Source organism: Paenibacillus sp. GM2, from assembly GCF_900069005.2.
Lineage (GTDB): Bacteria > Bacillota > Bacilli > Paenibacillales > Paenibacillaceae > Fontibacillus.
Genome location: NZ_LN831279.1, coordinates 2615940 through 2673028 on the forward strand (window position 1 = coordinate 2615940; position 57089 = coordinate 2673028).

The 57089-nt window shown below is 48.0% G+C and carries 57 protein-coding genes, 1 tRNA gene and 1 pseudogene (2 of these 59 cut by a window edge); 27 read left to right on the forward strand and 32 right to left on the reverse strand.

Features of this window, described 5'->3' with window-relative positions; translation table 11 throughout:
* The 3 genes and pseudogenes from BN1360_RS21645 to BN1360_RS21655 form a co-directional block, all read left to right on the forward strand.
* On the forward strand, window positions 1-119 hold the 3' end of the coding sequence (locus BN1360_RS21645; protein ID WP_068781946.1) for an ArsR/SmtB family transcription factor. Its footprint begins 202 nt before the window's first position; 119 of the gene's 321 nt are visible here — the last part of the coding sequence; its start codon lies beyond the left edge, outside the window; its stop codon occupies window positions 117-119.
* Between the two features lie 25 nt (window positions 120-144).
* Window positions 145-1803: pseudogene (locus BN1360_RS21650) on the forward strand (SulP family inorganic anion transporter); the annotation flags it as partial.
* 290 nt (window positions 1804-2093) lie between these two features.
* On the forward strand, window positions 2094-2744 hold the full coding sequence (locus tag BN1360_RS21655; protein ID WP_069188400.1) for a lysoplasmalogenase: 651 nt from the start codon (window positions 2094-2096) through the stop codon (window positions 2742-2744).
* A 34-nt stretch (window positions 2745-2778) separates the two neighbouring features.
* Here the strand turns inward: BN1360_RS21655 and BN1360_RS21660 are convergent, their stop codons facing one another.
* Window positions 2779-3948, reverse strand: a complete 1170-nt coding sequence (locus BN1360_RS21660; protein WP_068781947.1) for an amidohydrolase — start codon at window positions 3946-3948, stop codon at window positions 2779-2781.
* 212 nt (window positions 3949-4160) lie between these two features.
* Here BN1360_RS21660 and BN1360_RS21665 point away from each other — a divergent pair, with 212 nt between their 5' ends.
* Both BN1360_RS21665 and ftsW read left to right on the forward strand, forming a co-directional pair.
* Complete coding sequence (locus tag BN1360_RS21665) at window positions 4161-4502, forward strand: YugN family protein (RefSeq protein ID WP_068781948.1); 342 nt, start codon at window positions 4161-4163, stop codon at window positions 4500-4502.
* An 11-nt stretch (window positions 4503-4513) separates the two neighbouring features.
* Window positions 4514-5764 carry a putative lipid II flippase FtsW gene (ftsW, locus tag BN1360_RS21670; RefSeq protein ID WP_068781949.1) on the forward strand — a complete coding sequence of 417 codons (1251 nt, stop codon included), beginning with the start codon at window positions 4514-4516 and terminating at the stop codon, window positions 5762-5764.
* A gap of 111 nt (window positions 5765-5875) precedes the next feature.
* On the opposite strand, the gene BN1360_RS21675 is transcribed toward ftsW, so the two are convergent.
* Window positions 5876-6238 carry an Asp23/Gls24 family envelope stress response protein gene (locus BN1360_RS21675; protein ID WP_068781950.1) on the reverse strand — a complete coding sequence of 121 codons (363 nt, stop codon included), beginning with the start codon at window positions 6236-6238 and terminating at the stop codon, window positions 5876-5878.
* Between the two features lie 169 nt (window positions 6239-6407).
* Here BN1360_RS21675 and cax point away from each other — a divergent pair, with 169 nt between their 5' ends.
* Entirely contained in the window at window positions 6408-7487 is a 1080-nt protein-coding gene (cax, locus tag BN1360_RS21680) for a calcium/proton exchanger (protein ID WP_068781951.1), read from the forward strand.
* Between the two features lie 91 nt (window positions 7488-7578).
* Here the strand turns inward: cax and BN1360_RS21685 are convergent, their stop codons facing one another.
* The 5 genes from BN1360_RS21685 to BN1360_RS21705 all read right to left on the reverse strand — a co-directional run bounded on the left by BN1360_RS21685 (window position 7579) and on the right by BN1360_RS21705 (window position 12652).
* On the reverse strand, window positions 7579-7869 hold the full coding sequence (locus BN1360_RS21685; protein ID WP_068781952.1) for an Fpa/YlaN family protein: 291 nt from the start codon (window positions 7867-7869) through the stop codon (window positions 7579-7581).
* Window positions 7870-8051: 182 nt separating this feature from the next.
* The gene (locus tag BN1360_RS21690) at window positions 8052-8297 is read right to left on the reverse strand and encodes an HPr family phosphocarrier protein (RefSeq protein WP_068781953.1); all 246 of its coding nucleotides are present in this window, start codon (window positions 8295-8297) and stop codon (window positions 8052-8054) included.
* A gap of 119 nt (window positions 8298-8416) precedes the next feature.
* The gene (locus tag BN1360_RS21695; RefSeq protein WP_068781954.1) at window positions 8417-9532 is read right to left on the reverse strand and encodes an aminopeptidase; all 1116 of its coding nucleotides are present in this window, start codon (window positions 9530-9532) and stop codon (window positions 8417-8419) included.
* 142 nt (window positions 9533-9674) lie between these two features.
* Window positions 9675-10511, reverse strand: coding sequence for a hypothetical protein (locus BN1360_RS21700; protein WP_068781955.1), 837 nt, complete (start codon window positions 10509-10511; stop codon window positions 9675-9677).
* A 149-nt stretch (window positions 10512-10660) separates the two neighbouring features.
* Window positions 10661-12652: a sensor domain-containing diguanylate cyclase gene (locus BN1360_RS21705; protein ID WP_068781956.1), complete on the reverse strand. Its 1992-nt coding sequence runs from the start codon at window positions 12650-12652 to the stop codon at window positions 10661-10663.
* Window positions 12653-13145: 493 nt separating this feature from the next.
* Here BN1360_RS21705 and rpsD point away from each other — a divergent pair, with 493 nt between their 5' ends.
* Window positions 13146-13745, forward strand: coding sequence for a 30S ribosomal protein S4 (gene rpsD, locus BN1360_RS21710; protein ID WP_068781957.1), 600 nt, complete (start codon window positions 13146-13148; stop codon window positions 13743-13745).
* Between the two features lie 274 nt (window positions 13746-14019).
* Window positions 14020-17121: a transglycosylase domain-containing protein gene (locus BN1360_RS21715; protein WP_082790164.1), complete on the forward strand. Its 3102-nt coding sequence runs from the start codon at window positions 14020-14022 to the stop codon at window positions 17119-17121.
* A gap of 181 nt (window positions 17122-17302) precedes the next feature.
* Here BN1360_RS21715 and acsA read toward each other — a convergent pair whose 3' ends face one another.
* On the reverse strand, window positions 17303-19027 hold the full coding sequence (acsA, locus tag BN1360_RS21720; protein ID WP_068781958.1) for an acetate--CoA ligase: 1725 nt from the start codon (window positions 19025-19027) through the stop codon (window positions 17303-17305).
* Window positions 19028-19333: 306 nt separating this feature from the next.
* Between acsA and BN1360_RS21725 the strand changes: the two genes are divergently transcribed.
* Entirely contained in the window at window positions 19334-19966 is a 633-nt protein-coding gene (locus BN1360_RS21725; RefSeq protein WP_068781959.1) for a GNAT family N-acetyltransferase, read from the forward strand.
* A 308-nt stretch (window positions 19967-20274) separates the two neighbouring features.
* Window positions 20275-21459 (forward strand): acetoin utilization protein AcuC, encoded by a 1185-nt coding sequence (locus BN1360_RS21730; protein ID WP_068781960.1) that lies wholly within the window; start codon window positions 20275-20277, stop codon window positions 21457-21459.
* Window position 21460: 1 nt separating this feature from the next.
* On the opposite strand, the gene BN1360_RS21735 is transcribed toward BN1360_RS21730, so the two are convergent.
* The 4 genes from BN1360_RS21735 to BN1360_RS21750 form a co-directional block, all read right to left on the reverse strand.
* Entirely contained in the window at window positions 21461-22162 is a 702-nt protein-coding gene (locus BN1360_RS21735) for a 5'-methylthioadenosine/adenosylhomocysteine nucleosidase (RefSeq protein ID WP_068781961.1), read from the reverse strand.
* 166 nt (window positions 22163-22328) lie between these two features.
* Entirely contained in the window at window positions 22329-23333 is a 1005-nt protein-coding gene (gene ccpA, locus BN1360_RS21740; RefSeq protein WP_068781962.1) for a catabolite control protein A, read from the reverse strand.
* Window positions 23334-23445: 112 nt separating this feature from the next.
* Complete coding sequence (gene ytxJ / locus BN1360_RS21745) at window positions 23446-23787, reverse strand: bacillithiol system redox-active protein YtxJ (protein ID WP_068781963.1); 342 nt, start codon at window positions 23785-23787, stop codon at window positions 23446-23448.
* Window positions 23788-23972: 185 nt separating this feature from the next.
* The gene (locus BN1360_RS21750) at window positions 23973-24371 is read right to left on the reverse strand and encodes a hypothetical protein (RefSeq protein ID WP_229521072.1); all 399 of its coding nucleotides are present in this window, start codon (window positions 24369-24371) and stop codon (window positions 23973-23975) included.
* A gap of 160 nt (window positions 24372-24531) precedes the next feature.
* On the opposite strand from BN1360_RS21750, the gene BN1360_RS21755 reads away from it, so the two are divergent.
* A complete protein-coding gene (locus tag BN1360_RS21755) occupies window positions 24532-25059 on the forward strand; it encodes a type 1 glutamine amidotransferase domain-containing protein (protein WP_068782516.1) in 528 nt (175 codons plus the stop codon).
* A gap of 79 nt (window positions 25060-25138) precedes the next feature.
* Here the strand turns inward: BN1360_RS21755 and ptsP are convergent, their stop codons facing one another.
* The 6 genes from ptsP to BN1360_RS21785 all read right to left on the reverse strand — a co-directional run bounded on the left by ptsP (window position 25139) and on the right by BN1360_RS21785 (window position 31922).
* Window positions 25139-26866: a phosphoenolpyruvate--protein phosphotransferase gene (gene ptsP / locus BN1360_RS21760; RefSeq protein WP_068781965.1), complete on the reverse strand. Its 1728-nt coding sequence runs from the start codon at window positions 26864-26866 to the stop codon at window positions 25139-25141.
* A 304-nt stretch (window positions 26867-27170) separates the two neighbouring features.
* Window positions 27171-27602, reverse strand: coding sequence for a CoA-binding protein (locus BN1360_RS21765; RefSeq protein ID WP_068781966.1), 432 nt, complete (start codon window positions 27600-27602; stop codon window positions 27171-27173).
* A 27-nt stretch (window positions 27603-27629) separates the two neighbouring features.
* Window positions 27630-28934 (reverse strand): 3-phosphoshikimate 1-carboxyvinyltransferase, encoded by a 1305-nt coding sequence (gene aroA / locus BN1360_RS21770; RefSeq protein WP_068781967.1) that lies wholly within the window; start codon window positions 28932-28934, stop codon window positions 27630-27632.
* Between the two features lie 28 nt (window positions 28935-28962).
* Window positions 28963-29478: a shikimate kinase gene (locus BN1360_RS21775; protein WP_068781968.1), complete on the reverse strand. Its 516-nt coding sequence runs from the start codon at window positions 29476-29478 to the stop codon at window positions 28963-28965.
* Between the two features lie 223 nt (window positions 29479-29701).
* Entirely contained in the window at window positions 29702-31111 is a 1410-nt protein-coding gene (gene gndA / locus BN1360_RS21780) for an NADP-dependent phosphogluconate dehydrogenase (RefSeq protein WP_068781969.1), read from the reverse strand.
* 214 nt (window positions 31112-31325) lie between these two features.
* Complete coding sequence (locus BN1360_RS21785) at window positions 31326-31922, reverse strand: hypothetical protein (protein WP_068781970.1); 597 nt, start codon at window positions 31920-31922, stop codon at window positions 31326-31328.
* 351 nt (window positions 31923-32273) lie between these two features.
* Here BN1360_RS21785 and BN1360_RS21790 point away from each other — a divergent pair, with 351 nt between their 5' ends.
* A complete protein-coding gene (locus tag BN1360_RS21790) occupies window positions 32274-32903 on the forward strand; it encodes a YktB family protein (protein ID WP_068781971.1) in 630 nt (209 codons plus the stop codon).
* Between the two features lie 74 nt (window positions 32904-32977).
* Here the strand turns inward: BN1360_RS21790 and BN1360_RS21795 are convergent, their stop codons facing one another.
* Window positions 32978-34228, reverse strand: coding sequence for an MFS transporter (locus BN1360_RS21795; RefSeq protein ID WP_068781972.1), 1251 nt, complete (start codon window positions 34226-34228; stop codon window positions 32978-32980).
* Between the two features lie 185 nt (window positions 34229-34413).
* On the opposite strand from BN1360_RS21795, the gene BN1360_RS21800 reads away from it, so the two are divergent.
* The gene (locus tag BN1360_RS21800) at window positions 34414-35889 is read left to right on the forward strand and encodes an aminotransferase class I/II-fold pyridoxal phosphate-dependent enzyme (protein ID WP_068781973.1); all 1476 of its coding nucleotides are present in this window, start codon (window positions 34414-34416) and stop codon (window positions 35887-35889) included.
* 123 nt (window positions 35890-36012) lie between these two features.
* Here BN1360_RS21800 and BN1360_RS21805 read toward each other — a convergent pair whose 3' ends face one another.
* Complete coding sequence (locus BN1360_RS21805) at window positions 36013-36336, reverse strand: DUF1292 domain-containing protein (RefSeq protein ID WP_068781974.1); 324 nt, start codon at window positions 36334-36336, stop codon at window positions 36013-36015.
* A gap of 89 nt (window positions 36337-36425) precedes the next feature.
* On the reverse strand, window positions 36426-36986 hold the full coding sequence (locus tag BN1360_RS21810; RefSeq protein WP_068781975.1) for a copper amine oxidase: 561 nt from the start codon (window positions 36984-36986) through the stop codon (window positions 36426-36428).
* Window positions 36987-37159: 173 nt separating this feature from the next.
* On the opposite strand from BN1360_RS21810, the gene BN1360_RS21815 reads away from it, so the two are divergent.
* Complete coding sequence (locus BN1360_RS21815; protein ID WP_068781976.1) at window positions 37160-37894, forward strand: MBL fold metallo-hydrolase; 735 nt, start codon at window positions 37160-37162, stop codon at window positions 37892-37894.
* Window positions 37895-37951: 57 nt separating this feature from the next.
* On the opposite strand, the gene BN1360_RS21820 is transcribed toward BN1360_RS21815, so the two are convergent.
* From BN1360_RS21820 to BN1360_RS26075, 3 genes are all read right to left on the reverse strand, one after another.
* Entirely contained in the window at window positions 37952-38191 is a 240-nt protein-coding gene (locus tag BN1360_RS21820) for a DUF3892 domain-containing protein (protein ID WP_068781977.1), read from the reverse strand.
* Between the two features lie 94 nt (window positions 38192-38285).
* A complete protein-coding gene (locus BN1360_RS21825) occupies window positions 38286-38735 on the reverse strand; it encodes a GNAT family N-acetyltransferase (RefSeq protein ID WP_068781978.1) in 450 nt (149 codons plus the stop codon).
* A 615-nt stretch (window positions 38736-39350) separates the two neighbouring features.
* Window positions 39351-39908, reverse strand: coding sequence for a hypothetical protein (locus tag BN1360_RS26075; protein WP_082790165.1), 558 nt, complete (start codon window positions 39906-39908; stop codon window positions 39351-39353).
* A 159-nt stretch (window positions 39909-40067) separates the two neighbouring features.
* Between BN1360_RS26075 and BN1360_RS21840 the strand changes: the two genes are divergently transcribed.
* From BN1360_RS21840 to BN1360_RS21850, 4 genes are all read left to right on the forward strand, one after another.
* Window positions 40068-40140 (forward strand) — tRNA-Val (locus BN1360_RS21840).
* 196 nt (window positions 40141-40336) lie between these two features.
* Window positions 40337-40444: an RAxF-45 family protein gene (locus tag BN1360_RS26465; RefSeq protein WP_372776195.1), complete on the forward strand. Its 108-nt coding sequence runs from the start codon at window positions 40337-40339 to the stop codon at window positions 40442-40444.
* 112 nt (window positions 40445-40556) lie between these two features.
* Complete coding sequence (abc-f, locus tag BN1360_RS21845; RefSeq protein ID WP_068781980.1) at window positions 40557-42530, forward strand: ribosomal protection-like ABC-F family protein; 1974 nt, start codon at window positions 40557-40559, stop codon at window positions 42528-42530.
* A gap of 30 nt (window positions 42531-42560) precedes the next feature.
* Window positions 42561-43232: a DNA-3-methyladenine glycosylase family protein gene (locus tag BN1360_RS21850; RefSeq protein WP_068781981.1), complete on the forward strand. Its 672-nt coding sequence runs from the start codon at window positions 42561-42563 to the stop codon at window positions 43230-43232.
* 92 nt (window positions 43233-43324) lie between these two features.
* On the opposite strand, the gene BN1360_RS21855 is transcribed toward BN1360_RS21850, so the two are convergent.
* The gene (locus BN1360_RS21855) at window positions 43325-43975 is read right to left on the reverse strand and encodes a cysteine hydrolase family protein (RefSeq protein ID WP_068781982.1); all 651 of its coding nucleotides are present in this window, start codon (window positions 43973-43975) and stop codon (window positions 43325-43327) included.
* A gap of 138 nt (window positions 43976-44113) precedes the next feature.
* On the opposite strand from BN1360_RS21855, the gene BN1360_RS21860 reads away from it, so the two are divergent.
* From BN1360_RS21860 to BN1360_RS21870, 3 genes are all read left to right on the forward strand, one after another.
* Window positions 44114-44872, forward strand: coding sequence for a polysaccharide deacetylase family protein (locus BN1360_RS21860; protein ID WP_068781983.1), 759 nt, complete (start codon window positions 44114-44116; stop codon window positions 44870-44872).
* Between the two features lie 328 nt (window positions 44873-45200).
* Complete coding sequence (locus tag BN1360_RS21865) at window positions 45201-45362, forward strand: hypothetical protein (protein ID WP_179015918.1); 162 nt, start codon at window positions 45201-45203, stop codon at window positions 45360-45362.
* 205 nt (window positions 45363-45567) lie between these two features.
* On the forward strand, window positions 45568-46110 hold the full coding sequence (locus tag BN1360_RS21870) for a DoxX family protein (RefSeq protein WP_068781984.1): 543 nt from the start codon (window positions 45568-45570) through the stop codon (window positions 46108-46110).
* Window positions 46111-46184: 74 nt separating this feature from the next.
* On the opposite strand, the gene BN1360_RS21875 is transcribed toward BN1360_RS21870, so the two are convergent.
* Window positions 46185-46886, reverse strand: coding sequence for a PIG-L deacetylase family protein (locus tag BN1360_RS21875; protein ID WP_068781985.1), 702 nt, complete (start codon window positions 46884-46886; stop codon window positions 46185-46187).
* A 133-nt stretch (window positions 46887-47019) separates the two neighbouring features.
* On the opposite strand from BN1360_RS21875, the gene trhO reads away from it, so the two are divergent.
* Window positions 47020-47907 (forward strand): oxygen-dependent tRNA uridine(34) hydroxylase TrhO, encoded by an 888-nt coding sequence (gene trhO / locus BN1360_RS21880; protein WP_068781986.1) that lies wholly within the window; start codon window positions 47020-47022, stop codon window positions 47905-47907.
* Between the two features lie 33 nt (window positions 47908-47940).
* A complete protein-coding gene (locus BN1360_RS21885) occupies window positions 47941-48570 on the forward strand; it encodes a helix-turn-helix transcriptional regulator (protein ID WP_068781987.1) in 630 nt (209 codons plus the stop codon).
* Window positions 48571-48669: 99 nt separating this feature from the next.
* On the opposite strand, the gene BN1360_RS21890 is transcribed toward BN1360_RS21885, so the two are convergent.
* Complete coding sequence (locus BN1360_RS21890; RefSeq protein ID WP_068782517.1) at window positions 48670-48918, reverse strand: YuzB family protein; 249 nt, start codon at window positions 48916-48918, stop codon at window positions 48670-48672.
* 247 nt (window positions 48919-49165) lie between these two features.
* Between BN1360_RS21890 and BN1360_RS21895 the strand changes: the two genes are divergently transcribed.
* Both BN1360_RS21895 and BN1360_RS21900 read left to right on the forward strand, forming a co-directional pair.
* Window positions 49166-49780 carry a superoxide dismutase gene (locus tag BN1360_RS21895; protein WP_068781988.1) on the forward strand — a complete coding sequence of 205 codons (615 nt, stop codon included), beginning with the start codon at window positions 49166-49168 and terminating at the stop codon, window positions 49778-49780.
* A 262-nt stretch (window positions 49781-50042) separates the two neighbouring features.
* Window positions 50043-51533, forward strand: coding sequence for a peptide MFS transporter (locus tag BN1360_RS21900; protein WP_068781989.1), 1491 nt, complete (start codon window positions 50043-50045; stop codon window positions 51531-51533).
* 101 nt (window positions 51534-51634) lie between these two features.
* Here BN1360_RS21900 and BN1360_RS21905 read toward each other — a convergent pair whose 3' ends face one another.
* Complete coding sequence (locus BN1360_RS21905) at window positions 51635-52657, reverse strand: LacI family DNA-binding transcriptional regulator (RefSeq protein ID WP_068781990.1); 1023 nt, start codon at window positions 52655-52657, stop codon at window positions 51635-51637.
* Window positions 52658-52765: 108 nt separating this feature from the next.
* Between BN1360_RS21905 and BN1360_RS21910 the strand changes: the two genes are divergently transcribed.
* Both BN1360_RS21910 and manA read left to right on the forward strand, forming a co-directional pair.
* Complete coding sequence (locus BN1360_RS21910; RefSeq protein ID WP_068781991.1) at window positions 52766-53683, forward strand: ROK family protein; 918 nt, start codon at window positions 52766-52768, stop codon at window positions 53681-53683.
* A gap of 51 nt (window positions 53684-53734) precedes the next feature.
* A complete protein-coding gene (manA, locus tag BN1360_RS21915) occupies window positions 53735-54679 on the forward strand; it encodes a mannose-6-phosphate isomerase, class I (protein ID WP_068781992.1) in 945 nt (314 codons plus the stop codon).
* A gap of 99 nt (window positions 54680-54778) precedes the next feature.
* Here manA and BN1360_RS21920 read toward each other — a convergent pair whose 3' ends face one another.
* From BN1360_RS21920 to BN1360_RS21935, 4 genes are all read right to left on the reverse strand, one after another.
* Complete coding sequence (locus BN1360_RS21920; RefSeq protein WP_068781993.1) at window positions 54779-55294, reverse strand: DinB family protein; 516 nt, start codon at window positions 55292-55294, stop codon at window positions 54779-54781.
* Between the two features lie 27 nt (window positions 55295-55321).
* On the reverse strand, window positions 55322-55534 hold the full coding sequence (locus tag BN1360_RS21925) for a DUF3006 domain-containing protein (RefSeq protein ID WP_068781994.1): 213 nt from the start codon (window positions 55532-55534) through the stop codon (window positions 55322-55324).
* A gap of 7 nt (window positions 55535-55541) precedes the next feature.
* Complete coding sequence (locus BN1360_RS21930) at window positions 55542-56483, reverse strand: ComEC/Rec2 family competence protein (RefSeq protein WP_082790166.1); 942 nt, start codon at window positions 56481-56483, stop codon at window positions 55542-55544.
* 159 nt (window positions 56484-56642) lie between these two features.
* On the reverse strand, window positions 56643-57089 hold the 3' end of the coding sequence (locus BN1360_RS21935) for an Ig-like domain-containing protein (RefSeq protein ID WP_068781995.1). It continues 1773 nt past the right edge of the window; only the last 447 of its 2220 coding nucleotides appear in the window; the start codon falls outside the window, past its right edge; it ends in the stop codon at window positions 56643-56645.

Here is a 57089-nt window from a genome sequence, read left to right on the forward strand (position 1 = left end):
GCAAGCAGGTCATGTATTCTCTGGTCGACCCTATGGTCGCCGATTTATTAGTGATTACCAAAGATATTTTCAACAATCATCTGATCCACATTATTTCTATTTACGAAGACCAGGATTGAACAATTTAAGAAAGAAGGCTCAGTTGTGAATACTCTGTTTACGGGTATTTTCAAGAAATACTCACTCAAGCAATTACAAAAAGACTTAATCGCCGGCATCGTTGTCGGCGTTATTGCGATTCCGCTTGCTATGTCCTTCGCGATCGCATCCGGCGTAAAGCCGGAGTACGGGATATACACAGCGTGCATCGCCGGGATACTGATCTCCCTGTTCGGCGGCTCCAAGTTTCAGATCGGAGGGCCGACAGGTGCTTTCGTACCGATCCTGCTCGGTGTCGTGCTCACCTACGGTTATCAGAATCTGCTGATCGCCGGCATCCTTGCTGGAATCATCTTATGTCTTCTGGGTATATTCAAATTAGGGTCATTAATCAAATTCATTCCAAGGCCTGTCACGGTCGGCTTCACCTCCGGGATCGCAGTTATTATCTTCACAGGTCAGATCGCCAACTTTCTGGGGCTTATCGGTATCGAGAAGCATGAGACCTTCATCGCAAACATGAAGGAAATCGCTATCCATATCGGCACGATAAATATATACAGCGTGATTACAGCGGTGATCTGCCTGGCGATTCTGATCATTATGCCGCGCATCATGCCCAGAATACCGGCCCCGCTCGTCGGAATCATCGTCTCCAGCCTCATTGCCGGGTGGTTATTCTCTGGCCGTATACCGACCATTGGGTCGACCTTCGGGGTTATACCAAGCACGTTGCCGAAATTCCAAATACCGTCCGTGAGCTGGGATACCCTGCAGCTCTTAATCGGCCCGGCCTTTGCAATAGCCATGCTGGGTGCTATTGAATCGCTATTATCAGCGGTAGTCGCTGATGGCCTGACCAATACGAAGCATAACAGCAACCGGGAGCTGATCGGCCAAGGGATCGCCAATATCATTACCCCGCTGTTCGGCGGGATTCCTGCTACCGGGGCAATCGCTCGTACGGCAGCTAATGTGAAGAGCGGAGCAACCTCCAAAGTGTCCGGGGTAATCCATGGAATTTTCGTTCTGCTCACCCTCCTGCTTCTGGCCCCGCTGGCTTCGCGGATTCCATTAGCAAGCATGGCGCCAATCCTTATGATCGTTGCCTGGAATATGAGTGAGCGGGCTCACTTCAAGCATATTCTCAAGATGAAATCCGGGGACTCGCTAATTCTTGTCGTCACCTTCCTGCTTACCGTCCTCACAAGCCTGACCATCGCCGTCGAAGTCGGCCTTGGGCTTGCACTGCTTCTATTCACCAAGAAAATGAGCGAAAGCGTGACGGTCAAAAAATCGCTGCCGAACCATCTCCGCGAAAAGCGCGAGAAGATCACCCAGCTATGGAACGAATCCAGCAGCGCCCCAACCATTAGTGTATATACCGTAGAAGGTCCTTTATTCTTTGGAGCAGCACAGGATTTTCATGAGACGGTCGCCAGCTATATTAAGCAGAAGCCGAAGTTTCTTATTTTGCGAATGGGCAATGTCCCTTTCATCGATACGACGGGCGAAGCTTATTTCCGCAGTATTATCCATCAATTCAGAGCTCAAGGGGGCAAGCTGTTGATCGCCGGACTGCCGCCTCATGTGAAAGAGACCCTGGTCCATAACGGGCTGTATTATACGATCGGAGGAGAGCATTTCTTTGAGCATGTGAACGAAGCAATTACTTTCTCCGTTGAGCGATTGAAGCAAGACAAATTCGATCACGTTCAATCTCTGCGGCTTTCTTGAGTACGGGAACCGATAAGCAATCGTACTCTCTTGTATGACTTACAGCATCCGATGTCCTCCAACAGGAGAGTTCGGATGCTTTTTTCATTTACAAACGGCTGAGCTTCGGAAGATATCCCATTGCAAGCGCTTGGTTGGGGCTGCATTTTCATCTGGCGGTTATCCATCTGAATGCTGAATTGTTATACTGTTTGCGCCCTCGCCCAATATATATCTGTATAGAGGATTTTATCTTCCAAGGATCCGGAGGTATCAATATGTTCAAAAAAACGCTGGCCGTGCTCATTCTCATCATGGGGCTGATCTACATCTTCGCAAGCTCTGCGCTTATTTTCAAGCTGATTCCGATGTGGCTGATTCTGCTGTACGCTTATTTGCATAGATCCCGGCTCGACAAGCGTTATGCTCTGCTTGTGATCACTGGACTTTTCTTCTGCATGCTGGGGGATGGTCTGCTCAGCTATTTTGTCATCGGGCTATCGGCTTTCCTGATTGGGCATCTGTTCTACATCGCCGCTTTCATCACGAAATGGAAGTTCTCATGGATTCGATTATGTACGATCATTCCGTTTCTGATCTATGCAGGATTTATAGCGAACCAACTGGTTCGAGCCATGCATAATACCGACAACGAGGGGCTGATTCTTCCCGTTATGATCTACTTGCTGATCATCCTGTTGATGGGTTGGTTGTCCATTATGAGCGGAAATATAGGGTCTATGATGGGCAGTACGCTATTTATTATTTCGGATTCAATCCTGGCCTGGAACAAATTCATCTCTGACGTTAGCTACTCCGGGATATTGATTATGCTAACGTATTACACAGCTCAATTCTTAATAGCCAATAGTGTGGGTCAGCGGGGACAGCAAACCGATGCTTCTAATACGAACAGCCTCGCCCGTTAAGGGCGAGGCTGTAATAACACGGGTTGACGTAAGCTTAATGCTCATCCTGATAAGTCTCCGCCATGGAGACCATTAGGGCCGCAGCATGAAGCATAGCTCCTTCGTCAATATCAAACCTTGGGTGATGATGCGGATGTACAATTCCCTTCTCTTCATTGCCGGCACCAACGAGCACGAAGCAGCCCGGGATCTGCTGTAAATAATAGGAAAAGTCCTCTGCCGGCATAATTTGCGCCGCGATCTCTCCTTGTAATCCGGGCACCTTGCCTACGGCCCGTTGGAAGCGATCAACTTCTGCCTCATCATTGACCAGGCTAGGATAGCCAGTAATGTAGTGGATGTGGGCCTCGGTGCCATACGATTGGGTAATCCCCTCTACCAGAGCATGGATTCGCTCGCGGATCACCTGTCTTGTAGACTCATCGAAGCATCTGGCAGTCCCGGATAGACGGCAGCGATCGGCAATGACGTTTTGTGCCGTTCCGCCTTGAATCGAGCCGATGGTTACTACAGCAGGTTGCAGGGGATCTACGGAGCGGCTAACCACGCTCTGCAATTGCATCACAAGCGACGATCCGGCTACGACGCTATCCACCGCTTTGTGCGGCATCCCCCCATGGCCTCCGCGCCCTTGGATATCAATGAAGAAGTCATCTACCGAAGCCATCATCGGTCCGGCAACGCTGGCCGCCGTACCTAGCGGCAGCGGAGTCCAGAGATGCACGCCATAGATCACATCAACGCCTTTCAATGCCCCCGCTTCAATCATCCCGACCGCTCCGCCGGGACAGGTCTCCTCAGCAGGCTGGAACAGGAGACGGATCTCCCCGCGCAGCTCCTGCAGCCGCTTACTGTAATATTCAGCCACCGCCAGCAGCACGGAGGTATGCCCGTCATGGCCGCAGGCGTGCATCACTCCAGGGACCTCGGAGGCATACTCGCACTCCTTCTCGTCCTGGATAGGCAGAGCGTCCATATCAGCACGAAGTGCGATCGTCTTGCCTGGCAAAGCGCCACGCAGTCGGCCAACCAGCCCGTAGCCCCCTTCTATTTCCGTGACCTCTATTCCAAGTTCCTTCAAAATACCTGCCACATAGGCAGAGGTCTCCTTCTCTTTGAACGACAGCTCCGGATGGCGGTGCAGATGTCTTCTTCGCTCTACCATCGCTCCAAACAGCTTCTCCAAATCTCCCAGCTCCACCATATCACTTCCTTATAGTAAGGTATCAAAAAGTTATCCGTTAAAACCTTTGCAAAATATTTAAGTTATATTGTAGCAGAAAATCCGTTTATTCGGATACTGGGTTGGGCAAGAAAGCGGCAGCAACCCCCTATGAGCTGTGTTGATCAAACCTTGCGTAAGTAGTAGAAACATAATATCATGAGAGGAGAACTTTTAAGGGGGCATATTGGACGATGATTGTTGAAAATACGGGTTTAGACGGATTACAAAGCGATTTAGCTTACTTGGACGAATCCGCTGAGAAAGTCGGCTTCATCCGCTGGCAATGGGAATATTACCGTGCTACATACGATTACAAAATTGAATTCAACAATGATGACTACTACCTCCGAATTAATACGCGTGCCGTTGAAGGCAAACTGGAGCGTCCTGACACGGTTCTGGCTATCGAAGCCGTATATATGGGGCGGGCTACCTTCCCGCACGGTCTCGAATACGAATCGGAGATCCCGGCACAAGTAATTAAGACAGCCAATAGCAAACTAACCGAGCTAAAGGATCTGCTCGAAGCTTGAGCGAACAATAGATGAAAGACAGCCAAGATAGACCTAGACGCGGAACACCCGACTTCCAGTTGCTTATTTTGACTTTATTGCTTGTTGGATTCGGGATTGTCATGGTGTTTAGCTCCAGCTCCAGCGTGACTCAATTTAGTGAGAGATTCAGTTATAATCCCTTATATTTTACGAAGAAGCAAATCATTTTTGCGGGGGTTGGCATCTTCGGAATGTTTATTACGATGAATATTCCTTATGAGAAATTCCGCAAGCTCTTCGCACCGATATTCATCCTGGCTATTATTCTGTTGATGATCGTTCCCTTTATGAGCAAGATCAACGGAGCCAGTTCCTGGCTCCAGATCGGTTCACTGGGCATCCAGCCGACCGAGCTGGCCAAGATTACGACGATTATGTATCTGGCTGCTCTAATATCCAAGAAGGGAGAACGATTCCGAGATCTGAGGACCGGTTATATTCCTGTTATGGTCATTGTCGGCTTCGTGGCCGGACTCATCATGCTGCAGCCGGATTTGGGTTCCTGTATGATTCTTGTAGCCACAGCCGGGTTGATTATTTTGGCCGGCGGCGCCAACATGAAGCATATCCTCGGTTCGATCGGGCTCCTGATTCTCGGTGCCAGCATCGTCCTGGGAATCGGCTCGCTATGGAACAAAATTAATCCCCCTAGCGAATCCGCCGGATCAGGCAGCCAATATCAGTTGGACCGGATCAAAGCGTATATTGATCCGTGGGCAGATCCTCAGCATACGAGCTACAACCTCATTCAATCGCTGACTGCAATGGGTCACGGAGGAGTGACAGGCACCGGATTTGGACAAGGTATTCAGAAGCTGCATTATTTGCCGAATGCCTATAATGACTTCATTTTCTCGGTCATCGGTGAAGAGTTCGGATTTATCGGCACGTTTTTGTTCCTGCTCTTCTATCTATATTTTATATGGAGGGGTCTGCTCGTCTCCTTGCGCTGCTCCAGCGCCTTCGGTACATTGCTGGGCGTTGGCATTATGGGGCTTATCGCCATTCAATCCTTCATCAACATCGGAGGGGTAACTCGTACAATCCCGATTACCGGCGTAACCTTGCCGTTTATTAGCTATGGCGGTTCATCGCTGGTTGTCATGCTGCTCGCCATGGGAATGGTACTTAGCATTTCCAGAGAATCGTCGCTTCCGTCGAAGCAGGAGAAAACCAAATCGGTTGTGGTCAAGGAAGAGAGCGTATTCGAACGAAATCAACGCAGACACCGCAATATGTAATTCTATTCAAAAAAGACTGCTGGATCAAGATCCGCAGTCTTTTTCTAATTCAATTCTGAAAGCTGGATAGCGTCAAAAACTATGTAATCCATAACTCTGATCATCTGTCAGTTATGCCTCATCGTCTTTAAATGCTACACCTTCAACCTTCACATTGACTTCAACAACCTTAAGCCCGGTCATACTCTCAACGGCTTCCCGCACATTTTGTTGCAACATGCGGCATACCTCATGGATTGGAGTCTCATAGAGAACGATAATCCGCAAATCGATCGCCGCTTCCAATTGACCGACCTCTACGGTAACGCCTTTTTGCACGTTCTTGCCACTCAACCGTTTTGCCCAACCTTCAGACAATCCTCCGGACATTGCAGCAATACCCGGTGTTTCCAAGGCGGCCATACCCGCGACTTTGGATACAACATCATCTGAAATTTTAATCATACCCATATCCAATTGCAGTTGCTCGGTCATGGTTATCCCTCCTTCAACCTACTACCTATATTTTATATGGTAAGACCAAGTAAAGCAAATATATAGACCACATCAAATGTTTGAATTATAATCTTCAATTGTTGGTATATTAAATTGAAAAATGAATTGAGTCTGCCATCATTAAATCCTGTATACCGAGGTGCATTTCATGAAAAAATTTATTTCACCTGGCTTGCTAATCCTGACCTTCCTGCTTAGCGCTCTAGGGCACTACGCTCATTGGCCGGATACGCTTCAGTTCATCATTTCAGCTATATCCGTCATCTTCGTAGCCGGGTTTCTCGGCAAAGCAACCGAGAGTGTCGCCCACTATGCCGGACAGCGGCTTGGCGGCTTCCTTAACGCAACCTTTGGCAATGCCGCAGAACTTATCATCGGTATTTTACTCGTTCGTGAAGGAATGTTCGATACAGTCAAGGCGAGCATCACCGGATCGATCATCGGTAATCTGCTGCTTGTACTCGGCCTAAGCCTGTTCGCTGGCGGGTTGAAATACAAGGTACAGCACTTCAATGTTCCGCTGGCCAATATGAACGGCTCTCTAATGATCGTCGCGGTCATCGCTCTATTCATCCCTGCTATCTTCCTGCAGACCCATGTGCTTCACGAAGAAGACCGTACCACCCTGAGCCTTGTCGTAGGCGGGATTCTTATTGTTGCTTATATTCTCTGGCTAATCTTCTCAATGATTACACATAAGAAATATTTGAGCGATGTTGTTGAGAAGCACAAGCCGGAGGAATGGGAAGCAGAGGAAGAACACGGCCCGGCCTGGTCGAAAAAAAGATCCATTCTCTATCTCATCCTTGCTACAGTCATGGTTGCTTTCGTTAGTGAATGGCTTGTACATACGTTAGATACATTCACACAGAAATTCGGCCTAAGCGAAATCTTTGTCGGTGCGTTCGTCGTCGCCATTATCGGAAATGCTGCAGAGCATAGCGCTGCAGTACTGCTCGCGATGAAGAACAAAATTGGCGCCGCCGTGGAGATTGCCGTCGGAAGCAGTCTGCAGATCTCCCTGTTCGTCGCCCCTGTCCTTATCTTCGTCAGCCATCTGTTCGGAAAACCGATGGACATCGTCTTTACGATCATCGAGCTTGCAGCTATCGGCGTATCCGTATTTATCGCCAAATCGATTATTCAGGACGGTCAGACGAACTGGTATGAAGGCTTGCTGCTGCTTTCCGTATATGCCATCCTTGGCGTTTCGTTCTACCTGGTGTAGACGCTGATTTACTATCCGCAAAAAATAAAGCGCAGATTCGGGCCCCCGAATTCTGCGCTTTATAAATTATATCGCTCAATTGACGCAAAGACTAAGCTTCTCGGTTATTCATCGCTTCGTACAGGGATGCCAGATTCCGTTCGAGTCTGCTTATGATTAGCTTGCCCTCCTGTTCCTGTACCAGGCCGGCGCGTATCGCATAATCCACCTGTCTTGAGAAACCGTACATCTGGGTATCCAGAACTTCCTCATAGAGAGGGCAATAACGAGTAGCGAGATTCTCCATCTGTACTTCGATCAGTTTCTCTATTTTATCTGCATCTTCCTTCAGAAGATTAAGCGCTTTGAGATTAATTTGCTCCTGTATATCAGATGAAGTCATTGTTTCTTCCCCCCTATGTCCTTATCACTCATCAACTCTATTCTTAATATTAGACGAAATTCAGGGCCAATACAAGAACCTCTCCAAATAATCACTCTCTTAAAAATTATATGTCAAAATATTATATGTATACAAAAAAACACTTCCGCCCATAGGACGGAAATGTTTTCCTGTTACTTGACTTATTCGGCCACAACCTGAACCTTCAAGCCGTGTTTTGCGAACACTTCCGATACGGCTTTTTTCGCTTCGTCCGCATCCGGTCCATGGACATGCAATTGATAGTCCTGTGTATTAACAAGTGTAGTAAAAAGGCCGAGAATACTCTTAACATCGATATACTTGCTGTCAGCTTGCAACACGATAGAAGAAGTAAATTTGCCTGCTGTCTGAGCAATTTCAACAATCGCTTGATTATTATTTGCCATTGGAATCCCTCCGCGTCGATACTGTAGAATTTATACAATATAATGATACCTTGAATCCGCTTTCCAGGCAAGGAATTTTCTCTTAAAGGTGGTGCATACAGGCGCTTCGCTCAAGCGCTTTACTTGAGATTCTCCGGATTCAAACCTTCCAGTTCTGGAATTACAAAAATACCATCCTTACGAATTAATACGTCGTCGAAGTAGATTTCCCCGCCGCCGTATTCAGGGCGCTGAATAAGTACCAGGTCCCAATGGATTGAGGAACGGTTGCCGTTATCTGTCTCATCATATGCTTGACCCGGTGTAAAGTGCAGGCTGCCGGCGATCTTCTCGTCGAACAGGATATCCTTCATCGGATGAAGAATGTACGGGTTAAAGCCAATCGCAAATTCACCGATATATCTGGCTCCCTCATCCGAATCCAAAATTTCATTCAGACGAGCTGTATCATTGCTGGTTGCCTCCACAATTTTGCCGTTCTCGAAGCGGAACTTAATATTCTCAAAGGTGATGCCATTGTATAGAGTAGCCGCATTATAGCTGATCGTGCCGTTAACGGAATCCCGTACAGGAGCGCTGTACACCTCTCCATCAGGGATATTCTTTTGACCAGAGCATTTCTCTGCGCCGATGTCTTTAATCGAAAAGCTCAGATCGGTGCCTGGGCTTACGATGCGTACCTTGTCAGTACGCTTCATCAGATCGGCAAGCGCATCCTGGGCGCGATCCATCTTGGCATAATCCAGATTACATACATCAAAATAGAAGTTCTCGAAGGCTTCCGTGCTTACATTAGCCAGTTGGGCCATGCTTGCGTTCGGATAGCGGAGCACCACCCATTTCGTATGCTTCACACGCTGCTCGCTATGAACCGGATGCTGGTAATGAGCATTGTACAATTTCATCTTATCTTCCGGAACATCGGATGTATCATTTACATTTGACCCGGCGCGAATCCCGATGTAGCAGTCCATCATTTGCATTCTGTGCAGGTCATATTCGGCCCAGGCTTTAATGCCTTCCTCGGTTGCATACTTCAACTGTGCGCTCTGCAGCGCCTTGTCCGTTAATTCAACGAAGGCATGACCGCCCTTCTTCCCCACTTCTTCAACAATCGCTTTAATCAGATCGCGTTCATCACCGATCATCTCCACAAGTACATTCTCGCCAGGCTGAACATTAACGGAATAGCCTACGAGATTTTCTGCCAACTTTTGAATTCTAGGGTCTCTCATAATACTTGCCTCCTCATCACATAACGGGCAGTAACTTACCGCTGCCCCTAACCACACAATCTCTATTGAACAATGGTTAATTCTTCATTATTGTACCACTACACCCTCTTTAAGTCAGCCCGCCACTGCGCGACTTAATCCCTTATTTAATCTTCGAGAACTGATTATCCGTATAGAGTACTTCATGTTCGGTAATTCCGAGCGGATTCGGGTAGGATAATCTCGTCTCGGATACGAGTCTGGCCGGAAGGCCTGTCTTGCGGTTCACGGTCAAATAATATATCACCTTGGCATTCGCTTGTTGCATCATTTGCTCCAGCTGCTTGTTCCCGTTCACCCAAAGATTGTTCATCTCCGTCTCAACCTCAGATGAATACTTGGAGTTAACCTGCTTCAACTTGCTGCTCCAGTCTGTCCTTATCCCTTCCATCTCTCCGTCCAGCTTGGCCTTCAGCTGCTGCTTGGCCTCCTGAGGGTCAAGTTCAATTCGCAGCACCTCCGTCCCCCTTGCAGCGCCCTTCTCTAACGACAGGCTCTTTCTGCTTGCCCTGCGGATATCTTCCAGTTGATCCAGCGGGTTCAACCGGGCTATCCCACGGGTCAAAGCGTTGGCATCGGAGGACGCGATCATCCAGGCCCCTCCCTGCCAGCGCAGCTTTGCTTCAAGTCCTTGGCCTGTCTGGACCTCGGCGCTCTGCAGTTTTTGCCCCTGTCCACCGGGGAGAACCGTGCGCATATTTAATTCATGGTGATCATTCAACTCACCGACATAAGCGAATGAATCTTCGATCTTCTCCTGCTTCCCGCGAGCAAGAACTGCATTGCCTTGGAAGGTCAGCTGCTCATGGCCCGCAAGCCCGGCATAAGTGAGATCGAACCAATCCTTTGCCGTCTTCGTCTCCCCGATCTGGCAAGCTGCCACAGGCAGAACGAGGCTAAATACAACCGTTAGCTTTATCACGGATAACCGTATTCTCATATTGCGATCAGACTCCTCTACTACAAGCTCCTCACAGCTTTATAGAACATATTGTTCATGCAGTAGTAGGCTTTCCCCGTGTATGTAAACTATTCATCATTCCCTCATAAGAAAGGGACATCCTGTATTGGATGTCCCTTGAAATAACGCTACAGCTCGGGGTTCAAACCGATATGCGTCTGATTTCTACCATTGTTCTTCGCCTTGTACAAAGCCATATCGGCATAATAGAACAAGGATTCCACACTGATCTTCTCGCTGTCCCGCGTCCATTCGGCAATGCCGCAGGAGACGGTTACCTTCGGGTCGGTCTCGCTGGCTACCCGCAATCGGATCGTCTCAGCGATCTGATATCCGCTCTCGACATCGGCACCCGGTAAGTAGATGGCCAGTTCCTCGCCTCCCCAACGGGCTGCGATATCCGTCTTGCGAATCGCGCTTCTGACGATGGAGCTAACCTCGCGCAATATTTTGTCCCCGATCTGATGGCCATAAGTATCATTGATCCCTTTGAACTGATCGATATCGACGATAATCAATGACCCGCCTTCATCCTTGCGCTGATGCTTCTGCACCGACTCGTCCAGATAATGGCGTGCGTACAGCTCGGTCAGCATATCACGATTCGCCATTCTGCGCACTTCAGCATGCAGCGAGGCGTTAGCAATCGCAAGCCCGATATGCTGCGACAGGATTTGCAGCAGCTTGTAATTATCATAGGAGAAGAAACGTTCCTCCCGGTGAGCGAGCATGATCGCCCCATTCACTTCACCGCGCACGATGATCGGCGCTGCGATCAGCGAACGCGACTTGGTTTCCTCCATGAATTTGGAAGAGATTTTCCCGTAAGCCTGGTAATCCGACAAAATAATGGGCTCTCTTGTAGAGTAGACAAGCCCGTTGAATCCATAATCTTTAGGGAAGAACTCTTTGAATATTCTTGGAAAATTGGAGGACATAATCTCGAAGCAGTCGCTCTCTTTATCCAATTGTGAGATACAGCAATATTCCGCCTTGAAAATCGAGAGCAGTTCTTCTGTCGCAAATTTAAATACTTCCTTCAGACGCAAGCTCTGATTCAGCCGTTTGACCAACTCGTTAATCAGACGAAGCTCGCTGATCAGCAGATTTGACTGCTCGTACAGCTTGGCATTCTCAAAAGCAGTTCCTGCCGTATCCCCGAGAATGCCGATCAGCTGCAGATCCGCCTCCTCGATCTCATCAGAGAGGAACAGGTGCAACACTCCGTAAGCGCCCTGCTTGCCAATTAACGGAACGGCAATCTCAGCATAGCTGCTTCCATCTTCCTTCCGCTTGTCCTCCCACAGCATAACCCCGTCCATAAACGCCCGGACACACATGCCGTCTTGTTCTCCCTGAAGCTGCAGCGTTCTAATCCGCGGATCGCGGCTCGGATGATCCTGGGACATTAACAGTTCTACCTTCGCGTCTGGATACATGCCCGCGATGCGTTCAAATACTTCCTTCAAAACAGAGTCCACATCAATCTTGTCAGAGAGGCGCTGGATGACTTGAAACAGCATGGCACGGCGCTGCTCCTCCCGCTTCGCCTGATTCTGGGCATTCAGCAAGTCTTCCACAAATAAAGCCTCGAACCGTTTATAGAAGCAAGCCAACAAATGCTGAGCGGCCGTGTTCACGATCATCTCTGCAAATGGGAACTGACTCTCATTCACGTTATTAATATGGCAGCCCAACACGGCAAAAACCTCATGGTGATGACGTGTCTTGACCGGCGACAGAACATAGGCGCCCATCTGGTCTTTGACGGACAGAGTGCCTTTTTGTTCAAGAACCTCTCTTAAGTTGTTGGAAATTATATGTTGATCTGAGATATCAACCTGTATTAGCGGCTGAGAGATGAGAATTTCTCCGAGGTAATTGGCGAGAAACCACCCGGCTTGATGCGAGTCGGGAAAAGAGGGTTGCTGCGGCAGCCAGTCCGAGTAAGATGCCAGCAAAAGCGAGTCCAGATACGGGAAATCGAAATCATTGATATCGAGTTGTTCCAGCCAGTTCTTCTGCTCGGCTTGACCTTCCTCTTCTATTCTCAGCGGCAAAGGCAAATCTGAATTTGCTCTGAACGTCATCGTCACGTCTGTTCGTGATTGTTCTGCCATAATAAAAGCTCCTTTTCACTGCCCATTCAGCAGCGACTTAATATACAGCGAAGCTATAATGACTCTGCCCGGAGTATAAAATATCACATATGTGCTTAATTATAATAGTTGTTTCAAAAAAATTAATTTCCCGAAGTTTGCTATCAATGATTATTTTACTATCAATTTTACTATTTTGCATTAAAAATCCTTCATTTTGTCCCATATTTTTAGGACCAATGCCCTATCGACAATTTTCTCGCTTTTCAAACAAAAACTCATACTTGACATTATATACCCATTTCATATAATATTTATTGTTGATTAAGACTGGATAGAGTCTTACTTAGGGCATAACCATTGCGAGCACCCTCTCGGATTTTGTTGCTGACAGGACAGCGGCTGAACTTTCTTGTCAGAGAGCGGTATTCTTCTATCCACCGCACAACTAAACAAAATCCGCGCAAAATAGAACCCTACAATAATAAACGTAAAAAAAGGAGTCTATTATACAATGGCACGTTACACTGGTCCTAAATTTAAACTCAGCCGCCGCCTTGGCATCTCTTTGAGCGGTACTGGCAAAGATTTGAAACGCCCTTTCCCTCCTGGACAACATGGTCCTAACCAACGGAGAAAAATCAGCAACTATGGCATGCAGTTGATGGAGAAGCAAAAACTGCGTCATATGTACGGCTTGGGCGAAAAACAATTCCGTACTTTGTTTGAAAAAGCACAAAAAATGCAAGGTATTGCTGGTGAAAACTTCATGATCTTGCTGGAAAGCCGTTTGGACAACCTTGTATATCGTCTTGGTTTTGCTAATTCCCGTGCAGGCGCACGTCAATTGGTATCCCACGGACATATCACTGTTAACGGCAAGAAGGTAAACATTCCATCCTTCCGCGTAAGCTTGGGTGATGTAATCAGCCTTCGCGAAAGAAGCCGCGGTCAATCTTCTGTCAAAGAAGCTTTGGAAAACCGTTCGCATCTTCCAGCCTATCTTGAATACAACGACAACGCTATGGAAGGCAAATTCATTCGCTTGCCAGAACGCGCTGAGTTGTCCCAAGATATCGACGAGAAGCAAATCGTCGAATTCTACAACCGTTAATATCTGTTCGCTGATCGAGCTGCTTCCAAGGTTTTTAGAGCCTTGGGGCAGCTTTTTTCATGATGGAGTTTCCCCTGGTTCAGACCCTGCCTTTATTTCCCCCTTCCGGCAACTCATTCCCTCATTTCGTTTTGTATATAATAGAGAATATTCAAAGATCAAAGATTCCCCTTATGCTTGGTTTAAATCTTAAAATCGTCAATAAAGGCGAAAAAGCGGTCATTTTCCTCATTTTTTATGCTATAATGTTGCTTGTTATAAAGGAGGATACTGCATGGTTCATGAGAACGATAAAAGCTCCGGACGGCCGTCAGGTCAAGGCATCTCCCGGAGCAATAAAAACGAGAAAAGCGAGAAAAGCAAGAAACCTCCCCGTAAGCGCAGCAAGTGGCGTTGGGTCTGGACGTCTCTCAGCGTCCTCATCATGCTTATTATTGCCGGAGTTCTCTTTGCAGGAGGGGCCGTCTTCGGCTATGTAACCTCTATCGTAAAAGATGACCCTGTACGTTCACGGGAAGATATCGAGCAGAAAATCGCATATAACGAAATCACCGGATTTGCCTATTTCCGCAATGGTGATCCTATCGGCCAGCTTCGTACCGAAGAAGATCGACGGCCAATCAGCACCGAGGAGATCCCCAATTCTGTAGTCGATGCATTACTCGCCATCGAGGACAATCATTTTTACGATCATAAAGGGATCGACTTCAAAGGGACGCTGCGCGCTGTCAAACAGAAACTGCTGAATGAAAACGTGCAGACCGGCGGCAGTACACTGACTCAACAGTTGGCACGCCGCGTCTTTTTAAATCTGGATCGTACAAGCGATCGCAAAATCAAGGAAATGCTGCTCGCTTTGCGGTTGGAACGCTTTCTGTCCAAGCCGGAAATTTTGACCGCTTATCTCAATAAGGTACCGTTCGGCAACGGTTCCAACGGCTATCAAGTGTATGGAATCAAGGCAGCAGCAAAGGGCATTTTCAATATTTCTAATCTGAGTGATCTCAATATTGCTGAATCGGCTTATCTGGCAGGGCTGCCGCAGCTCCCTTCTTCTTACTCCGCTTACAACGGCAAAGGGGAGTTTAACGAAGAAGCGTTTGAACGAGCGCTGAAGAGACAGCGTCTTGTGCTGCAGAGAATGCTTGAAGAGAGCAAAATTACGAATGAGCAGTACCAGGAGGCTCTGGCGTTTGATATCAAAGGAGTGCTCGCTCCGCAGACGAAGAAAGCCTATGAGACTTTCCCATATCTTATGCTGGAGACCGAGCGGCAGGCCGCCATCGTTATTGCAATGTTGAATAACCCGAACATGACCAAAGAGGAAGTTTCCAAAAATCCGCAAATGATTGAGGAAGCGCGTCAGGAATTGTTGACCGGGGGTTATCGGGTTTATACGACGATTGACAAGAAAGTATACAACTCGATGCATAAGGTATCCGACAATGCCGATAACTTCTCGCCTCTCAGCAAGACCAAAGGGCTTGAGCAAGTTGCCGGAATCATGCTTGATAATCGTACAGGCGCTATTCTCGGCATGATCGAAGGTCGCGATTTCTACACCGAGCAAATGAATTATGCAACGCAGATGGTTCGCCAGCCGGGTTCAACGATGAAACCGATCGCCGCCTATTTGCCAGCTATGGAAGCCGGGTTAATCCAGCCAGCCAGCATTATTGACGATTCGCCGATCATCCTGCGCGACTATCAGAAGGGTTACCATATTCCGGTCAACTCCAGCGGCGGCTATAAAGGTCTGGTTACAGCCCGCACCGCCTTGAATGAATCTCGAAATATTCCGGCGCTAAGGGTGTTTAACGATGTGGTTGGCATCGAGAAGGCCTGGGACTTCTCCCGAAAGCTCGGAATCACTACCCTGGATGAAAAAGATAACGGAGCAACAACAGGTGTACTGGGTGGCCTCACACGCGGAGTAACCGTTGAAGAGCTGACGAATGCTTACAGTTCCATCGCTAACGGCGGTAATTTTACGGACTCCTACATGATTGAGAAGATCACCGATTCCAAAGGCAAGATCGTCTATAAGCATGAGGTTAAGCCGGAGCGAGTATTCTCGGAGCAAACCGCTTATCTGATGACCGATATGCTGCGCACCGTTATTACAGACGGTACCGGCAAATCGATCAAGTCTTCCTTCAAGAATTATGGCAAAATTCCGATTGTCGGCAAGACCGGAACAACGCAAAATTATGCCGACGTGTGGTTTATGGGATATACCCCGGACGTAACACTAGGAATATGGATCGGGTACAAGGAACCGGCCAACACCTTATCCGATGCCGGTAAATCCCGGGCTCGCTCGATCTGGGCCTCTGTTATGAATGAAGTGACCGAGAACGAGAAAGAACTGTTCGTCACACCAAGTTTTACAAAGCCTGACGGTATCGTCTCCAAGACGGTCTCCGGCTATAGCGGCAAGCTGCCGACTGAATTAACGAGAGAGGCCGGCAAGCTGGTTACCGATATTTTCAATGCTAAATATGTCCCTACCGAACCTGATGACGTATTGGTAAGAATGAAATATATCACTTATGACGGTGTCAACTATATTCCGCAAGAAGCGACTCCTTCCGATATGGTTCGGGAGAAGGTTGTTGTAAAGCGGGCCAAACCGATCAAAGAATTGATTGAAGAATTGCAGCATGCCTTCTCTGTTATGAAGGGCGGCCATCGCTCACTCGATTACTATATGCCGAAAGATGCAGGGGAAGACGCTCCGAACAAGATCGACCCGCGGGTGGATGACGGAGCAGCTCCAGCGGCGCCTAGCAATATCAGACTGACTGGCGAAGGCAGCATTACCTTTAATAAAAATAGTGAGAAGGATGTTGTAGGCTATCGCTTGTATCGTTCTACGGATGGCATAAATTATCAGAATACGGGGAAGGTAATACTCGTCGGCGAGACTACGCAGTTCTCTGATTCAGGCGGAGCAGCGTTCAGTTATTATGTGACGGCGGTTGATGTTGCTGGCAAGGAATCCGAGCCGAGCGCCATCGTTAGCAGCGCATGGACTCCTGAGCAGCCTTTCCCTAGAGAGGAACTTCCATGGCCAAACGATCCGGATGACTCATCCAATGGTCAGTCACTCCCGGCGGCTCCCGTTCAAGTAAATATTCAGGGAGATAACGGACAGTACACGGTGAGTTGGGCTGCCAATGCCCACGATGACCAGGTAACAAGCTACGGCATCTACTTCTCCGATCGTTCGGACGGCTCCTACTCCAATATAGGCTCTACGCCAGGAACGCAGTTCAGCTTCCAGAGCGATGCCTCAAATGGCTGGATCAAGGTTACCGCCTTTAACAGTAAAGGCGAATCTATCCCGTCATCCCCAGTGAAGTTTGGCAGCTAAGCGGATATAACACAAACAGAGGGTTCCAGGAAGATTTTCCTGGAACCCTCTTTATTTATGTCACATCCAACGTGATAAAAAGTACGGTTTTCGGCACCCAAGCTCAAGCTTCCGGATGCAGTTCTTCAATGCGCTGCGGTTGAATGAAGCTGGATCTGCAGTTCACAGCGTACTCAGCCCTCTAATCCTCAATTGTGGACAAATCACCGGTTGGAAGATTCAACTCCCAGGCTTTCAGTACCCGGCGCATGATTTTACCGGAACGGGTCTTAGGCAGCTTATCCTTGAATTCAATCTCGCGTGGAGCCGCGTGCGCAGACAAGCCTTCCTTGACGAAACGGGAAATCTCCGCCTTAAGCTCATCGGTAGCCACATACCCTTCCCGCAGAGAGACAAAGGCCTTGATAATCTCACCGCGAACCGGATCCGGCTTGCCGATAACTCCCGCCTCGGCTACAGCCGGATGCTCCACCAGCTTGCTCTCGACCTCAAACGGTCCGATGCGCTCGCCTGAAGAGTTGATTACGTCATCGATCCGGCCTTGGAACCAAAAGTACCCGTCCTCATCCATATAAGCCGTATCACCGGAAATATACCAGCCCGGGATGCGGAAGTACTCCTCATACTTCGGTGCATTGTTCCAGATCAGGCGCATCATGGACGGCCATGGCGTACGAATCGCCAGATTCCCCATCCGGTTTGGTGGGAGCTCCTTGCCGTTATCATCGATAATCGCCGCCTCTATACCTGGCACCGGCTTGCCCATGGAGCCCGGCTTGATCGGCATCGACGGATAGTTGCAGATCAATTGCCCGCCTGTCTCCGTCATCCACCAGGTATCATGAATTCGATGGCCATAGACTCTATGTCCCCAGCGAACCACCTCCGGGTTAAGCGGCTCGCCCACAGATAGGACATGCCTTAACGAGGAGAGATCATACTGCTTCACGATATCCTCACCAGCTCCCATAAGCATACGGAAAGCCGTTGGTGCGCTGTACCATATTGTCACCTGGTTGTTAGCAATCGTCTCATACCAGTCGCCAGGGCCAAATCTGCCCCCGCGGACTACGTTAGTAACCCCATGCAGCCAAGGTGCGAATATCCCGTATGAGGTTCCCGTGACCCAGCCCGGGTCGGCCGTGCACCAATATACATCCCCTTCGCGCAAATCCAGGACGACTCTGCCCGTGTGATAATGCTGAACCATTGCATTGTGGACATGGTACACTCCCTTCGGTCTCCCCGTTGAACCGGAAGTATAATGAAGGATCATTCCGTCCTCACGATTAAGCCATTCAATCTCCGCTTCAGGGGAGGCCTGCTTCATCTTGGCATGGTAATCAAGCGTATTCTCATCCTCGGCGACGTTCTCGCCCACGACGAATACCGTCTTCAGCAGCGGCAGCTCATCCCGCTTTATTCGCGGCAGCAATGCCGGAGTCGTAATGATCGCGGTGGCTCCGCTATCCTCAAGTCTATCTTTGACTGCCGTTTCCATAAAAGCTTCGAACAATGGCCCAACGACCGCACCAACCTTAAGCGTGCCGAGAAGTGTAATATATAGCTCAGGACTGCGTGGCATGAAAATAAATACACGATCCCCTTTTGCTATTCCACGACTGCGCAGCACATTGGCAAAGCGGTTGGTCTGGTCCTTCAGATCCTGAAAGGTATACGATTCATTGCGGCTTGCATCACTGAACCGCAGCGCAACGCGATCCCCTTTGCCAGCATCAACATGGCGATCTATCGCCTCATAGGCCATATTCACCTTACCTGTCTCATACCAGGAAAATTGCTTCTCTACTTCCTCCCAATTAAAATTCGCATACGCTTCTTCATAGCTGCCCAGATGGGATGAGGCGGCCTCCGCCCAAATAATTTCTCCTTGCAGTTGACTCATTGTTCCATCCTCCTTGAATCTGTAAGATTGAAATAAATGAAAATAAAAGATGAAGATATGAAAACGGATACAAAAATGGGATGAATAGAAGGGTAATTTAGTTTGATAAAGAGTAGGATGGTATCCGTTCTATGAAGAAGCAAAAAAGAGGAGAGAAGTTTGTAAATAACATCACATTGTCAATGTATAATTGTGATCTTTTTGTGTCGGATATCATTATAGCACACGTTATTACGACACGGCTATACTTTTCAAATTTTCATTTTTCTGTTATAAGTGAGAGGAAAGAGCTAAGGAGGCGGTCCCATGGAACACCGTAAAACGTATATCCGCCATACGATACCCTACCAGGATAATGAGATCGTCATCGAAGGTCCTGTCTCGCCTTCCCACCTGCAGACCTTGCAGATGCATCCCGAGCTGGATGCTTTTCGCAGGCCGAAGGACCAGCATGAGGCCTTGGTCGAAATTGCCGGCTTGCCGGAAGGGCGGATCATTCTGGCGAGAGTGAACGAAGTGATTGTTGGTTATGTGACCTTCCACTACCCGGATGAAATGGAGCGTTGGTCACAAGGGCAAATGCCCGATTTGATCGAGCTGGGCGCCATCGAAGTGGCCAATGCCTATCGTTCGATGAAGCTGGGGTCAAGAATGATTAATACCGCCTTTGAAGACAGTCAGATGGAGAAATATATTGTATTCACGACCGAATATTATTGGCACTGGGATTTAAAGAGCAGTGGACTCAGCGTCTGGGACTACCGCAAAATGATGGAGCGGCTGATGCAAACCGTAGATATGGTCTGGTATGCGACCGACGATCCGGAGATTTGCTCCCATCCGGCCAACTGCTTGATGGTACGTATCGGCAAAGAAGTGCCTATTGAATCGGAAGAGCAGTTTGATCGGATTCGTTTCCAGCAGCGCTTTATGTATTAGAGGATATTTAAAAATTCCACCTTGGATTACGACGCAAACCAAGCATGTTCCACTTCGAATTTAGATTCAGCCGGGCCTAAGAGAATGCTGACAAAATCCTATTTCCTGCGGAAAACCTCTCAGGTGTTCACGTACAAATTACGTACGCTTCGCTCCTTTCGTCCCTGCTTCATCCAACTGAAGCGTTTTTGAAGAAACGCACATCGGAAGCATAAGCTTCAGTGCTGAAAACTGGCCTTTTTGATCTCGCATTTATTAATATGGGCTGCAAGCTGCAACTAAGGGCCATAAGGAAGGAAAGTGAGGCTATGTCTGGAAACGCTTTATTTGTTCATCATGAAGAGCTGTTTAATTATTGTTTTCATAACAATCATCCCTTTCATCCGATTCGTCTGCAATTGACATTGGATCTATTGAGGGAGATTCAAGCTCTGGCGCCCGAGCATATACTGCAATCACGCCCAGCCGTCCCCGGCGAACTGGAATGGGTTCACCAGCCTGCGTATGTGGAGGCCGTTCAGCAATTGAGCAAGAATTCGCCAGATTCCTCCTGGACGACACGAGCGGAACAGTACGGGTTGATGGACGAGGATACCCCTTTTTTTAGCGGAATGCATGATGCTGCAACGTATGTGGTGGGCGGTTCTATCACAGCGGTTGAAGCCGTCCTCTCCGGACAGACAACGCATGCCCTGCATTTAGGCGGCGGACTGCACCACGCACTCTCAGGCAAAGCAGCCGGTTTTTGCGTCTACAATGATGCTGCGGTGGCTATTGAATATGCCAGGCGTCAATACGGGGCCCGTGTACTCTATATTGATACCGATGTTCACCATGGAGATGGAGTACAATGGAGCTTCTATTCAGAACCAGAGGTTTGCACCTACTCAATTCATGAGACTGGCAAATATCTGTTTCCCGGTACAGGCTTCGTCCACGAACGCGGAGAGCATCACGGATATGGAGCATGCATGAATATCCCCTTGCAGCCTTATACCGAGGATGATTCCTGGATGGAGTGCTTCGAAGCGTCGGTCCGCAGACTCATCGATTACTACAAGCCGGATATGATCTTCAGTCTGCACGGCTGCGATGCCCACGCTCTCGATCCATTGTCCCACATGCAATGCAGTATGAGAATCTATCAGGAAATGCCTGCGATCCTGCACCAGCTGGCCCATATGTACTGCGAGGGACGCTGGGTAGCTGTCGGAGGCGGCGGTTATGACCTGTGGCGCGTTGTTCCCCGGGCATGGAGCCTGCTCTGGCTGGAGATGAGCGATCATCCGCTGAAGCGGCGGCTTGATACTGATCCCTCCCTTCATCTTCCGCAAGCCTGGGTCGATCGTTGGCAGGATCAGGCCGAGGTTCGGCTGCCTGCGACCTGGCTGGATGATCTGTCTCATTGGGAAGGCATCCCGCGCCGGGAGGAGATCACAGCCAAAAACCGCGATATTCTCGCGATCGCCTTGCAGGATTATCCTGAAATTTGATTCAGACAACTCTCTGCAGCATATCATTTACAATCTCAAACGATCGGTTCGCCGCCTTCTCTGTGAACTCGGCATAATTCACATCCGCTGTTCCGTCCGCCTTATCAGACATTGAGCGAAGTACTACATAAGGAATCTTATTCATATAGCAAACCTGGGCAACAGCAGAGCCTTCCATTTCTACGCAAGCTCCGGACATAGTCTCATATAGATCACTGACGAGATCACGGTCGGCGACGAATTGGTCCCCTGAGAGCACTCTGCCTACGATGAATTTATGGTCTGTACACAGCTTGGCACAGGCCTCTTGGGCCAGTTGGATCAAATCCTCATCCGCAGGAAAATCGGAGATTTCTTGATAAGGTATTATTCCGCGCTCATATCCGAGCGGTGTTACATCCATATCGTGCTGCTGGCAAGACGAAGAAATGACGATATCGCCAATATCAAGCGTTGGATGGACAGCCCCGGCAACTCCGGTAAACCAGATCATATTTACGCCAAAGCAGTCGATCAGCACCTGTGTTGTCATCGCTGCATTCACTTTACCAACTCCCGATTTGCACACGACAACGCTCTTGCCATGGAGCAAACCTTGAACGAAAGAGATGCCGGCCCGCTTCACTTCCTCCTTGTCATCCATCCCTTGCAGGAGCAGGGTGATTTCTTCATCCATCGCTCCGATAAGACCAATTCTACTCATAGTTCCACGACTCCTTCAGTTCGTATGTATAGCTCATTAAGCTCATTAAACCCTAAAAAAGCCCCTTCCAGAGAAGGAGCTTTTTTCCCGATAACCTTTTTCATATATTTGTTTGTGTCTATCTTCTATCTGATGGCCATCAGCATAGCTAAGGCCCAGTTAAGCATTACACATGACTGACAGAGAGACGTAAAATCGTCTCATGAGGCAAAATCACATGCGGGTTGTCCACCGCTTCCTTCTTCATCAGCTTCGTTAACAAGCGCATAGCGACCGCACCCAGGTCATACATCGGCTGGGCCACCGTCGTCAATTGCGGACGTACCATCGATGCCATGCGAATATTGTCCACGCTGATAATGGAGAAGTCGTCAGGAACTTTGAGACCTTCATCCTGAATGCTGTGAATAGCTCCAATAGCCATTTCGTCGGTCGCTGAGAATATAGCCGTCGGCCGTTTCTTGAGACCGAGGAAATACTTCATAGCCTCGACACCGGATTCGTAGCGGTAGTTGCCAATCCGCACCAAATCCTCTTGATACTCGATTCCAGCCGTCTCGAGAGCGCGTTTATAGCCCTGAAAACGTGCATAACCGTTCGCCGGGTCTTGCAAAGTACCGCTGATCATAGCAATATTGCGATGACCATGACGAATCAGCGTACTCACTGCATCAAATGCAGCAGCCTCGTGGTCAATATCCACGGATGGGAACATGCCCTTCTCGTCGCTCGTCGCACAAAGTACGATCGGAACAGACGAAGTCTGGAATGCCTGAACATGCTCTTCTGTTACTACTCCGCCCATGAAAAGAAGTCCGTCCACCTGCTTCTCAAGCAAGGTATTTACGACACGAATCTCCTTCTCCTTCTTCTTGTCTGCGTTACATAGGATAATGTTATAGTGGTACATGTTGGCGATGTCTTCGATACCTCGCGCAATCTCTGCAAAAATTGAATTTGAGATGTCTGGGATGACCACTCCGACCGTGGTCGTCTTCTTGCTGGCAAGACCTCTTGCCACCGCATTTGGACGATATCCCAAACGTTCAATCGCTTCGTATACTTTCTTCCTGGTCTGCGGCTTGACATTCGGATTGTTGTTTACAACCCGAGAAACCGTCGCCATCGAAACGCCCGCTTCACGTGCCACATCGTAAATGGTAACCGTCACATTCTTCTCTCCATTGCCAATAGATTTTCACTCGTTCATCCGGTAAGGTCCAGTACCCCAATTAGTTTAATGATACGACAAAATATTACTTTGTGCAATGATAACGCTTCACTTATCCCAGAATTCCTTGTAGAGCTTCGGAAGTAATCTGTGAATGGGAAGTATTCCATACCGCTTGCTCATTCTTGACGAGTATTGCCTGAGGGGATTCATGCTTTACGCCAAGCAGCTCGGCAGCAGCATTAGATACCTCTCGATCTTCAATCACATAAATCAAACCATATATAACTCCCTCATTGGGAGCCGCATTCAAATATGCTGTAAACTCTCGATGCGCCCCGACGCTGATCGGGCAACGAGTACTGTGTTTGAACAACAAAAGCGGCTGACTAGTGGATTGCTGCAAAGCGCTATGAAGGTCTTCTATGGATGTTATTCTTAGCAAATTATACATGACATATCCATCCCTTCTTCATTTAGAGGTAATTCAAAAAGTGTAATTCAAGCTTCATCACCTTCTTAGGGCTGAAAACTGGTCTTTTTGAACACGCACTTTAAGTATCTGTACCTTGCCATATGTTATATTAACAAAATGCGCCACTGAAAAACAACTTTATTCGTCATTTCTTTTAAATTCATTTACTTCGTTTCTAAAAATTGGCGTTTTTTCACAAATGAGGATAAAGCCGCTAAGCGAAATGAGATTTCTTCCATCCAGTCAGCGTCTCCCGCTCTACTCGCATACCCGTACAAATCCAGTAGGAGATTAATGCGCTCCTCGCATTTCTCCACCAAAAAAGTATTAAATGAGGACACCTCCAATAATTCCTGCCCCGACTTGTAAATGTCGTACAATACGGAAGCAAGCTCATTTACACTCGTAAAAACAACTCTTCCTTCTCGGCTTTGTTCCTTCAGTTCGGCCAACAGCCTGGTTACATCCTGCTTAATTGATGGAATTAATTCATAATAAGAGCAATCTTCGCATTCCAGAATAGGAACCAAATCGATTTGATACATATTTTCGAAAACTAGCATCCGAAAGCTAAGAGTCATGGACTGGCCGCAACGGCAAAATAAATGCACGGTATCACCTCAATAATCACATCTGTGCTGTATGTAAACTTTAATTATATTTGATACAATTAAAATATTGAAATCGATTTTCGTCAAGACTCATTTCAGACAGGAGGAGACTATATTGAGACTAACTGGAAAAAAATTGATCGCGTTGGTAGATGAAGAGTTCGAGGATTTGGAGCTGTGGTATCCGATTTACCGCGTCCGCGAAGAGGGAGCCGAAGTTCATCTCGTCGGCCCGGAGAAAGGCAAAAAATACATCGGTAAATATGGGGTTCCCGCAGAAGCTGAATTCTCCTTCGAGGAAATATCTGCAAAGCAATATGACGGCATCCTTGTACCCGGAGGCTGGGCGCCGGACAAGCTCCGCCGCTATCCCAAGGTACTGGAGATGATCCGCGAGATGCATGTGGCCCAGAAGCCGATCGGACAGATTTGCCACGCCGGTTGGGTATTGATCTCGGCCGGGATCCTGAAAGGCATCACGGTCACCTCGACACCAGGCATCCGCGACGATATGGAGAATGCCGGAGCAATCTGGAAGGATGAGCCTGTTGTTGTCGATGGACATATCATCTCTGCACGCCGTCCGCCGGATTTGCCGCCTTACGGCAAGGCTTATGTTGATGCGCTCGCCGCTAAGTAAGTTTAGAGAAAACAACAGCACCAGAGGTTAATCCTCCGGTGCTGTTGTTTTACATAGCTCGTTCTATATCAGACCAGAATTAACGTGCTTCGCTACCCAAGTAACGAACCAGCTCCGCTTCCACCTCGGTGCTTGTTGATAGACGGTAGCAAAGGGCGCCTAATTCACGACTCTCACTGGCGTAAATATTCAGTATCCGGTGTTTGACGCGAAGAAGGGATTGCGATGACATGCTCAGATTGCTTACCCCGAGATAGAGCCAAATCGGAAGCGCCCTCTCATCGCTGGCCAGCTCGCCGCATACGCTGATTGGAATTCCCGCTTCCTTCGCCGCCATCACGGTCTGGCGAAGCATGCGCAGCACCGCCGGGTGAAAAGGATGATACATCTGGGCAATCTTCTCATTCATCCGATCCACAGCAAGTACATACTGAACCAGATCATTCGTGCCTATGCTGAAGAAATCCACTTCCTGAGCCAGAAGATCCGCTATCGCTACAGCAGCTGGAACCTCGATCATCGCCCCGATCGGTATATTGTCGTCATAGGCAATTCCTCTAGCGGTAAGTTCTTGCTTGGCTTCCTGCAAAATTTCCTTCGCTTTGCGAACCTCCTCCAGCGAGGAGATCATCGGATAGAGAATTTTTACATTACCGTAAGCACTTGCCCGCAGAATAGCCATTAACTGCGTTTTGAAAATATCTTTATTATCGAGGCTTATACGAATGGCCCGGAATCCCAGAACCGGGTTCTCCTCTTCAGGAATTGTAAAGTATTCCAGCTGCTTATCCCCGCCGATGTCCAGCGTCCGGATTACAACCGAATGCTCCCCCATTTTCTCGGCGATCTGGCGATAGACCTCAAACTGCTCCTCTTCGCTTGGGAAGCCCAGCCGATCCATATACAGGAATTCCGTCCGGAACAGGCCAACTCCCTCCGCTCCATATTTGAAGGCCAGCTCCAGATCCTTCACCGAGCTAATATTGCCGGCCAGCTTCATCCGCACATTATCCTTCGTTACAGGGTCCACCGAAGCGAGCAGCTGCAGTTGTTCCTTCCGGCGCCGCTGTCTCTCGGCAATCGCTGTATATTGATCGATAATGACATGATCCGGGTTTAAGAAAATAGCTCCTTCATCCCCGTCAATCACCAGAAGATCGCCTGTCTTAAATATCTCTGTCAAGGAATCCTCCAGGCCTGAGACGAGTGGAATTCCAAGCGCTCGTGCCATAATTGCCGAATGCGAGGTTTTGCCCCCAGCTATCGTTACCATCCCCAGCACATGCTGCGGGTTCAAGTGGACAAGCTGTGAGGGGGACAATTCCCGGGCTACCAGGATATATGGCTGCGTATCAGAAGGCAGTGTAATATCCGGGGTTCCGAGCAAATGCTTAAGCAGCCGGTTGCCGACATCCTTAATATCAAGCGCCCGCTCCTTCATATACTCATCATCCAACAGATCAAACATCGTTACAAAATGATCGATCGCTTCTTTAACAGCCACTTCGGCCGCTTTGTATTGACGCTCTATAATCCCGCGAATTTCACTCATAAAAACAGGATCTTCCAGTATCGCGATATGTGCATCAAAAATGTTAGATTCTGCTACTCCAACCGTCTCTTTAATCTCGTTCTTCATGAACTCGATTTCGGTCTTGGATGTTCTAATGCCTTCATACAGCCTTTCGAACTCCTTGGCCAAATCCACACTTTCCATTCGCCGATCCGGAACATCCCATTCCCAGGTGGGCAGCACAAATGCCTTGCCGATGGCAACACCAGCCGCTGCACCAATACCTTGTATCATGTTTCGACCCCCTAAACCTATTTAAAACCCTTATAGAGGTTGTTCAACCAGCCACGGCTTAAGCCTGACTATTGAACACGCATTTATAGGATAGTCTCTCTCTATTTCTTAATGGTAAGCCCAGCCTCATTCTTTTGTCAAAGGAAATAGTGCAAAAAAATATGCCCTGAAGCCTTGTCCCAGCTAACTTGCGGAACGTTTTAAAGCTTCCAGAATTTAACTTATGCACGCAGACAAGTGAAAATCGCCCGGCATACATTATACCGGACGATATTCAAGATCATATTGGCTCGGATCGATGCTCTTAACCGTGGCGTTTGCCGATCAGGAGGCTATCCTCCACCTTAATACAGCGGTCCATAATGACGGTGAGCCCGCCTTTAGCGGCGATGTCAGCCGCTTCCTCGCTAATAATGCCCTGCTGCAGCCACAATACGTTAGCACCGATCTCAACCGCCTCCTTGGCGATCTCAGGCGTATATTCGCTGCGCCGGAAGACGTTGACGATATCTACAGGCTCAGGAATATCATTAAGCGAGGGATAGACCTTCTCGCCGAGAATTTCACCCGAGACGACAGGGTTGACCGGGATAATCCGGTATCCGTTGCTCTGCAATGCCTCAGCAATCATGTAAGAAGTGCGATCCGGCTTATCGGATAAACCCACAATCGCGATATTTCCGGCCTTCTCTAGAATGTCTTTGATTGTCTCTCTGCCTGGATTTTCAAATGCCATTTCACTTGCTCCTCTCTAAATGTATGTTCACAAAGTCCCGTTTTCAACCCACTCCACATTACCCCCAAGTGCGGTAATATGGTCGAAAAATCCGGGATACGATTTGGCAACATGATGCGCATCCTTAATGATCAGCGGCTGCTGGCAACGAAGACCTGCAACAGTCAAAGCCATAATAACGCGATGATCATAATGCGCATTGATTGTAACGCCGCCTGGCAGTTCACCTGGACGACCGTGCACGATAATCTCCGCCTGGCGTTCTTCCACATCAGCACCGGCTTTGCGGAGCTCGTTCAAGTAATCAGTAATGCGGTCACACTCTTTGTACCGCAAATTCTCCACATTATAAAAACGGGATGTGCCATCGGCGAAGACCGCAGCAGCTACCATGGCGAGTACGGCATCCGTCGCTGCGTCGCCATCGAACTCAATCGGCTGCAAGCGGCCATTGCCGCGGACGTGAACGACTCCGTTCTCATGGGCTAAAGGAACTTCCATCATCCGCAACACATCAACGATTGCCCGCTCCCCTTGCTTGCTCTGTTCCATCAGACGATGCACCTTCACATCCGAATTTGTCACCGCCGCAGCGGCCAAGATCGCCGCCGACCCTGGATAGTCTCCCTGCACCGTATAATCCCTCGCTTGGTAGGATTGACGACCCGGCACTTTATAATTCATCAAGTCCTCGCTGGCCTGGATAACGATGCCCGCCTGTTCCAGCACCTCCAGCGTTTGTCCGATAACGACCTTCGATTTCAGGTCATTAACCACCTCAATCTCACTGTCCTCTTCAAGCAATGGCGTGAGGAACAATAAAGCGCTCAGGAACTGCGAGCTGACCGCACCGGATACTTTAATCTTGCCACCCTTTGGCCCGCCTCCATGAACAGTAATTGGGAGCTTGCCATCCCGATGCTCAATTTCAACCCCCATGCTCTGCAAGGATTCGATTAAGTCATCATGCGGACGCTTGCCCAATGAATCAGGATACGTATTTACAAAGGTTATATCCGGAGACAAGGCGGCAATTGCTAATAGAAAACGCAGCACAGCTCCTGCATTGCCTACGTTCAATTCCTTGATATCCTTCGGATGCCGCCCAAAACCAGTGATGACGATTTTCTCCTCATCCTCTTCCAACACAGCGCCAAGATCAGCTATACAACGGCGCATCGCATCGCTGTCCTCGCTGTGGGCCGGATAATAAATCGTGCTTGTACCTTCCGCCAGCGCGGCAACCAGCAAATAACGTGTTGTGTAATTCTTTGACGATAACGCTCCGATCTCTCCCCTTAACTCAGGCGTTGGTCTAACGATAACATCCATACTATGAGTTCTCCTTTATGATTGATGATTAACCGCGGCAAAGCATTAAAATTTCATCTGACACCTGTTCAACACTCTTGCCTGTCGTATTCACATGATGATGTGCGAACCGGTAAGCGTGCTTGCGTTCATCCAGCAGGGTCTCTATCCGCTGCTTCGCGCCCCCGGCCAGTAAGGGGCGATTCTTATCCTCGCCAACCCGGCTTAGAATCTCCTCTACCGTAGCCGCAAGGGCCACAACCTGACCGCGTCCGAGCATGCACTTGCAATTGCTCTCCCGCAGCACAGCCCCTCCACCAGTGGCCAGAACGATCCCTTCCTCTTGCAGGACCCGATCAAGCACATCCGATTCCAAATCGCGGAAATAAGCTTCACCTTTCTCTGCAAAAATCTCCGGAATAGCGCAGCCGGCCTGCTGCACGATCTGCTGGTCAAGATCAATCAGACGGTAGCCAAGCTTATCAGCCAAATGCGCCCCTACTGTTGATTTGCCAGTCCCCATCATGCCGACAAGTATAATATTATCCTTGGGACTACTCAACATCTCACCTACTTTAATTCCACTTTGGCAGCAACTTTTTTCATATCATAACACAGAGCATGTTACTGTGGCACTGCCTATCCGTCAGTCCATCAGGAAATAAGCCGCTGATTCCAAAAAGACGCCGCAGCCGCGGCAATCCGCTGGGTGCGACGTCTTATTTTCACTCTATCTAATGAAGCCTCTGTTGAGATACAGGCTTGTCTGCCCGGCTGCTCCGTCAGGCTTAGAACCAATGATGGTGGAATACGCCTTCTTTGTCTACACGCTTGAAGGTGTGGGCGCCGAAGTAATCACGTTGCGCTTGCAGCAGGTTCGCCGGCAAGCGGTCTGTACGGTAGCTGTCATAGTAAGCCAAAGCGCTGGAGAAGCCAGGCACCGGAATACCGTTCTCGACGGCTGCGGCAATGACTTTGCGCCAAGCCTCTTGATAACTCTCAACGATATTCTTGAAGTAAGGATCAAGCAGCAGGTTCTTAAGCGCAGCATCGCGATCATAAGCATCCTTAATATTTTGCAGGAACTGCGAACGAATGATGCAGCCGCCGCGGAAGATCATAGCGATATTGCCGTATTTCAAATCCCAGCCATACTCATCGGATGCCGCACGCATTTGCGCAAAACCTTGAGCATAGGAGACGATTTTGCTCGCAAACAGAGCTTTACGTACATTTTCAATGAATTCCTGCTTGTCGCCTTGGAATTCCTTCTGAGCCGGGCCGCTCAGAATTTTGCTTGCAGCCACGCGTTCTTCCTTCATCGCAGACAAGAAGCGGGAGAACACGGATTCAGTGATCATGGACAACGGAACTCCAAGATCGAGTGCGCTTTGGCTTGTCCATTTGCCCGTACCCTTCTGTCCGGCTGCGTCAAGAATAACGTCAACCATAGGTTTGCCGGTTTCTTCATCGTATTGCGAGAAGATATCGGCTGTAATCTCGATCAGGTAGCTGTCAAGCTCGCCTTTGTTCCACTCGCTGAAAATTTCATGCAGTTCCTTGGCATCCGTGCCGAGGACATCCTTCAGCAAATGATAAGCTTCGCCAATAAGCTGCATATCCCCGTATTCGATACCATTATGCACCATCTTCACATAATGCCCGGCACCATCCGGTCCAATATATGTACAGCAAGGATCGCCGTTCACTTTTGCAGAAATGGCCGTCAGGATAGGTTCTACCAGTTTATAGGCGCTTTCTGGTCCGCCTGGCATGATGGAAGGCCCCTTAAGCGCGCCCTCTTCCCCGCCGGATACGCCAGTACCGATGAAGCGGAATCCTTTGGCTTCGAGTTCTTTGCTGCGGCGCTGAGTATCCGGGAAGTAGGCATTGCCACCATCGATAATAATATCGCCTTGATCCAGATGAGGGAGCAGGCTCTCAATCGTAGCGTCGGTAGCTGCACCGGCTTGTACCATAATTAAAATTTTACGTGGAGTTTCCAGAGATTGAACGAACTCTTCAATGGAGAAGGTGCCGACAAGCTTTTTGCCTTTGCCTTCGTTTTCGAGCAAATCATGAGTTTTTTGCGGAGAGCGGTTAAACACCGATACGGTGAAACCTCTGCTTTCGATATTCAAGGCTAAATTCTTGCCCATAACGGCAAGGCCAATAACGCCAATTTGTTGTTTTGACATGGTCTCCATCCTTTACTCACTGTTTATTTTTTTCAATACTATCATTTTAACTCTTTTGTGAATAGAAGTGAATACCTTCATCATATCCTCATAAAATAAGCCCCAGGTAGTCAGGGGGCCTGCAATAATATTTTGCACAAATTGCAAAAATTATATTGTTCGTATTTAGTTCATTTTCAAAAGGGCGGTCAATCATCCTTGATAAGGCTATTCATTACCACTCCAGGCGGATTAATTCGAGCCGGATCTTGCGAAGCTTCTCCTTGCAAGCCTCGGCGCTCTCCTGATCTCCCTTTTGCAGAGCATCATACAGTTTCTCAAGTTCTGCATCAAGCTCCTTCTGAAGGCTCTCAAGCTGCTTCTCCGCGAGCTGAGCCATATATAATTCAGCCATTTTCTTCACATCAACCACAGGCCCTTTTTGGTAAATCACCTTATGTTCCACTCCGTTGATTTCTACCTGTCGGATAAGTTCTCCGAACAGAATGTTCTCGACCACGATCTGCCGATCTTTGAACCGTTTTACGACAGCATGCCCGCGTAGATCGCCGATCAATTTCTCCAGCCACTCGGCCAGCTTGGCATCCTTAATGACATAATCGCCAACCAGCTTGTATCCATTCGCTATACGCTGAAAACGCAGCTTCGTTAGCTTGCGGCCTGTGCGGACTGAGATGATGAAAGTCGTCTCATTCTCGCTCCAGTATAAAGAATACCCGTCTTGGATCAGATCACGGATCAATTGCTGAATGTGCCGACGGTCGAATCGGAGTTCCAGGTTGCAGTATTCCACCTCATAACTTTTATTCACGGCACTCCCTCCTCATCATTTGTGAGAGTGCTAAAAGCCGATGTTGTCTGCGTTTAGCTCTCACCTTCATCTCCCGATTGCGGCTTACTTTATCTTATACTTCATATTATGTAACGGAACTTGGATTATTGATTAATTTTCCCCATCTCTAAGCCCGATCTGTAACAAAAGGGCCGCAAAAGGCCCCCGCAGGAAAGTTTACGCCTATTAGTATTGTTGAATGGACAACCTAGCTATAACGATGTTTATGCTATACTAAAATATAGGTTCAAATAACGTTTTGAATTACTTCTAATACAGTTAAATTGGACATAATGTGCTTGATTGAAGCACCGGATATGGAGGTTAATCATGATGACGAATTTCAATGGTTTCACCACGCAGGATTTCGATGCATTCACGGTACCTGGTCTGGAAGGCAGGATGGGAGCGATTATTGCCCAGGTCAGACCCAAGCTGGAGGAGCTGGGCCAGACACTATCCACCTATCTGTCCGCATTATGCGGCGAAGAGATGTACCCCCATGTTGCCAAGCATGCCCGGAGAAAGGTCAATCCGCCGATTGATACCTGGGTAGCCCTGGCAAGCGCCAAACGCGGATATAAGGCTTTGCCCCATTTCGAAGTGGGACTGTTCTCTACCCATCTGTTCATTATTTTTGCCGTGATTTATGAGAGCCCGAACAAGCTTATATTCGCCGATTTTCTGGACAAGCATGCGGCCAAGGTGAAGAAGATGGTGCCCGAACATTTCTTCTGGTCCATGGATCACTTTAATCCGGTAGGTACCCCACATGCCGAAGTTACCCCCGCTGAGCTGAAGAAGATGGCTGAGCGGCTCAAAAACGTCAAAAAGGCGGAAATGATGTGCGGCTTGCGGATCGAACGCGATGACCCCATTCTGCTCGATGGTGAGAAGCTGCTGGCTAAGATCGAAGAAACCTTTGCCACCTTGCAGCCACTGTACAAAGCCTCTTTTTAAAAAGATATAAGTGTGCTGTCCTCCATCTCCCGGATTTCCGGATCAGGCGTTATCCGTATAATCAACCTCCGTGCTTATTCGGTGCGCAGACGGTAGCTAGGCCGGGAGAGGATGAGATGCACGAAGAACAGCAAACCCATCGAACAGCCACTGGCCAAAAATGGGGCGGATGGGCCCAGCCAATCCCATAATTTCCCCGAGACGATCGGGCCGATAATCATGCCGAAGCCCTGAATCGTCAAGAAAAATCCCCAGACCGTTCCCTTCTCCCTCTCCGGAATCAAATGCGACAGCATCGTATCCCAGGTTGGCAGAATGCAGGTATAGCTAAGCCCGATCAGGATAACTAGAACCCAGACGATTGGAATCGAGCGGGTAAGGGCAAATAGACAGATTGAGATAGCGGCGGAGGCAAAGCCAACGTTCAAAAACAGGCTTGTCCCGTAACGATCCACTAATTTGCCGACCGGAATCAATCCGGCGACGGCGATCCCCCCGCCAACAATTAACATAGCGCTGTAAGCTTCAGGCGACAGTCCCAGTTCCGTTCTAACATATAACGTTATGACCGGTGTCAATAATCCGATTGCAAAGGTCTGGAGGAAGAGCGCCGGGTAGAGGAACGGGCTTACCTTCAAATTATGGCGGATGTGATGCAGCGTATGACGAATATTTTGCAGCAGTGCGCGCATTTTTCCCTTCTGCCCTTCACCCCTGGTTGCGGCGTACATTTGCTTATTTCCTTTGCCAGGCAAGAATAGCGAGATGATGACCACCACGGCCATGCAGGCAAGCAGGAACCAAAATACCAGCGTGTAAGACCTGCTAACGAGGAAGTTGATAATAATCGGCCCAAGTCCTGTTCCGCCAAGACTGGAAATTTGGATAACTCCCATCGCTGTGCCAAAGTTTTTCTTCTCCTTCGTCACTGCGGAGATCCCCATCATTACACAAGGCCATAAAGGGGCCGTACCAATCCCAAGCAGTGCGCAGCCGAGCACAATAAAGCCTACCGTCTTAATGAAGCTGAGAATCAGCACCGCCCCTAGTGTGATCAATAGTCCAACCGCCATCGTCACGCGGAACCCGAGTCGTTCTACAAGCCAGCCCGCTGGGCTTCGAAACAGGTTATCCCCGATATACTGAAGCGAGAAGGAAAGTCCGATCAGGAAAGCGCTAAGCTTCAGCACATCCCCCATATAGACCGGAAGCACCGATACCAGCAAAGAACCTTTGACGAACTCGACCAGAAACATAATAATCCACAGACAAACAAAGGTCGGAGTTAACAATGATTTGTTAACCAGCTTTGATGTCAGTTTCATCTGCTCACCCCTCCCCGGGAAGTAATCTCCCTTTCTTGATTGATATCAGTTTGCCCAATTTTTTGGCTGCTTTTACCTGCTGAATCACAGAATTCCTCTTTGCGGCGGAATCTTTTCTTGCATTCCGGTCGCTTTTTGCTATACTCAAGCTTGTTAATTTTTTAAGAAAGGCGGAAGACGACGAAATGGATCATCAACGTACGCCGTTATTTACTGCACTTAAGCAGCATGCGGCCACTAACCCTGTACAATTCCATATTCCCGGACATAAGAAAGGCCAGGGTATGGATAAAGAGTTTCATGATTTTATTGGCGATAATGCTCTGTCTATTGACTTAATCAATATTGCCCCGCTTGATGATCTCCATCAGCCGTCGGGCGTAATTGAAGAAGCCCAAAACCTTGCAGCCGATGCCTTTGGGGCGGATTATACCTTTTTCTCGGTGCAAGGAACCAGTGGAGCCATCATAACTATGATTTTGTCTGTTTGCTCACCTGGGGATAAGATTATCGTACCAAGAAACATCCATAAATCGATCATGTCGGCGATTATTTTCTCCGGAGCAAAGCCTGTCTTCGTATCCCCGGCTCAGGATGCCAATCTCGGAATCGATCACGGAATTACGACTTCATCGGTACGCAGAGCGCTGCAGAGGCACCCTGACGCCAAGGCGGTATTGGTTATTAATCCGACCTACTATGGGGTCTGCGCCCATCTGAAGGAAATTGTTGACCTGGCTCACAGCTATCATGTTCCCGTTCTCGTGGATGAAGCGCATGGCGTTCATATTCATTTCCATGAGGATTTGCCGATGTCTGCCATGCAAGCTGGAGCGGATATGGCTGCAACCAGCGTTCACAAGCTGGGCGGATCTATGACCCAGAGCTCTGTGCTCAATCTGAACACGAAGAATGGCTATGTGAACCCTCAGCGTGTCCAGACGATTATGAGCATGCTGACCACTACCTCGACTTCTTATGTGTTGCTGGCTTCGCTGGACACAGCGAGAAGAACCCTGGCCCTTCATGGTCACGATTTGGCCGAAGAATCGATTCGATTAGCTGAATATGTTCGCCGCAGCGTGAACGACATTGAAGGCCTGTACAGCTTCGGTCGCGAAATTCTCGGCAGTGAAGCCACCTACGACCTCGATCCTACCAAGGTGACGATTCATGTCCGCCATTTGGGAATCACCGGCTACGAGACGGAAAACTGGCTCAGACAACATTACAAGATAGAAGTCGAGCTTAGCGATATGTACAATATTCTGTGTCTGATTACGCCTGGAGACAGTCAGGAGACGGTTGATACGTTACTGATCGCTCTGCGCGAGCTGTCCAGTTTATATTATAAAGAAGGCAACGCCAACGAATTGATCGTTAAAATACCGGAAATTCCGCAATTATCGCTTATTCCTCGCGACGCTTTCTATGCTGATACCGAGGTGGTTCCGTTTGCGGAGTCAGCTGGCCGGATTATTGCCGAATTTATATATGTCTATCCTCCTGGAATACCGATCCTCTTGCCTGGTGAGGTGATCTCCCAGGACAATATCGATTATATTCAGGATCACGTCTCGGTCGGATTGCCTGTAAAAGGGCCTGAAGACCGTTATATCAAGAACGTTAAAGTGATTGTCGAAGCTGATCCGATTTTCTAAATAAAAGCTTGGGCAGGACTTGAAGGCTGTGGAGGCAGCCTTCAGGGTCCTTTTTTTATCATTCAAAAAAAGAGCTGCCCCGGGCAAAATAAATGCCAAAGACAACTCTTATTTATCTTAAAATTATGCTTCGTCCAATTCGGATACGAGCTGATTGTAAGCTTCTTCTACTTGACTCCACTCATCTTCGTCCTCGATATTGTACAGCACCATTTCTTCATTCTCTTCTTCCATACGCAGAATGATGCCGTCGGCTCCCGGATTGTTGCGTTCAAGCAGCAGGGCATACAGCTTCTCGCCTACGTCAAATGTCTCAACGAGAACCATGTCCACGTCATTCCCATTCTCATCCGTTAGAGTCAACACGAACTCTTCATGCTCGTGGTCATGGTCATGATCATGTCCGCAACCGCATGCTTCGCCGTGCTCGTGATTATGCTCGCTCATTCAAAATACCTCGCTTTTAGTTTAAAGTTATCAACCTTGTGGTATCGTAACACTTTACAGCGGACAGGTCAATTTAGATTACCGGCAAGTCATTTGAGCACATTAACGTTCTTCTCAGAGACTAAGGTGAAGTCCCCTCCACCTGCCGATTTCATGTAAAAGCCGATTTTATATTTTCCGGCATTTTTGAAGTCATAGTTAAAATCCTCAGTTCGGAACCAGAAGTTGTCCTTATGATTAGGAATTTCACTCGTTTGAATGACAGTGGTATTGCCGTCCGGAGAAGTGATAGATACGCGAACTGCCGATATATCGGTCTTTAAATTGTCGACCTGGGTGAATACATTGAACTTCAGCTTCCCGCTCTTGTTGATATCGCCGAAGACCTTGCCATCGGACGTTTGAACCAGAGAGATATGTACATTCGGTTTATAATAATAGACCGTCTTCGCAGAGTCGTCATAATAAATCAACCCTTCTAATTCACGAAGCGGAATATAAGTCTTCCCATCAATGATATAGCTGCCATCATCAAGCTCACGTCCATTCATCAGCAAACGAACTTTCTGAGAAGCTGAATCAGCGAACAGCAGTGAACCTCCCATCAGGGAGAATATAGTAACGAGTATTGCAACTCTTCTCCATTTCATAAATGTTACCCCTCCATAAGATTCATGTTGATGTAAATTTATACTCCAAATTATGAACCAAGTTGCGCTGTTTTCATGAAAGGTTTTTATTTTTTTGAAATTAATTTCGAGCAGGCATTAGAAAATGATATATTAGTACATAGCGCAGCATCAAAATAAAGAGGTGAATAAATATGTCATTAAGCTTGCAAATGCTAGGAACAGGCGGCGCCTTTGCCAAGCAATATTTCAACAATAACGCGCTTCTCAGTACCGAGGAGTTTACGCTGCTGATCGATTGCGGAATTACCGCTCCCATGTCCCTGCATCAAATAGGCAAGACACCGGATGAGATCGACGCGATTCTAATCACCCATATTCATGGAGATCATGTCGGTGGCCTGGAAGAGCTCGCTTTCCGGATGAAATTTCAATACGGGCGTAAGCCGGTCCTCTATATCAGTGAGAAGCTGGTTCAACCTCTTTGGGAAAATACACTTAAGGGCGGATTAACTCAGGAAGGCATCTCTTCGTTGGTGGATGCATTTGAGGTACATACACTAAAAGAAGGAATCCCGTATCCTTTGTCGCCAGATCTAACTGTTGAATTGATTCAGACGCCACACATTCCCGGAAAAGATAGTTATTCGCTATACATCAATCAAGAAATTTTCTATAGCGCGGATATGACGTTCCAACCAGAGTTATTAAGGAAGCTAGTTCGCGAGCGGGGCTGCCGCACCATTTTGCATGAGGTTCAGTTTATCTCGCCTGGGGCGGTGCATACGACGCTGGATGAGCTGCGCAGCCTGCCTGAGGACATTCAGCAGATGATATATCTGATGCATTATGCGGATGATATGGAGAACCACGCTGGTCATACAGGCGCAATGCAATTTCTGCGACAACATGAGATCTATTCATTATAAATATAAGCAGCCGCAGGCATATGCCTGCGGCTGTCATCGTTTCATCGTGGAATTGATTTATTCGAACCTTGGCAATGCGTCCAAATTGTTGGTCGGGTCGCCATCCGCGTCTCCGCGAATGTACATTTCTCCGTCCCTTCCTTTGAATACATTGACCCCTGCAATAGCTCCGGCTTTCACTTCCTGCAGCGCCTGCTCATAATCAAGAACCCGGCCGCTGGAGGTTTTGAAGGCGGTAAGATCACCGTCTCCATTTTTCTGAACTGCAATAAAGGTCTCGCGTGTATTCATTTCCATGGTACACTCACATCTCCTCTTCATTGTTTCCCTTCACAGGGCTCCCGTGAGAGGGATGTGTATAGTTTGTCCCAAATTGCGGAATGTATGAGAATTAGAGCTCCAACGATTTCTCCATTCTGACATGAGGTATGTTCGCATCAAGGAACGTCTCCGTAGAGGTCGTCACATAACCCAGCTTCTGATAGAAGGCTTCTGCCTGACACTGTGCATCCAGCACAGATCTCGTCAATCCCAGTTCACGGGCCAGTTCCTCCATAGCAAGCAGCAGCACCCTGCCAATTCCTTGTGAACGGAAGTCTTTACGAACTGCGATCCGCTGCATTTTTGCCGCATTATCCTTGTAATAAATGAGACGACCTGTAGCGGCATATACTCCGTCAACATCGATAAGAATGTGGTGAGCATCCGGTCCAATTACATCATATTCATCAATTTCCAGTTCCTCCGGAACCTTCTGCTCCTGCACGAATACCTCTTTTCGAATATTGCAGGCTTCTTCCAACTGTTCTTCTGTCTTTACGGGTACAATTACAGCAGCCATTCCTATCCCTCCCATATTCATAAATCTCTATTGTGCGTAATTAAAATAAAAACTTGCATCATTATACAAAAATTTTATTTTAATGTATAGTTGGGGTAATACTTGGAGAGAAGGAGCTGTTAAATCAGTGTACGGACTAACGATTGGGGCGGCAATTCTCATTTCTGTTCTTCTGATTGTCCCGATGTTCTATGTTACCAAGAAGGGGTATTCGCGCAGATGGGAAGATGAGTAAGCAGGTCCAAGTCAGGGTTCCGTGGAGTATACCTCTTTCTGAACAGCTGGAGCGTAGACACCGTCAGATATAGAAGAGCTGGACCACCATGGAGCCTTGGCTTGCCTATCCATCGTCTTCTGGCTGGCTGACAGGCCACAGCCCGTTAGGGTCAAAGGGATTGCCGTCAATAAAACCATCCTAAGCAGTTTGCTCCAGTGAAACTTAAGCCACGATTGATTGCATTTCATTTGTACACTACCCCCGTTCGGATTATAGTCATATCTATATAATCTCCAATAAATGGAGATTATATAATGATTAAACCTCTGAAATGACTATTCCAAGCTGCAAGGAGTTTTGATGCAACAAAAAAACCGGCGCTAATGCACCGGATGAGCTTATTTGATTCGTTTCAGTTCAGCTTCCTGCTGGATTGAGCGTGCAGAGAGCAGTTCGATGATATTATGCTGATTCTCCAGGACAGTTTCCATTTTCATAACGCGTTCATTGGTGTCCAGCACCGCGCGTTTAATTAATTGCTGATCCTCTTTGATTTCTTTAACATCCTGTTTGATGCCAATTATGTCTTGCTTGATTCCGGTTATGTCTTGCTTCATGAGCGCTTGATCTTCTTTGATGCCCTGTATATCTTGCTTCATGAGGCTTTGATCGTCCTTGATGCTTTGTATATCTTGCTTCATGAAGCTTTGTTCGTCCTTGATGCCTCGAATATCTTGCTTCATGAGGCTTTGTTCATCTTTGATACCTCGTATGTCTTGCTTCATGAGGCTTTGTTCATCTTTGATACCTCGTATGTCTTGCTTCATGAGCGCTTGGTCTTCTTCAATCCCTGACAGGCGTTGATGAATACCAACAAGGGTTTGATCGACAGAATCAAATCGCTTCCCAAACTGATTCATAAGAACTTCCAGCATTTCCTTCATATCTTTATCCAAACCCTCGTCCCCCTCACGCCATGCTAGCACATATTTTATCAAAAAATAGCAGCTTATTCTAGTTGGGAATTGTAGAACTTTGCTTCATTATTCATACAAAAATAGTTTGACATCATTGGCCCTTCCTGATAAGATAAATTTTGTCTTCACTTATAATATGATCTGTTAGCTCAGCTGGGAGAGCACTATCTTGACAGGGTAGGGGTCAGTGGTTCGAGCCCACTACAGATCATCACTGAGAGTCCTTGCGCAGCAAGGGCTCTTCTGTTTTTCTAACATAACTACGAAAGCCTCATTGGGGGACACTTGGGGGAGACACTACTTGATTTTTCGATTCCCCCATCATATACTTACAATAATTGTGTTTTTGAAAGGAGGTGGGGAGAGTGGATCGCAAATTTGCGTGGAATCAATTGAGCCTGCTGCCAATGGCAGTTTTTGGCATTACTCATGAGTCATTTCGCAACGGGATACGTCTGTCCATTTTTAGAAACTCGATATCCATTACAAATTGCGAAATGCCGCTCCTCCCTTAACCTCACGGACTTGTAATACGTGTGTGTTTCTAAGAAGGCTGCAGGTTTTTCCTGCAGCCTTCTTTTTTACTTCGGCAGGCAGCAGCGGCATAGGTCGAAGGAGAACTTAATCATGATGATTCAAAGTCAACATATTCAAAAATATTACGGTGCCGAACTGGTGCTTATCGATGTATCCTTTGAGATCAAAGAAGGCGAGAAAGTAGGCTTGATTGGCCGTAACGGAAGCGGCAAGACAACGCTGATGAAGCTGATCTCCGGAAGTGATGCGCCGGATCAAGGCACCCTGTCGATTCGTAGAAATGCCCGAATCGGCGCCTTGGCGCAAATCCCGGATTACGGGAATGGCGAGACGGTCTATCATATACTTCAGTCAGCTTTTCATAGCTTGTTGGAGATAAAGGATGAAATGCAGCGGCTGGAAGCCGAGATGTCCGCCTCAGACGCAGTCAGGCAGCCCTCCAGACTTGAGGCCCTGCTAGAGCAATATGGGCAAAAGCAGGATGAGTTCGAACGTGGCCGCGGTTACGAAATAGAAGCTTCAATCGATCGGGTCACCGCTGGCCTGGGTATCCCGGTGGAGCAATATCACCGTCCCTTCTCTACCTTATCCGGCGGCGAGAAGACAAAGATTGGCCTGGCCGTAATCTTGCTGCAGAATCCGGATATTCTGCTGCTCGATGAACCCACCAACCATCTGGATATGGCGGCTATTGAATGGTTGGAATCATTCCTTGTCACTTATAACGGTACAGCCATCATCACTTCGCACGACCGTTATTTTCTCGATGCGGTTGCCGCCAAGATCATTGAGATTGAAGATGGCGAAGCTATCACTTATCATTGCAATTATAGCAAGTATAAGGAAGAGAAAGAAGCAAGACTGCTGCTGCAATTTGCAGAATACCAGGAGCAACAGAAGAAAATCCAAAAAATGAAGGAAACGATCAAGCAGTTAATTGAATGGGGCAACCGCTCCAATCCGCCAAACCCCGGCTTCCATCGCCGGGCCGCCTCGATGCAAAAGGCGTTGGACCGGATGATCAAGCTGAAAAGACCTATTCTGGAACGTAAACGCATTGATCTGCAGTTGCAGCAATCCGACCGTTCCGGCAAGGATGCACTCGTATTAACCGGGGTTGGCAAATCCATCGAAGATCGGCAATTGTACAGCGAAATAACGCATACGCTTCGCTATGGAGAGACAGCAGCGCTTATCGGCAGCAATGGTTCAGGTAAAAGTACTTTGCTTAAATCTATTCTCGGTATGACTGAGTCTGATACAGGCGAGATACGCCTCGGCTCAAGAACTGAGACAGGTTATTTAGCTCAGGAGTCCGCTCCATCCGATCTGAAGCTGACCGTGCTGGATTACTTCCGCTCCGAGATTGGAATGGAAACAGGGGAAGCCAGAAACCAGCTATCCCGCTTCCTCTTCTACGGGGCCGATGTATTCAAGCAAGTTTGTAATCTATCCGGCGGAGAGTGGACGCGGCTACGACTAGCTATTTTAATGTATCGCAAGCCTAATCTGCTGCTGCTTGATGAACCGACGAACCATCTTGATATCGACTCGCGAGAAGCGTTGGAGGATGCTCTGGAAGAATTCCCTGGCACTGTGCTGGCCGTATCCCATGACCGCTATTTCATTAACAAAATCGCAAGGCAGGTTTGGGCTCTTGATAACGGACGAATGACCGTGACGCTTGGGAACTTTGAGGACTACAAAAGTGAACTGGAAAGAAAAAAATCTTTGACCCTCAACTATGCTTCAACAACTGAACCTGCTGAAACGAAAGCCGCAAGCCCAATCCCGAATTCGACAGCAAAGCTACAGCAATCGAAGCTGCCAGCCAAAGCGATGGAAACTTCGTCAAGACCTAATCCGTCCACGATTCAAAAGATGGAGCGTGATATCGCCGAACTGGAACAGACACTGCAGTTCATCCATGCAGCAATGCTGGAACCGGAAACGGCTTGCGATGCCGATCAACTATCCGACCTTCAGACTCGGCAAAATGAGATTCAGCAGATTTTGGATGGGTTAATCGAAAATTATATTGCCATGTTTGAAAACGGTGAATAAATCGGATCAAATTGAGAGGTTGTTATACAAATGAGTTCAATCGCATTCCACTTACATGCCGATGACCCGCGGGTCCAATCGCTATCAAAGGCGGATTCCCGTATGGGTGCTTTAATTACTTTGATTGGCGAGGTAAAGACGAACACCCAGGAGCCGCATTTTGCCTCGATAGCTCGATCGATCATCAGTCAGCAAATTTCTGTCAAAGCAGCTGCAACGATCCGCAGCCGGGTGATCGAGCTGGCCGGGGAATTGTCCCCGGCCGCCCTCTCAGCTCCAAGCGATAAGGAACTTCGTGCCGCTGGACTCTCTACCGCCAAAGTCGCGTATATCCGCGATCTATGCGATAAGGTATTAACCGGAGAGGTCGACCTGGAACGGCTTCAGGATCTCAGTGATGAAGAAGCTACAGCTAAGCTCGTCTCGATCAAAGGGATCGGCAAATGGACGGCGGAAATGTTCCTGATCTTCGGACTTGGGCGTGAGAATATTGTCTCTATTGGCGATGCCGGGCTGCAACGTGCCGCCAGATGGCTGCATAATCTGGAAGAACGGTCAGACCGCAAGTACCTGCAACAGGTTGCGCATATTTGGGAGCCTTACGGCTCCATTGCTTCGATCTATCTGTGGGAAGCGATTAATACAGGGCATGTGGATTCGGGCCAGATGCTGGAAGAACGAATCAGCCATGCCCGCCTCTAATGGGTATATTCTCTACGTTTGCTTCACGTCACACCGTGTCATCACAGGATTTTTGATACGGTGTGTTTTTAATTCGCATTATCCTTAAGTACTTACCTCCCTACCGCCTGTTCCACTTCCATTACGGCTTCATCCAGGCTGCATACATATACGCCGATATTCCTCATCTCCTTTATTCCCTGCTCATAGACCTGGGACATCGCATCAGCTACCATAACGACGCGAAAATCCCGTTCGCTAGCTTCATACATCGAAGTTCTCGGACAATTGGGGAAATTGCAGCCTGTAAAAAGAATCGTGTCGATCCCCCGCTCCCTGAGAAGTTGCTCAAGGGAAGTGTTATAAAAGGCGCCCCAACGCGGCTTGTACATGATCCATTCCCGCTCATCTATCACTTGAAATTCCCCTTGAAGCAGTCGTTCGGAATCCAGTCCGCAATAATCAGGCGAGCGAATTGAACTGGCCAGCTCCGCTCCCTCTGTATCCGGGACAACGACTCGCAGGCCTTGCTCAACAGCCTGTCTCCGGCATAGGTCCACATTGGATCCATCCGCTTGATACAGTCGGACGACATGAAGAATCGGCAGGTTCAGCGCCCGGTAAACGGCAAGTATTTGCTCCATTTTTGGCAATACTGCAAAGGTTCCAGGAACCTCTGCCACCGCTTCTGGCAGTGTAAAATCATTTTGCGTATCGATCGTTAACAACACAGACCGGCTCCAATGCGGAGAGGTATAACTCATCTCAAAAATCCTCCTTTTAGCGGGCCTCGCTCAGATAAGGGATATTTTTTCAAGAAATCAACCACAATAATTGAATGCCACACCTGGCCTGTATGATAAGATCCTGTGAAAAAATGTAGAGGGAGGAACTTTACGAACATGCTTAAACCCAAACTGCTCTTGCTGCTCATCTTATCCGCGGCATTAGTTCATCTTCCCGGTTCAGCGGAAGCCCGCTCTGTCCCCAAAGACAGAGCTTACTATGAGTCGCGAGGTGACATCGTATGGGAGGTCCCTACCCAAGACAAGTTTATCGCTCTGACTTTCGATGATGGCCCCGATGCAAAACTGACACCGAAAATTCTCGAGCTGCTGGAACAATATGATGCGAAGGCAACCTTCTTCGTCGTTGGCGAACGCGTCAAGCGTTATCCTGAACTGGTTAAGAAAGAGCTGGCCGCCGGTCATGAAATCGGCAATCACTCGTTCCGCCACCCCGCCTTCGAAACCTTGTCATATAATACCATTAAAAGCGAATTGGACCAGACCCAGCAAGTTATTTATCAGACGACCGGCCATAAAGCCGTGTTATTCCGCCCGCCTGGGGGTGTCTACAATGAGAACATCATTCAATTGACCAAGCAGAATCATATGCAGTTAATTTTATGGTCCTGGCATCAGGATACGAAAGATTGGGCCTCTCCCGGTGTGAACAAAATTGTGCGCAAGGTGCTGAATAATGCCCGCAATGGGGATATTGTGCTTATGCATGACTTTGTCTACCACGGTTCTCAGACCCCTGAAGCGTTAAAGGTAATTTTACCTGAGTTGAAAAAAAGGGGATTCTCCTTCGTGACCGTCTCTGAACTGCTTACCCATAAAGCTTCACCTAAACAGCATATCGAAGTAAACCATTAGACCAGCCGCTAGGATCGGGACAAATCTTCCCGGTGATTCGCCGCCACGGCTCCTTTCCCCATGGCATAAATATAGATCAGTTCAGCCACGAGAAAGGAGTCTGGCAAAATGGTTCATTCCAGCATCAAATCTTATAAATACAAAATCGGCAAAAATCAATACCTTGTCATTAAAATAACTCAATCCGCACACGCAGAGACCCATTTGGGAAATGCTCTGGCTAGCAATGCCGTAAACGTCAAAATCGACAAAACTCGCAAGAAGAGGTCCTCTCGCAAATCATGATGGCCGCAGTCCCTCCTAACTTCATTAAAGGAGGTGAGTTAAAATGCGCGCCAAGACAAAGAGAAATCGCCATCATAGCAAGGATGGAAAAAATGTCGTTAAAGTAAATCAATCTTCCCGCGCCAGAACGGGGCAAGGAGGCAATGCCTTCGCGATTAATGCTTCCGATGTCGGCGTCGTCCGTACGGATGTAGCTGCCAGATAGTCCGCTTATTCGAGATCTAAGCAAGCCCGATGATCATTCCAAACATCGGGCTATTTTAATGCCTAAAATAACACTTCAAAATTTATTTATTCAAATTTTATTAATTGTGATTTAAATCACATGTATTGTGAAAAATATCACTTATAATAAAGTCATCAAAGATGATCATCCAAACAATGACAAAGACAAATAAGGAGTGGTTCTTATGTTTAACAATTTCTTGAGAACAAACAAAGTGGCAATGTGGTTATTAACCGTAATCCGTATTTATCTCGGCTACCAATGGATTACAGCCGGGTGGCATAAACTTACAGGCGGCTTCGATGCAGCCGGCTTCCTGAATGGGGCGATCGCAAACAGCGTAGGTGACCACCCCACCGTTCAAGCTTGGTGGGCAACCTTCCTGCAGCATATAGCTCTTCCAGGAGTTAACGCCTTTAACATCGTCATTCCTTTAGGCGAATTCCTAGTGGGTCTCGGACTTATTCTCGGTACATTCACAACCTTCGCAGCCCTGATGGGACTCGTCATGAACGCAGCCTTCCTCTTCTCGGGAACCGTAAGCACCAACGCACAGATGCTCCTGCTTGAAGTACTGGTTGTCGTAGCTGCCGCTAATGCAGGCAAAATCGGACTCGACTACTACCTTATGCCTTACTTGCGCGGTTTGTTCCACAAGAAAGGGCAGGACAAGACAATCAATGAGGCTCCAAACAACAAGATGAAAGTAAAACATTTGGCCCATTAATCGCTCCTCTCGTATGAAGCATAAACAAAGGCCGGCCTCCTGATCGGGAGGCCGGCCTTTAAGTTATGTCAATTTTATGCCAGATCATCAAAGATCGATTGTTCTTGCTTTTGCGGATGATGTACTCCCCGTTCCCAGACGAGCTGGAAGTATTCCGGACCAAAGGATTCTGGCTTCACCTGTTGCAAATCCCCAAATACTCTTTCAATCGACCAGATTTGCGATTCATGTGCCGCCAGCGCATCGCGCTTCATTTGCCAGTTCCCATTCGCACCTACACTCAGCACACTCGCTGTACCATCTTCATTATGCTTCGAGGGCAAACAGTTATAATACAACTTCTGTACAGAAGGAACTTGCCCGGCAAACACCACTTTATTTACAGCGTGATGTATCGCGATATGGTCAGCATGTCCGGACATTCCATCCTCAGGGAAAGTGATGACCACCTCGATTTGATGCTCACGCAGGAAATTCGCCACATGGGCAGCTAGAACATCCTGATCTATTTCCTTCAATTTACCGTCCCCCAAGTCCAGATGAACGACCTCGGAAATACCGATAATATCTGCGGCTTGCTGCAGCTCGATTCTACGCTTCGCCGCCAGCTCCTCCTGCGTCATCGGCCCAAGACGCCCTGTCTTGCCCGCATTACCGGGTGTAGCCGTGAGCAGCACGGGATTCCCCCCTTCATCTGCAATTTGCCGGATCAGAAAGGAGCAGCCAAAAGTCTCATCATCCGGATGTGCATATACGAAGCCAACGTTTTTATTCATCCCAGTTCCTCCTCCATATCAAAAACCTCTTAACATACTTACTATACTTTAATATTGACTAAGTCGGCAAAATTCTCTACAATGCAGTAGAATCTTAATTATAATCTAAAATCTTAAATAGGTGATGAAATATATGAGTTCAACGACAAACTACCGCATCTTACTATACTATAAATTCACACCGATTGATTCGCCTGAAATTTTTACGGCAGAGCATCTGCAATACTGCAAAGAGCTTGGGCTGAAGGGGCGTATTCTGATCGCGAGCGAAGGGATTAACGGGACTGTATCCGGCACCGTGGAGCAGACAGAGAAATATATGAATGATCTCCGTGCCATCGCTGGATTTGAAGACATATACTTCAAGATCGATGAAACCGACCAGCATGCTTTCAAGAAGATGTTCGTCCGGCACAAAAAGGAACTGGTCACTTTCCGTTATGAGCATGAGCTTGATCCTAATAAACTGAGCGGCAAGCGCCTGTCCCCTGCCGAGTTCTACGAGAAGCTGCAGAGCGAGGATGTCCTCGTCATTGACGGTCGCAACGATTACGAATATGACATCGGACACTTCCGCGGCGCGATTCGCCCCGAGGTCGGTTCCTTCCGCGAATTCCCCGAATGGATTCGCGACAATCTGAGCGATTATAAGGACAAAACCATTCTTACCTATTGTACTGGTGGAATACGCTGCGAGAAGCTGACTGGCTTCCTGCTGAACGAAGGCTTCAAGGATGTCTCCCAACTGGAAGGCGGCATCGTCACCTATGGCAAGGACCCCGAGGTTCAGGGCCGGTTATGGGATGGCAAATGCTATGTATTTGACGAACGGATCTCCGTTCCAATCAACCGGACAGATGAGGACATTGTCATCGGCAAATGCTATCACTGCGGAACCACTCACGATCGTTATATTAATTGTCCGGTATGTAATTTACAACATATTTGCTGTGAGGATTGTGAAGAGGTGCATCACGGTTTCTGTTCAGATGCCTGCAAGGACGCCGTGGAGGTTCTATAACAAGGCGACTATTCACCCAAGGGAGGGTCTGTTATGAGTCAGGAACAACATTTATCCACCCGAGAGCGGATTCTGCATATGATGAAAACAGCCGGTCCCCTTAGCGCCAAAGAAATTACCAACGAGCTGCAAATTACGGAAATGGCGGTTCGCCGACATCTTAGCTCTATGGAACGCGACGGGTTAATTGAATCGAAGATGATCCGTCAGACGATGGGCCGCCCAACCGCGGTTTACGGTCTGACAGATACAGCGGAAGGCATGTTCCCCAAGAGCTATCATACCTTGACGCTCGATCTACTCAATGCCCTGGCAGAAGAGACTGGCGAGGACCTGGTTAACCAGCTATTTGAGCGACGTAAGGAGAAGCTGACCAGTAGATATGAATCCGAGATGCAAGGCAAGGATTTCAACGAGAAGGTCCGCCGCTTGGCCGAAATTCAGAACGAGAACGGATATATGACGGAATGCACGGCCCGAGAGGACGGCAGCTTCGTCTTGAAGGAGCATAATTGCCCGATCTCAAAAATCGCTGATCAGTACAATCATGCCTGCGACTGTGAGTTGAAGCTGTTCGAGACCTTGCTGGATACGAAGGTCGAAAGAACGGAATGTCTGGTGCAGCAGGGCAAACGCTGCGTCTATGTTATTCATAAACAATAATATCGGTCTTGGTTATACCTAAAAGCCTTCGAAAGCAAATGCTTTCGAAGGCTTATTTATCTACGCTATGCAGCTGTTTGTCCTTGTTAACCCACAAGTTTATATTTCATAGAATGTTTTAAGCTCGGCCTCTATCGCTTGTTTGATCAGCAGGAGGCATTCCTCCGATGTCCTGGCAAACACCTTGCTCCCATTTACCATCGCATAAGGTCTTGCTCGGCACATTCCGCAGAAATTGAGGCAATCCGTTCGCATAACGGCGATCTCCGGATACTCTTCCTCCAACTGCTCCAAATCCAGCATACTGAGCAGATTATTGCTGCATACCTCTACGACAACGATGCCCATTCCCACTTTTTTTCACCCCTGCTTATAAGATTACCTTGAACGAGCATAATACATAGATGAATGACGATGATGAAAATGCCTGTTCGACCAATCATTATGAGGAACGAATCCCTCTTTGTCAATGGAAGGCGATGAATTAATATACTTACCATACATATATGTTGACTAAGTATCTAAGTAGCTATATAATAAGAACTGTCGGAAATGACAATGACGCTACATATTAACTAGAGAGGATGATTTACCCATGGCACATCAATTACCTGCACTTCCTTATGCAAACAATGCACTCGAGCCTCATATCGATGAACAGACTATGATGATTCACCATGATCGTCACCATAATACGTATGTAACTAACCTGAACGCTGCTCTGGAATCTGCTCCTGAGCTTCAATCCAAATCCGTTGAAGAATTGATCGCGGATCTGGATAGCGTACCTGAGAGCATACGTACTGCAGTTCGTAACAACGGCGGCGGCCATGCTAACCACTCCCTATTCTGGGAAGTCATCGGCCCTAACGGCGGCGGCCAGCCTTCCGGCAAGCTCGCTGACGCAATCAACAACGAATTGGGCGGCTTTGACAAATTCAAGGAAGACTTCTCCAAAGCGGCCACAACTCGTTTTGGCAGTGGCTGGGCTTTCCTTGCTGTAGATAACGGCAAATTGTCCGTGTACAGCCTGCCTAACCAAGACTCCCCAATCATGGAAGGCAAGACTCCGATTCTTGGCCTTGATGTATGGGAGCATGCTTACTATTTGAAATATCAGAACAAACGTCCTGATTACATCTCTGCTTTCTTCAACGTCATCAACTGGGCAGAAGTTGAAAAACGTTACGAAGCTGCTTTGAACAAATAATAACTTTTCAGCGTAAAATAGCTTTAATCATAGGGTGTCCTTAAGTCATAAAATTGACTAAGGGCACCCTTTTCGTATCCCCCATTTCATAAAAAAAAGAGATTGGCCTCATTCGATCACAAGGCTCCCTTGAATTCACAGCGGGCACCAAATTTACAATCTTCCTATTTTCGTCAATTGAAGTCCATTCTGGTTAAAGTTTATAATAAACATTACGACTTCATTTTTATCCGCTTTACAAACATCATAGAGGAGAGTTGTTATGTCGAACATGGATAAAGAGAAGGTAGTGCAGAGTGTCCCTCAAACAGGATTTTTCGGACATCCTAAAGGCCTCTTCACCCTTTTCTTCACCGAATTTTGGGAGCGTTTCTCGTATTATGGGATGAGAGCAATCCTGGTGTATTTTATGTACTATGAAGTTACTGCAGGTGGATTAGGGCTTCCACAAGATATTGCCCTGGCGATTATGTCCATCTACGGATCGCTTGTTTACATGTCCGGAATTATCGGAGGCTGGCTCGCCGACCAGGTGATCGGTACCTCCAAGGCCGTGTTCTATGGCGGAGTATTCATCATGATGGGCCATATCCTGCTGGCTATACCGGGAAATATAGCACTGTTCTTTATTGCCATGGTTCTGATCGTATTAGGTACAGGTATGTTAAAACCTAACGTATCCAGTCAGGTCGGAGAAATTTATAGTGAGCAGGATAACCGTCGTGATGCAGGTTTTAGTATTTTCTATATGGGAATTAATCTGGGAAGCTTCTTGTCCCCGCTCATTATAGGTACCGTTGGAATGAAGAACTTCCATCTTGGCTTCGGCCTTGCAGGGGTAGGGATGTTCATCGGTCTGATCCTGTATGTGACAACTCGCAAGAAAAACCTGGGGCTGGCTGGTACAAGCGTTGTTAACCCCTTATCCTCCAAAGGAAGAAAGAAAGTGTTCACCAGGATCGGCATTGGCATCGTCGTTGTTGGCATCTTGATTGCTGTTACAATCCCGCTAGGCATTCTCACATTTGCTACGTTTATCAAACTGGTTGGTATCTTGGGTATCCTTATACCTACCCTTTACTTTGTATTTATGTATCGTAGTCCGAAGACAACAAATGTGGAGCGTTTGCGGCTCATCGCTTATATTCCGTTGTTTATTGCATCGATTATGTTCTGGGCAATTCAAGAGCAAGGGGCAACCATCCTGGCAAATTATGCGGACAAGCGTACACAGCTGGATTTTGCAGGCATCCATATCTCACCTGCTTGGTTCCAATCACTGAATCCACTTTTTATTATTACGTTAGCCCCGGTATTTGCATGGATCTGGATGAAGCTTGGTCAACGTCAACCCACGATTCCGCAAAAATTTTCTCTGGGATTGCTATTTGCTGGTTTATCGTTCTTAATCATCTTACTGCCAGCTTACTTCGGCGGAGCCAATTCCTTGGTAAACCCGCTGTGGCTAGTACTTAGCTACTTCGTCGTCGTTATCGGCGAATTATGCTTGTCACCGGTTGGCCTGTCCGCAACTACAAAGCTGGCACCTGCTGCGTTCTCAGCGCAAACGATGAGCTTATGGTTCCTGTCAAATGCAGCTGCGCAAGCGATCAACGCTCAGATCGTCAAATTCTATACACCCGAGACTGAAATGATGTACTTTGGTGTCATTGGTGGAGCTGCGTTAGTATTAAGCCTCTTATTGTTCATGCTGACTCCCAAGATTCAAAGCTATATGAAAGGGATAAAATAGCGAACCCATCTCTATATTTGTGAAAAATTTTACATTCTTAATTTCTGATTAGAATAAAAAATAACCGTCAGATGGATTTTCCCTGAACGGTTATTTTTTATTCAATTCAGTTCTCTGACAGATTTACGAATTACAAGGGTAGACGGGACGAAGACTCGCATCATCTCCCGATTTCGTCCAGAAACAGATAACAGAAGTTCAGCAGCTGCTTGGCACATCTTCTCCTTCTCCACATGCACGGTTGTCACCTGCAGCTCCGGCATCGCCGGGTATTGCAGATCGTCGTATCCGACAATGGAGATCTGCTCAGGGACAGAGATTCCACGCTCCTGTAGAAGTCCCGCCAATATATAAGCGATCCGATCATTGCCGCAGAAGAATCCACTGGGCACCCGGTCCAGCCCATCTAGCCAGTCCGCGATTTCGCGCCTTGTCTCGTCATATCCTTGAGACTCTGTCAGACAATATTCGCTACTCACAGATAGCCTGTGATCTCGCATCGCCTTCCAATAACCAAACCAGCGTTCTTCGTGACTCGTCGTCAGATTAGTCGGACCGATGAAGCCAATCTCGCGATGCCCGGCGGCAATCAATACGGAGGTCGCTTCGTAGGCCCCCTCGATATTAGCCGATGTGACTGTTGGGCAGGGCAGATCCCGGTAATAGGAGTCCAGCATCACTAATGGGACCTCCATATCCCATACGAGACGTGCATAGTTCTTCTCCACGATTCCGAACAAAATAATGCCGCGATAAGAAATTTCCGATACCAGCCTCGGCAACTTCAGACCGGCCTCCATCTCTTCATCGATCGGAGCTACGATCGCATTATATCCCCTGCTGCGGATGCTCTTCTCCAGGCCCCAGATCATATCGTGAAAAAATTGAAAATGATCGTTGTCCTGATAGCTCATAATCCGTTCGGGAACAAACACTATTATATTATTGCCCGCCTCTTCGGCGGCAAATTGACCGTAGCCAAGCTCCTTTGCGGCCTGCAGCACTTTATAACGCGTCGCATCGCTTATTCCCTTTTTATTCATCAAGGCCAGAGATACTGCATTTTTGGATATATTAAGCTTATCCGCAATATCCTGCATCGATATTTTCTTTTTTCTGGCCAATTGTTTTCATTCCTTTCAAAACATGCTAAACTAAACCTAAATATACTTTACAAAATTACAGTTTGTCAAGTTTGTCAAGTTATCATTTCATCTAATGGAGGAATAGCTTTGGATTACGCAATTGGTATCGACATTGGTGGAACCAAGACCGCTCTCGGAATTATCGATCCGTCAGGCCAGGTTCTTGCAAAGACTTCCCTTCCTACCGATCACTCGGTAACGCCTCATGTCATGGTGGACAGAATGGCGGCAGCCATCAAGCAGCTGCTGATGGAGCATCAAGTGGAAGAGTCGAATATTCTTGGAATTGGCATAGGCGCCCCAGGCCCTTTGAATACGCAAAAAGGTGAAATTACCGCTCCGCCTAATCTGAAGGGCTGGTGGGACTTCCCGATCGTAGCATCGTTACAGCGCCATTTTAGCTGCAAGATGGCCTTTGAGAATGATGCGACTGCAGCAGCTCTAGCGGAGAAATGGCTCGGTGCTGCTAAGGATGCTGAGCATTTCGTATTTATCACGATTAGCACAGGCATCGGCGCGGGTATCTTTAGCCATGGCAGACTGATTACCGGAGCTACCGGGAATGCCGGTGATGTTGGTCACTTTGTCATTGACCCTTCGGCAGGAACATGTGTATGCGGCCAGCAAGGCTGCTGGGAATATGTAGCCTCCGGCACGGCCATTGCCAGACAGGCTTCAGCGTTGCTGGGACGCGAGATCACTTCCAAAGAAGTGTTTGCGCTCGCCGCAGAGGGACATCCAGAGATGAAGGCGCTAGTCAATCGAGTATTCCGTTATATAGGAATTGGCTGTGTCACCCTGATCAACACGCTCGATCCGGAGAAGCTGGTCATCGGCGGAGGGGTCTCGCAAATCGGCGAGCCGCTCTTTAGCGCCGTCAGAGATTATGTGTCCAAATATGCGCTGAACCCATCAGGACGCAGTACTCCGATTGTCCCTGCCGCTTTGCTGCAGGATGCCGGATTGATCGGAGCCGCAGCCCTGATCCATGTTGATTACAAATAAATATCATTGCTTCACCATTTCAATCATAGCTAAAAAGGAGAGCATAACACGATGAATGAACCTATTTTTCTTCAACCGGTATTTCAAGAACGGATTTGGGGAGGCCAGAAGCTGAAGCAATTGTTCGGCTATGACATCCCTTATGAACGCACTGGTGAATGCTGGGCAGTCTCCGCTCATCCCAATGGCCAGAGTATCGTAAACAGCGGCCCTTACCAAGGGATGACACTTGGTGAGTTGTGGACCTCCCATCCGGAGCTGTTCAATTCCTCTTCCACCGTCTTCCCGCTGCTCACAAAGCTGTTGGACGCTTCTGACGATCTTTCTGTTCAGGTTCACCCTAACGATGCCTATGCAGGCGTTCATGAAAATGGAGAACTTGGCAAGACAGAATGCTGGTATATTGTCGCTGCTGAGCCGGGCGCATGCATCATTTACGGTCATGAAGCGAAGACGAAGCTGGAGCTGGAGTCGATGATCGCAGCAGGGAATTGGGATGCTCTCTTGACTAAGGTCCCTGTAAAAGCCGGCGACTTCTTCTATGTACCTAGCGGTACAATCCATGCATTAGGCAAAGGCATTGTCGTGCTGGAGACACAGCAAAGCTCGGATACAACCTATCGCGTCTATGACTATGACCGTAAAGATAAGGATGGCAACACCCGTGAGCTTCATCTGGAGAAGGCTATCGACGTAACTACTGTCCCACAAGCCTACCAAGCCGTATCCTATGACACGAAGGAAATCGAAAATGGCGTCATTACAACCTTTGTTTCCAACTCCTTCTTCACCGTAGAGAAATGGAATGTTGACGGCAAAGCCAGCTTCCCGGAAGCCAAGCAATATACGATCTGCAGTGTAATTGATGGTCATGGCGAGTTGTCCATCAACGGACAAAGTTATCCTTTGGCCAAGGGAGATCATTTCATTCTTCCTATCTCTTCAGGTGACTTTCAATTGAATGGCAAGCTTGAGCTGATTATCTCTCACGAGTAATTGGGGCACGCAGTTCTAAAAACAGCACAAACGGCCAAGCCTTCCGTCCCCGGATTAGCTTGGCCGTTCTTCTTTTTGCAAGTGGGAATAAATGAAGCTCTAAGCAAGATATCGTTCGTTAATGATATTCAGATGATGGATCGCATGGCCGGCAATAATATAGCCTAGCGAACGTGCCGAGCCTTCTCCTCCGCCATAATGACCCCTACGCTGCCAGGCTGTCTCATCCAGCCCGCGTATCAGCGACAAGGTAGCCTTTCTGACGTTCTGAAAGTCCTCTAGCAGTTCCCCCAGCGTGAATCGATCGAAGCCAGCATTACTTACAAATAGCTGCTCCTCAAAGCCCGGCAGCGGCGTTGTGTCGCCTCTGGCGATCCGAAGCAGCCGGTAGCTCATAATGCGTTCGGTATCGGCCATATGCCCGATCACTTCCTTAAGACTCCATTTGCCTTCAGCATAGCGATATGCTCCCTGCTCCTCAGTAACGGAAGCAAGCTGATCGACGATTTGCGAGCTCTGTTCCTTTAATAATTCCAATAGATTACCTTCCGGTACCAGATTCACATACACCTGAAAATGGGGTAAAAATTCCTCAGATTTGGGTCTCGACAACATACGGTAATCCTCCCTTTAATTCATTCTTTAATCTTCCCAAACATCATCCATTAATCTCTGGATCTCCTTGCTTCTTGCCTCGGTCTTCTGCCTATTCGTCAGCCATAAGCCATCCTTCCATTCTACAACGTCTCCCGGCTTCACTTCCTTGCCGACCTGGCTGCACGGAACATTCCTCATTTGCCCCTCTACTTCAATCCGGCATACGTCTTCCTCAAAGCCTTCAACGATCCCAATCATGACCGTGTCACCTTTCCGTCGTAATATAATACTTCATTCCATCGGAGGCTATCTCGATATTCCCTTGTAAATCGTTGCGATATACGTCTACCTTCTGCTTTGCCAGACGGTCCAGTATCGCTTGCTTCGGATGACCATAGCTGTTGTCTGCTCCTACCTGGATTACGGCATACTTCGGCTTGACCCGCTTCAAGAAGGCCAGCGTCGTCGAGGACTTGGAACCATGATGACCGACCAGCATGACATCTGCCTGCAGTTCTCTTCCGGATGACAGCATAGCCTGCTCACTCTCCCGCTCGGCATCGCCGGTAAGCAGGTAGGAGCTATTGCCGTATGTAATGCGAACTACTGCACTCATGTTGTTCGTATCATCACTGATTGTTACGGGTGCCACCATCTCGCTGCTTACTTCTTCGTCCCAGTCGAGGTTCACGCCAGCCTTGGCCGTCTTCACCTTCAGCCCCTTATTTTTGATTGATCTAAGAAGCGATTCATAGGTTTTTGTATTGGACTGAATCTTTGGCATATAGACGGCGCCAACTTCGAAATTGTCAATCACTCGATCAAGGCCGCCAATGTGGTCCGCATCCGGGTGCGTTCCGATCACGATATCCAGATGATCAATCCCATAGGTGTGCAGGCTATCAACCATTTGCTGTTCACGGTCATTATTCCCCGCATCAATCAGCATCGTCTTGCCGCTTGGACTAATCAGGAGCTGCGAAGCTCCCTGCCCTACATCTAGGAATATGACCCGCAGGCGCCCTTCATTCTCCCCCGCCTGCGTCGATACGGAAGATGAGTCCGTCGGACCAAGCCAATCCTGCCAGCCGCCCTCCAGCAAATAAAACCCGATAAAGACAGCCAGCAGAACCACGATGACGCTATTTCTTGGTGTGCTGCTTTTTGACTTGCTTCTGGACTTGCCTTTTGTAGTGCGTTTTGCCATTGTTGTACAATTCCTTTGCTTTACATAGTTCGTTATTGTGTTCATGTTATGAAATAGAACATTTGTTCCTTAATTATATGCCAAGGTCAAACCTGAATCAACCAGGAATGTAAAAGAACCGCCCTGGAATTTTCCAAGGCGGCTCTGTAAATAAATTAATTACTTTACTGTGACGCGAACGGACACTGTCTTATCACCGTACTTCGCTTTGATTGTAGCTGAACCTTTACCGACCGCTTCAATCTTCCCGTTTGTTACTTTCGCTACGGACGCTTTGGAAGTCGTCCATACTGCGTTATCATTCACAGATACCGATGCACCTGTATCATATTCTGCAGTAAGCTTCACGGTCTTTACATAACCCGGTGCGAGCTTCAGGCTCTTCTCGTCCACCGTAAGCTTGGTCAGCTTCGGAACTACGCTCACCTTCACACTAATGGCTTGTCCTTGATAGGAGCCTGTCAAAGTGGCTGTTCCTTCTGCAATAGCCTTCACCGAGGTAGAGGAGATCGTTGCCACCTGGTCGTTGGAAGATTGCCAGCCTACCTTGCTGGACAGAGTTACTTTCTTGCCATCCGCATAGTAACCTGTAACTTTAATCGATTT

What these genes read in the sequence shown, in the direction of transcription:
- BN1360_RS21705 (WP_068781956.1), bottom strand. Translation starts at nt 12,652, where the DNA reads ATGGCAGAACAATCACGAACAGACGTGACGATGACGTTCAGAGCAAAT.
- BN1360_RS21900 (WP_068781989.1), top strand. Translation starts at nt 50,043, where the DNA reads ATGTCGAACATGGATAAAGAGAAGGTAGTGCAGAGTGTCCCTCAAACA.
- BN1360_RS21685 (WP_068781952.1), bottom strand. Translation starts at nt 7,869, where the DNA reads ATGACTTCATCTGATATACAGGAGCAAATTAATCTCAAAGCGCTTAAT.
- BN1360_RS21765 (WP_068781966.1), bottom strand. Translation starts at nt 27,602, where the DNA reads ATGGCATTTGAAAATCCAGGCAGAGAGACAATCAAAGACATTCTAGAG.
- BN1360_RS21775 (WP_068781968.1), bottom strand. Translation starts at nt 29,478, where the DNA reads ATGTTGAGTAGTCCCAAGGATAATATTATACTTGTCGGCATGATGGGG.
- BN1360_RS21825 (WP_068781978.1), bottom strand. Translation starts at nt 38,735, where the DNA reads ATGGCTGCTGTAATTGTACCCGTAAAGACAGAAGAACAGTTGGAAGAA.
- BN1360_RS21870 (WP_068781984.1), top strand. Translation starts at nt 45,568, where the DNA reads ATGTTTAACAATTTCTTGAGAACAAACAAAGTGGCAATGTGGTTATTA.
- BN1360_RS21675 (WP_068781950.1), bottom strand. Translation starts at nt 6,238, where the DNA reads ATGACCGAGCAACTGCAATTGGATATGGGTATGATTAAAATTTCAGAT.
- BN1360_RS21930 (WP_082790166.1), bottom strand. Translation starts at nt 56,483, where the DNA reads ATGGCAAAACGCACTACAAAAGGCAAGTCCAGAAGCAAGTCAAAAAGC.
- BN1360_RS21715 (WP_082790164.1), top strand. Translation starts at nt 14,020, where the DNA reads ATGGTTCATGAGAACGATAAAAGCTCCGGACGGCCGTCAGGTCAAGGC.
- BN1360_RS21690 (WP_068781953.1), bottom strand. Translation starts at nt 8,297, where the DNA reads ATGGCAAATAATAATCAAGCGATTGTTGAAATTGCTCAGACAGCAGGC.
- BN1360_RS26465 (WP_372776195.1), top strand. Translation starts at nt 40,337, where the DNA reads ATGGCAGTTTTTGGCATTACTCATGAGTCATTTCGCAACGGGATACGT.
- BN1360_RS21655 (WP_069188400.1), top strand. Translation starts at nt 2,094, where the DNA reads ATGTTCAAAAAAACGCTGGCCGTGCTCATTCTCATCATGGGGCTGATC.
- BN1360_RS21865 (WP_179015918.1), top strand. Translation starts at nt 45,201, where the DNA reads ATGCGCGCCAAGACAAAGAGAAATCGCCATCATAGCAAGGATGGAAAA.
- BN1360_RS21925 (WP_068781994.1), bottom strand. Translation starts at nt 55,534, where the DNA reads ATGATTGGGATCGTTGAAGGCTTTGAGGAAGACGTATGCCGGATTGAA.
- BN1360_RS21665 (WP_068781948.1), top strand. Translation starts at nt 4,161, where the DNA reads ATGATTGTTGAAAATACGGGTTTAGACGGATTACAAAGCGATTTAGCT.
- rpsD (WP_068781957.1), top strand. Translation starts at nt 13,146, where the DNA reads ATGGCACGTTACACTGGTCCTAAATTTAAACTCAGCCGCCGCCTTGGC.
- BN1360_RS21920 (WP_068781993.1), bottom strand. Translation starts at nt 55,294, where the DNA reads ATGTTGTCGAGACCCAAATCTGAGGAATTTTTACCCCATTTTCAGGTG.
- BN1360_RS21695 (WP_068781954.1), bottom strand. Translation starts at nt 9,532, where the DNA reads ATGAGAGACCCTAGAATTCAAAAGTTGGCAGAAAATCTCGTAGGCTAT.
- ytxJ (WP_068781963.1), bottom strand. Translation starts at nt 23,787, where the DNA reads ATGTATAATTTGCTAAGAATAACATCCATAGAAGACCTTCATAGCGCT.
- ftsW (WP_068781949.1), top strand. Translation starts at nt 4,514, where the DNA reads ATGAAAGACAGCCAAGATAGACCTAGACGCGGAACACCCGACTTCCAG.
- BN1360_RS21820 (WP_068781977.1), bottom strand. Translation starts at nt 38,191, where the DNA reads ATGGAAATGAATACACGCGAGACCTTTATTGCAGTTCAGAAAAATGGA.
- BN1360_RS21735 (WP_068781961.1), bottom strand. Translation starts at nt 22,162, where the DNA reads ATGAGTAGAATTGGTCTTATCGGAGCGATGGATGAAGAAATCACCCTG.
- BN1360_RS21850 (WP_068781981.1), top strand. Translation starts at nt 42,561, where the DNA reads ATGAGTTCAATCGCATTCCACTTACATGCCGATGACCCGCGGGTCCAA.
- BN1360_RS21790 (WP_068781971.1), top strand. Translation starts at nt 32,274, where the DNA reads ATGATGACGAATTTCAATGGTTTCACCACGCAGGATTTCGATGCATTC.
- BN1360_RS21795 (WP_068781972.1), bottom strand. Translation starts at nt 34,228, where the DNA reads ATGAAACTGACATCAAAGCTGGTTAACAAATCATTGTTAACTCCGACC.
- BN1360_RS21875 (WP_068781985.1), bottom strand. Translation starts at nt 46,886, where the DNA reads ATGAATAAAAACGTTGGCTTCGTATATGCACATCCGGATGATGAGACT.
- acsA (WP_068781958.1), bottom strand. Translation starts at nt 19,027, where the DNA reads ATGAGTCAACTGCAAGGAGAAATTATTTGGGCGGAGGCCGCCTCATCC.
- BN1360_RS21890 (WP_068782517.1), bottom strand. Translation starts at nt 48,918, where the DNA reads ATGGGCATCGTTGTCGTAGAGGTATGCAGCAATAATCTGCTCAGTATG.
- ptsP (WP_068781965.1), bottom strand. Translation starts at nt 26,866, where the DNA reads ATGATACAAGGTATTGGTGCAGCGGCTGGTGTTGCCATCGGCAAGGCA.
- BN1360_RS21805 (WP_068781974.1), bottom strand. Translation starts at nt 36,336, where the DNA reads ATGAGCGAGCATAATCACGAGCACGGCGAAGCATGCGGTTGCGGACAT.
- BN1360_RS21730 (WP_068781960.1), top strand. Translation starts at nt 20,275, where the DNA reads ATGTCTGGAAACGCTTTATTTGTTCATCATGAAGAGCTGTTTAATTAT.
- BN1360_RS21725 (WP_068781959.1), top strand. Translation starts at nt 19,334, where the DNA reads ATGGAACACCGTAAAACGTATATCCGCCATACGATACCCTACCAGGAT.
- aroA (WP_068781967.1), bottom strand. Translation starts at nt 28,934, where the DNA reads ATGGATGTTATCGTTAGACCAACGCCTGAGTTAAGGGGAGAGATCGGA.
- manA (WP_068781992.1), top strand. Translation starts at nt 53,735, where the DNA reads ATGAATGAACCTATTTTTCTTCAACCGGTATTTCAAGAACGGATTTGG.
- BN1360_RS21855 (WP_068781982.1), bottom strand. Translation starts at nt 43,975, where the DNA reads ATGAGTTATACCTCTCCGCATTGGAGCCGGTCTGTGTTGTTAACGATC.
- gndA (WP_068781969.1), bottom strand. Translation starts at nt 31,111, where the DNA reads ATGTCAAAACAACAAATTGGCGTTATTGGCCTTGCCGTTATGGGCAAG.
- BN1360_RS21660 (WP_068781947.1), bottom strand. Translation starts at nt 3,948, where the DNA reads ATGGTGGAGCTGGGAGATTTGGAGAAGCTGTTTGGAGCGATGGTAGAG.
- BN1360_RS21810 (WP_068781975.1), bottom strand. Translation starts at nt 36,986, where the DNA reads ATGAAATGGAGAAGAGTTGCAATACTCGTTACTATATTCTCCCTGATG.
- cax (WP_068781951.1), top strand. Translation starts at nt 6,408, where the DNA reads ATGAAAAAATTTATTTCACCTGGCTTGCTAATCCTGACCTTCCTGCTT.
- trhO (WP_068781986.1), top strand. Translation starts at nt 47,020, where the DNA reads ATGAGTTCAACGACAAACTACCGCATCTTACTATACTATAAATTCACA.
- BN1360_RS21895 (WP_068781988.1), top strand. Translation starts at nt 49,166, where the DNA reads ATGGCACATCAATTACCTGCACTTCCTTATGCAAACAATGCACTCGAG.
- abc-f (WP_068781980.1), top strand. Translation starts at nt 40,557, where the DNA reads ATGATGATTCAAAGTCAACATATTCAAAAATATTACGGTGCCGAACTG.
- BN1360_RS21800 (WP_068781973.1), top strand. Translation starts at nt 34,414, where the DNA reads ATGGATCATCAACGTACGCCGTTATTTACTGCACTTAAGCAGCATGCG.
- BN1360_RS21700 (WP_068781955.1), bottom strand. Translation starts at nt 10,511, where the DNA reads ATGAGAATACGGTTATCCGTGATAAAGCTAACGGTTGTATTTAGCCTC.
- BN1360_RS21815 (WP_068781976.1), top strand. Translation starts at nt 37,160, where the DNA reads ATGTCATTAAGCTTGCAAATGCTAGGAACAGGCGGCGCCTTTGCCAAG.
- BN1360_RS21750 (WP_229521072.1), bottom strand. Translation starts at nt 24,371, where the DNA reads ATGCTAGTTTTCGAAAATATGTATCAAATCGATTTGGTTCCTATTCTG.
- BN1360_RS21860 (WP_068781983.1), top strand. Translation starts at nt 44,114, where the DNA reads ATGCTTAAACCCAAACTGCTCTTGCTGCTCATCTTATCCGCGGCATTA.
- BN1360_RS21885 (WP_068781987.1), top strand. Translation starts at nt 47,941, where the DNA reads ATGAGTCAGGAACAACATTTATCCACCCGAGAGCGGATTCTGCATATG.